General features: G+C 65.4%; 42 protein-coding genes and 2 pseudogenes. 28 read left to right on the top strand and 16 right to left on the bottom strand.

All coding sequences use genetic code 11. From position 1 onward, the window contains the following. The 3 genes and pseudogenes from UP09_RS38585 to UP09_RS39035 form a co-directional block, all read left to right on the top strand. Positions 1 to 82: pseudogene (locus tag UP09_RS38585) on the top strand (glycosyl transferase); the annotation flags it as partial. Positions 83 to 139: 57 nt separating this feature from the next. Beyond that, on the top strand, positions 140 to 1,063 hold the full coding sequence (locus UP09_RS20425; protein ID WP_044540078.1) for a bifunctional helix-turn-helix transcriptional regulator/GNAT family N-acetyltransferase: 924 nt from the start codon (positions 140 to 142) through the stop codon (positions 1,061 to 1,063). Between the two features lie 29 nt (positions 1,064 to 1,092). Next, a complete protein-coding gene (locus UP09_RS39035; RefSeq protein WP_502689065.1) occupies positions 1,093 to 1,212 on the top strand; it encodes an RSP_7527 family protein in 120 nt (39 codons plus the stop codon). Positions 1,213 to 1,309: 97 nt separating this feature from the next. On the opposite strand, the gene moaB is transcribed toward UP09_RS39035, so the two are convergent. Then, positions 1,310 to 1,873 carry a molybdenum cofactor biosynthesis protein B gene (gene moaB, locus UP09_RS20420; RefSeq protein WP_044540077.1) on the bottom strand — a complete coding sequence of 188 codons (564 nt, stop codon included), beginning with the start codon at positions 1,871 to 1,873 and terminating at the stop codon, positions 1,310 to 1,312. 112 nt (positions 1,874 to 1,985) lie between these two features. Further along, positions 1,986 to 2,918, bottom strand: coding sequence for a KPN_02809 family neutral zinc metallopeptidase (gene ypfJ / locus UP09_RS20415; protein ID WP_044540076.1), 933 nt, complete (start codon positions 2,916 to 2,918; stop codon positions 1,986 to 1,988). Between the two features lie 381 nt (positions 2,919 to 3,299). On the opposite strand from ypfJ, the gene UP09_RS20410 reads away from it, so the two are divergent. The 3 genes from UP09_RS20410 to UP09_RS20400 all read left to right on the top strand — a co-directional run bounded on the left by UP09_RS20410 (position 3,300) and on the right by UP09_RS20400 (position 5,751). After that, on the top strand, positions 3,300 to 4,433 hold the full coding sequence (locus UP09_RS20410; protein WP_052833148.1) for a site-specific DNA-methyltransferase: 1,134 nt from the start codon (positions 3,300 to 3,302) through the stop codon (positions 4,431 to 4,433). Between the two features lie 172 nt (positions 4,434 to 4,605). After that, positions 4,606 to 4,932: a hypothetical protein gene (locus UP09_RS20405; RefSeq protein ID WP_044540074.1), complete on the top strand. Its 327-nt coding sequence runs from the start codon at positions 4,606 to 4,608 to the stop codon at positions 4,930 to 4,932. A 132-nt stretch (positions 4,933 to 5,064) separates the two neighbouring features. Further along, complete coding sequence (locus tag UP09_RS20400; protein ID WP_044540073.1) at positions 5,065 to 5,751, top strand: glutathione S-transferase family protein; 687 nt, start codon at positions 5,065 to 5,067, stop codon at positions 5,749 to 5,751. A 165-nt stretch (positions 5,752 to 5,916) separates the two neighbouring features. Here the strand turns inward: UP09_RS20400 and UP09_RS20395 are convergent, their stop codons facing one another. After that, a complete protein-coding gene (locus UP09_RS20395; RefSeq protein WP_044540072.1) occupies positions 5,917 to 6,342 on the bottom strand; it encodes a nuclear transport factor 2 family protein in 426 nt (141 codons plus the stop codon). Positions 6,343 to 6,434: 92 nt separating this feature from the next. Here UP09_RS20395 and UP09_RS20390 point away from each other — a divergent pair, with 92 nt between their 5' ends. After that, positions 6,435 to 7,352: a LysR family transcriptional regulator gene (locus tag UP09_RS20390; RefSeq protein WP_044540137.1), complete on the top strand. Its 918-nt coding sequence runs from the start codon at positions 6,435 to 6,437 to the stop codon at positions 7,350 to 7,352. 70 nt (positions 7,353 to 7,422) lie between these two features. On the opposite strand, the gene UP09_RS20385 is transcribed toward UP09_RS20390, so the two are convergent. Next, positions 7,423 to 8,043, bottom strand: a complete 621-nt coding sequence (locus tag UP09_RS20385) for a glutathione S-transferase family protein (RefSeq protein WP_044540071.1) — start codon at positions 8,041 to 8,043, stop codon at positions 7,423 to 7,425. 188 nt (positions 8,044 to 8,231) lie between these two features. Between UP09_RS20385 and UP09_RS20380 the strand changes: the two genes are divergently transcribed. Next, a complete protein-coding gene (locus tag UP09_RS20380; protein ID WP_044540070.1) occupies positions 8,232 to 9,503 on the top strand; it encodes a flavin-dependent oxidoreductase in 1,272 nt (423 codons plus the stop codon). Between the two features lies 1 nt (position 9,504). Here UP09_RS20380 and UP09_RS20375 read toward each other — a convergent pair whose 3' ends face one another. Further along, complete coding sequence (locus UP09_RS20375) at positions 9,505 to 9,924, bottom strand: PaaI family thioesterase (RefSeq protein ID WP_044540069.1); 420 nt, start codon at positions 9,922 to 9,924, stop codon at positions 9,505 to 9,507. Positions 9,925 to 9,996: 72 nt separating this feature from the next. Then, positions 9,997 to 11,109, bottom strand: a complete 1,113-nt coding sequence (mutY, locus tag UP09_RS20370; RefSeq protein WP_044540068.1) for an A/G-specific adenine glycosylase — start codon at positions 11,107 to 11,109, stop codon at positions 9,997 to 9,999. Between the two features lie 128 nt (positions 11,110 to 11,237). Here mutY and UP09_RS20365 point away from each other — a divergent pair, with 128 nt between their 5' ends. The 9 genes from UP09_RS20365 to UP09_RS20325 all read left to right on the top strand — a co-directional run bounded on the left by UP09_RS20365 (position 11,238) and on the right by UP09_RS20325 (position 21,634). Next, positions 11,238 to 11,717: a DUF721 domain-containing protein gene (locus UP09_RS20365; protein WP_044540067.1), complete on the top strand. Its 480-nt coding sequence runs from the start codon at positions 11,238 to 11,240 to the stop codon at positions 11,715 to 11,717. Between the two features lie 119 nt (positions 11,718 to 11,836). Beyond that, the gene (locus UP09_RS20360; protein ID WP_044540136.1) at positions 11,837 to 12,493 is read left to right on the top strand and encodes a DsbA family protein; all 657 of its coding nucleotides are present in this window, start codon (positions 11,837 to 11,839) and stop codon (positions 12,491 to 12,493) included. A gap of 23 nt (positions 12,494 to 12,516) precedes the next feature. After that, on the top strand, positions 12,517 to 13,161 hold the full coding sequence (locus UP09_RS20355) for a DsbA family protein (protein WP_044540066.1): 645 nt from the start codon (positions 12,517 to 12,519) through the stop codon (positions 13,159 to 13,161). Between the two features lie 237 nt (positions 13,162 to 13,398). Next, a complete protein-coding gene (gene smc, locus UP09_RS20350) occupies positions 13,399 to 16,863 on the top strand; it encodes a chromosome segregation protein SMC (RefSeq protein WP_044540065.1) in 3,465 nt (1,154 codons plus the stop codon). 110 nt (positions 16,864 to 16,973) lie between these two features. Then, a complete protein-coding gene (locus tag UP09_RS20345) occupies positions 16,974 to 17,951 on the top strand; it encodes a small ribosomal subunit Rsm22 family protein (protein WP_044540064.1) in 978 nt (325 codons plus the stop codon). A gap of 114 nt (positions 17,952 to 18,065) precedes the next feature. Next, positions 18,066 to 18,626: a LemA family protein gene (locus tag UP09_RS20340; protein ID WP_044540063.1), complete on the top strand. Its 561-nt coding sequence runs from the start codon at positions 18,066 to 18,068 to the stop codon at positions 18,624 to 18,626. 143 nt (positions 18,627 to 18,769) lie between these two features. After that, positions 18,770 to 19,990 (top strand): M48 family metallopeptidase, encoded by a 1,221-nt coding sequence (locus UP09_RS20335; RefSeq protein ID WP_044540062.1) that lies wholly within the window; start codon positions 18,770 to 18,772, stop codon positions 19,988 to 19,990. 165 nt (positions 19,991 to 20,155) lie between these two features. After that, on the top strand, positions 20,156 to 20,905 hold the full coding sequence (locus UP09_RS20330) for a P-loop NTPase family protein (RefSeq protein WP_044540061.1): 750 nt from the start codon (positions 20,156 to 20,158) through the stop codon (positions 20,903 to 20,905). A gap of 60 nt (positions 20,906 to 20,965) precedes the next feature. Next, positions 20,966 to 21,634, top strand: coding sequence for a P-loop NTPase family protein (locus UP09_RS20325; RefSeq protein WP_044540060.1), 669 nt, complete (start codon positions 20,966 to 20,968; stop codon positions 21,632 to 21,634). Between the two features lie 145 nt (positions 21,635 to 21,779). Here the strand turns inward: UP09_RS20325 and UP09_RS20320 are convergent, their stop codons facing one another. Together UP09_RS20320 and UP09_RS20315 are read right to left on the bottom strand one after the other, a co-directional pair. Beyond that, positions 21,780 to 22,319, bottom strand: a complete 540-nt coding sequence (locus UP09_RS20320; protein ID WP_044540059.1) for an adenine phosphoribosyltransferase — start codon at positions 22,317 to 22,319, stop codon at positions 21,780 to 21,782. Positions 22,320 to 22,333: 14 nt separating this feature from the next. Next, positions 22,334 to 24,499, bottom strand: coding sequence for an anthranilate synthase component I (locus tag UP09_RS20315; RefSeq protein ID WP_044540058.1), 2,166 nt, complete (start codon positions 24,497 to 24,499; stop codon positions 22,334 to 22,336). Positions 24,500 to 24,828: 329 nt separating this feature from the next. Between UP09_RS20315 and UP09_RS20310 the strand changes: the two genes are divergently transcribed. Continuing rightward, positions 24,829 to 25,827 carry a VOC family protein gene (locus tag UP09_RS20310; protein ID WP_044540057.1) on the top strand — a complete coding sequence of 333 codons (999 nt, stop codon included), beginning with the start codon at positions 24,829 to 24,831 and terminating at the stop codon, positions 25,825 to 25,827. A 97-nt stretch (positions 25,828 to 25,924) separates the two neighbouring features. Here the strand turns inward: UP09_RS20310 and UP09_RS20305 are convergent, their stop codons facing one another. The 3 genes from UP09_RS20305 to petA form a co-directional block, all read right to left on the bottom strand. Next, positions 25,925 to 26,599 (bottom strand): dienelactone hydrolase family protein, encoded by a 675-nt coding sequence (locus UP09_RS20305; protein ID WP_044540056.1) that lies wholly within the window; start codon positions 26,597 to 26,599, stop codon positions 25,925 to 25,927. Positions 26,600 to 26,845: 246 nt separating this feature from the next. Beyond that, a complete protein-coding gene (locus UP09_RS20300; protein WP_044540055.1) occupies positions 26,846 to 28,912 on the bottom strand; it encodes a cytochrome c1 in 2,067 nt (688 codons plus the stop codon). A 71-nt stretch (positions 28,913 to 28,983) separates the two neighbouring features. Next, a complete protein-coding gene (gene petA, locus UP09_RS20295) occupies positions 28,984 to 29,514 on the bottom strand; it encodes a ubiquinol-cytochrome c reductase iron-sulfur subunit (protein WP_044540054.1) in 531 nt (176 codons plus the stop codon). 278 nt (positions 29,515 to 29,792) lie between these two features. Between petA and UP09_RS20290 the strand changes: the two genes are divergently transcribed. The 6 genes from UP09_RS20290 to UP09_RS20265 all read left to right on the top strand — a co-directional run bounded on the left by UP09_RS20290 (position 29,793) and on the right by UP09_RS20265 (position 33,312). Next, positions 29,793 to 30,263 (top strand): tRNA (cytidine(34)-2'-O)-methyltransferase, encoded by a 471-nt coding sequence (locus UP09_RS20290; protein WP_044540053.1) that lies wholly within the window; start codon positions 29,793 to 29,795, stop codon positions 30,261 to 30,263. A gap of 25 nt (positions 30,264 to 30,288) precedes the next feature. Further along, positions 30,289 to 30,921: a 7-carboxy-7-deazaguanine synthase gene (queE, locus tag UP09_RS20285; protein WP_044540052.1), complete on the top strand. Its 633-nt coding sequence runs from the start codon at positions 30,289 to 30,291 to the stop codon at positions 30,919 to 30,921. A 17-nt stretch (positions 30,922 to 30,938) separates the two neighbouring features. Next, positions 30,939 to 31,304: a 6-pyruvoyl trahydropterin synthase family protein gene (locus UP09_RS20280; protein WP_044540051.1), complete on the top strand. Its 366-nt coding sequence runs from the start codon at positions 30,939 to 30,941 to the stop codon at positions 31,302 to 31,304. Positions 31,305 to 31,306: 2 nt separating this feature from the next. Then, positions 31,307 to 32,203 carry an oxygen-dependent coproporphyrinogen oxidase gene (gene hemF / locus UP09_RS20275; RefSeq protein ID WP_197082706.1) on the top strand — a complete coding sequence of 299 codons (897 nt, stop codon included), beginning with the start codon at positions 31,307 to 31,309 and terminating at the stop codon, positions 32,201 to 32,203. Then, on the top strand, positions 32,194 to 32,934 hold the full coding sequence (locus UP09_RS20270) for an HAD family hydrolase (protein WP_044540050.1): 741 nt from the start codon (positions 32,194 to 32,196) through the stop codon (positions 32,932 to 32,934). The genes hemF and UP09_RS20270 overlap by 10 nt, the downstream gene beginning before the upstream one ends. A 114-nt stretch (positions 32,935 to 33,048) precedes the next feature. Next, positions 33,049 to 33,312, top strand: a complete 264-nt coding sequence (locus UP09_RS20265; RefSeq protein ID WP_044540049.1) for a YodC family protein — start codon at positions 33,049 to 33,051, stop codon at positions 33,310 to 33,312. Positions 33,313 to 33,368: 56 nt separating this feature from the next. Here UP09_RS20265 and UP09_RS20260 read toward each other — a convergent pair whose 3' ends face one another. The 5 genes from UP09_RS20260 to UP09_RS20240 are packed head-to-tail and all read right to left on the bottom strand — an operon-like array spanning position 33,369 to position 36,952. Further along, on the bottom strand, positions 33,369 to 34,127 hold the full coding sequence (locus UP09_RS20260; protein ID WP_044540048.1) for a sulfite exporter TauE/SafE family protein: 759 nt from the start codon (positions 34,125 to 34,127) through the stop codon (positions 33,369 to 33,371). Between the two features lie 2 nt (positions 34,128 to 34,129). Continuing rightward, entirely contained in the window at positions 34,130 to 35,386 is a 1,257-nt protein-coding gene (locus UP09_RS20255; protein ID WP_044540047.1) for a CCA tRNA nucleotidyltransferase, read from the bottom strand. After that, positions 35,383 to 35,646, bottom strand: a complete 264-nt coding sequence (locus tag UP09_RS20250; RefSeq protein WP_044540046.1) for a DUF6111 family protein — start codon at positions 35,644 to 35,646, stop codon at positions 35,383 to 35,385. The genes UP09_RS20255 and UP09_RS20250 overlap by 4 nt, the downstream gene beginning before the upstream one ends. Beyond that, positions 35,643 to 36,314 (bottom strand): CoA pyrophosphatase, encoded by a 672-nt coding sequence (locus UP09_RS20245; RefSeq protein WP_044540045.1) that lies wholly within the window; start codon positions 36,312 to 36,314, stop codon positions 35,643 to 35,645. Before UP09_RS20245 ends, UP09_RS20250 begins: the two co-directional genes overlap by 4 nt. Then, the gene (locus UP09_RS20240; protein WP_044540044.1) at positions 36,311 to 36,952 is read right to left on the bottom strand and encodes a DUF1285 domain-containing protein; all 642 of its coding nucleotides are present in this window, start codon (positions 36,950 to 36,952) and stop codon (positions 36,311 to 36,313) included. Before UP09_RS20240 ends, UP09_RS20245 begins: the two co-directional genes overlap by 4 nt. 241 nt (positions 36,953 to 37,193) lie before the next feature. Between UP09_RS20240 and UP09_RS20235 the strand changes: the two genes are divergently transcribed. From UP09_RS20235 to UP09_RS38580, 4 genes and pseudogenes are all read left to right on the top strand, one after another. After that, positions 37,194 to 38,198, top strand: a complete 1,005-nt coding sequence (locus tag UP09_RS20235; protein ID WP_044540134.1) for an AAA family ATPase — start codon at positions 37,194 to 37,196, stop codon at positions 38,196 to 38,198. Then, on the top strand, positions 38,198 to 39,139 hold the full coding sequence (locus UP09_RS20230) for a DUF58 domain-containing protein (RefSeq protein WP_044540043.1): 942 nt from the start codon (positions 38,198 to 38,200) through the stop codon (positions 39,137 to 39,139). Before UP09_RS20235 ends, UP09_RS20230 begins: the two co-directional genes overlap by 1 nt. After that, positions 39,139 to 41,940 (top strand): DUF4159 domain-containing protein, encoded by a 2,802-nt coding sequence (locus tag UP09_RS20225; RefSeq protein ID WP_044540133.1) that lies wholly within the window; start codon positions 39,139 to 39,141, stop codon positions 41,938 to 41,940. Before UP09_RS20230 ends, UP09_RS20225 begins: the two co-directional genes overlap by 1 nt. 124 nt (positions 41,941 to 42,064) lie before the next feature. Continuing rightward, positions 42,065 to 43,152 (top strand): annotated as a pseudogene (locus tag UP09_RS38580) (hypothetical protein); the annotation flags it as partial.

Raw genomic sequence — 43,152 nt, 5'->3', positions numbered from 1 at the left:
CAGCCGCTCCGAGGCCCGCCTGCTCCGCCGGCTCGGCCGCTCCTCCCGCACCATGCTGCGCAGCCGGATCATGGTTGCATAAACGATACTTGCTAAAGTCAAATAATTATTTGACAATGGCAATTATCAGAGGTGCACCATGACCGATCCCGAGGACCAGGTCGCCGCGGTCCGCGGCTTCAACCGCTTCTACACCCGCAAGCTCGGCGTGCTCGACCAGCATCTGCTGCAGAGCCCGTTTTCGCTGAGCGAGGCGCGGGTGCTCTACGAACTCGCCCATCGCGAGGATGCGGCCGCCCGCGATATCGGGATCGAGCTCGGCCTCGACGCCGGCTATCTCAGCCGCATCGTCCAGAAATTCGATGACGACGGGCTGATTGCCCGCAAGCCGCTGCCGACCGACCGGCGGCAGGTCCGGCTCAACCTCACCGCCAAGGGGCGGCAGACCTTTGCCAAGCTCAACCGCAGTTCGCATGATGAAGTCACCGCGATGCTCGCCGCGCTGGTGCCGGCCGACCGTAACAGGCTCACCGCGGCCATGGCCACGGTCGAACGGCTGCTTGGCGAGACGGATGCCGCAGCGCCGCGCGCCATCCTGCGCGACCCGCGCCCCGGCGATCTGGGATGGGTGGTGCAGAGCCACGGCGCGCTCTATGCCAGCGAATACGGTTTCGATGCGTCGTTCGAGGCGCTGGTCGCCGACATCGCGGCGAAATTCCTCACCTCGTTCGACGCCTCGCGCGAGCGCTGCTGGATCGCCGATATCGACGGGGCGCCGGTCGGCTCCGTGTTCCTGGTCCGCCACAGCGACGAGATCGCCAAGCTGCGACTGTTGCTGATCGATCCGGCCGGCCGCGGGCACGGGCTCGGCAAAAGACTGGTCGGCGAATGCGTCAGCTTTGCAAAAGCCTGCGGCTATCGGCGAATGACGCTGTGGACCCAGAGCATCCTGGTCGCCGCCCGAAAAATCTATCAGGAGACCGGCTTCGAACTGGTGAAGCGCGAGCCGCATCGCAGCTTCGGACAGGACCTGATCGGCGAGACCTGGGAGCGCGACCTCTGAGATTGCAGCGCCGCGAAGGAGCGCGGCGCGTGACCGCGGAACTCATCACACTCTATACGCGGAGAGCCCACGCGCTTCGCGCCGAGGCCTACCGCAACGCCGTTCTGGCGGTGTGGCGGGCGTTGATCAGATTCGTCAGCGGCCGTTGATCCCTCCCGCCCGTCATTCCGGGGCATCGCGCCAGCGATGAACCCGGAATCTCGAGGTTCCGGGTTCGTGCTTCGCACGCCCCGGAACGACCGGAGACTACGCGCTCGCGCCCTGCGCCTTCGGGCGGCGCAAATGCTCGTCGAGCCGCGGCATGATCTCGACGAAATTGCAGGGCCGCGTGCGGTAATCGAGCTGCGGTGCCAGAATGCCATCCCAGCCGTCACGACAGGCGCCCGGCGAGCCCGGCAGGCAGAAGATGAAGGTCGCGCCCGCGACACCAGCGGTGGCGCGGCTCTGGATCGTCGAGGCGCCGATCTTGGCGTGGCTCAGCATGTGGAAGGCGATCGAAAAGCCGTCCATCCGCTTCTCGAACAGCGGCTCGATCGCCTCCGGCGTCACGTCGCGGCCGGTGAAGCCGGTGCCGCCGGTGGTGATGACGACGTCGACCCCCGCATCCGCGATCCAGCGCCTGATCACTGTGCGGATCGCCTCGACATCGTCGGTGACGATCTCGCGCGCCGCGAGCCTGTGCCCGGCCGCCGTGAGACGGTCGGCCAGCGTAGTGCCCGATTTGTCATCCGCCAGCGTGCGGGTGTCGGAAATCGTCAGCACCGCGATGTTGAGCGGGATGAACGTTTTGGATTCGTCGATTGCCGACATTGCGAGTCCTCGCCGTCATTCCGGACAGGCCGCGTAGCAGACTGATCCGGAATCTCGAGATTCCGGGTTCGCCCTTCGGGCGCCCCGGAATGACGCCAACCAATAGCTGTTACTACCCACCCGCAAACGTGTTGCAGGCCTGCACCGTGCCCTGCTGGTAGCCGGTCATGAACCATTGCTTGCGTTGCGCGGCGGAGCCGTGGGTGAATGAGTCCGGAACCACCCTGCCGGTCGCCTGCCGTTGCAGCGTGTCGTCGCCGATCGCATTCGCCGTGGTGAGAGCGGCGTCGATGTCGCCGGCCTCGAGGAAGCCGGGCCGCTTCTTCTCCTCGCGGTTGGTCCAGACGCCGGACAGGCAATCGGCCTGCAGCTCGACCTTGACCTGCAGCGCATTGGATTCCGCCTTGCTGCCGGCCTGCTGCTGCAGCCGCGTCACGCGCGGGATGATGCCGAGCAGGTTCTGGATGTGATGGCCGGCCTCATGCGCGATGATATAGGCCGCCGTGAACTTGCAGGCATTGCCCGAGCAGCCGCGGAAGCGGGTCTCGACCTCGCGGAAGAAGCCGGTGTCGAGGAAGATGGTCTTGTCCGGCGGGCAGTAGAACGGACCCATCGCCGACTGCGCCATGCCGCAGCGGCCGCCATTGGTGGCGTTGCGGAACAGCACGATCTTCGGACCGGTGTAGCTCTGGCCCGAGGCCTGGAAGATCTCGCTCCAGCGATCGTCGATCTCGCCGAGGACGCCTGCGATCATGCTGCCCATCTCGTCGGTCGGCGCGCCACGCTTGACCTGTCCGCCCGACGCCTGCCGGTCGGTCTGGACGGTCGGCGCCTGCTGGCCGCCGGTGAGGATTTCCGCGCCGCCGATCAGGACGCGCGGGTCGATGCCGAAGGCGTAGCCGATCAGGCCGAGCACGATGATGGTGCCGATGCCGAGCCCGCCACCGCCGCCCATCGGAATGCCGAGGCCGCCACCACCGCCGCCTCCGCTGTCGTCGCGACGGTCTTCGACGTCGTCGCTGCGGCGGAAGTCATCATAACGCATGGCGGTTTCCCTTCATTCCCGTCGGCGAGCTCAATTCCCGTCGGTGACCTGACGCGACAGGCACGTAAAATTTCCATTCCGTTAATCAATAACCCGCCCGGCAAAAATTGCCTAGTGCGCGAATCCGCGGTCCGCACCTGATATCTGCGTCCGCCAAATCGAATCGCGGCCGATGATCGCCGAATGTCTGCCGTACAACGCGTTGATGCTGCAGCACGATGCGAATGCGGACGCACCAATTGCCATTCGAAAAGATGCTGCAATCTTTTGCGCAAAGATTTCCAATTAAGTCGATTTTTACTTTGCCCGGTCAAGGTGTGGTCAGTCGGTTGTTTAGTCCCGCGTCGCCGACAGCGTCGCCTGAGTCAGAGTTCTTGAGTCATGGTAGTGTCGCGTCGCGGGGCGTCTGCAAGGGCGCCCCGCACTAAATTTGAGAATGCCCCGTCGAGCCGCATCGTCATTGGCGATTGCGTCGCAGAGATGTCGAAGCTTCCGACAGGCTCGGTCGATCTGGTGTTCGCAGATCCTCCCTACAATCTGCAGCTCAAGGGCGATCTCAAGCGCCCCGACGAGTCGCATGTCGATGCCGTCAACGACGACTGGGACAAGTTCTCGTCGTTCGCCGCCTATGACGATTTCACCCGCGCCTGGCTGCTGGCCTGCCGCCGCGTGATGAAGCCGTCGGCGACGCTGTGGGTGATCGGCTCCTATCACAACATCTTCCGCGTCGGCTCGATCATGCAGGACCTCGGCTTCTGGCTGCTGAACGACATCGTGTGGCGCAAATCCAATCCGATGCCGAACTTCCGCGGCCGCCGCTTCACCAATGCGCATGAGACCATGATCTGGGCCGCGCGCGACGAGAAGGCCAAGGGCTATACGTTCAACTATGAAGTGCTGAAGGCGGCCAATGAGGACGTGCAGGCACGCTCCGACTGGCTGATCCCGCTGTGCACCGGCGAAGAACGCCTCAAGGGCGATGACGGCAAGAAGGTGCACCCGACGCAGAAGCCCGAGCAGCTTCTGGCGCGCGTGCTGCTGTCGTCATCGAAGCCCGGCGATCTCGTGATCGATCCGTTCAACGGCACCGGCACCACGGGTGCGGTCGCCAAGCGCCTCGGCCGCAACTATATCGGCTTCGAGCGCGACCGGACCTACGCTGCCGCGGCCGAAGCGCGCATTGCCGCGGTCGAACCGCTGCCGGACGCAACGCTCGCGCCGTTCATGACCGCGCGCGAGGCGCCACGGGTCGCGTTCTCCGAACTGCTCGAGCGCGGCATGATCTTGCCCGGCGCAAAACTGGTCGACGCCAAGAAGCGCCACGGCGCGCTGGTCCGTGCCGACGGCGCCATCATGCTCGGCGACAAGGTCGGCTCGATCCACCGCATCGGCGCGGTCGCGCAGGGCTCAGGCGCCTGTAACGGCTGGACCTTCTGGCACGTCGAGACCAAGAACGGCCTCAAGCTGATCGACGAGCTGCGCGCCGAGATCCGCTCCGGGATGGCGGCGGGCTGAATTTCACCCATCCTACGAATGCTGAAAATTGGGCGGGCAAAGCGTCAGCGTGCCTACCCTACGGCTCTGCGTCCTCGGCAGACCTGCAATGACGGCCTCTTGAACGCCTTGAAGCCTAGCCGATCGGACCTAAATCCAGGGGCATCCGTTCCCATTTCGATTGACCATTCCGATGCGAAAACAATCCGATTCATTGCTGCTGGTGCCGCTGCTGCCGATCTTCCTGCTTGGCATGTTTCCAATGCTGCTGATCGGCCTCCTGGGCTTTTTCGGCCTGATCATGTTCGGCATCCTCCTCGTCTGCGTGGGGCTGACGCTTGGCCTCGAGGCGCATAGCGAGTTCAACGAAGAGATTATCGTGCACGGCTACGTGCGAGGGTCCGAACGCGCAACGCAGGTCTCCCACCTGCATGCCGCGACCCGCTCGGCAGTCGGGCTGGAGGTCGTGGGACTTGCTCTGATCGTCGCGGGCGTGGCGGGCTGGCTCTGGTTCGGCTGACCGACCCGCGGCGCGCGGCTGCTTCACAAACTCATCGCTTGCGCGCTGCAGCAAAATTTGCGCATGAAGGGCCGCAAGCGGCCACGCCGCGCCCCGATGTCGACGGTCACAAAAGCCCCAGGGAGCCCTTTCATGCTGAAATTCTATTTCAACGGCGCGCCGAATCCGAACAAGGTCGCATTGTTCCTGGAGGAGTCCGAACTGCCCTTCGAGGCAATCCCGGTCGACACCAGGAAGGGCGAGCAGTTCGCGCCCGAATTCCTGAAAGTGAACCCGAACGGCAAGGTGCCGGCGATCGACGATGACGGCGTGTTCGTGTTCGACTCCAATGCCATCCTGCTCTATCTCGCCGAGGAGCACGGCCTGTTCCTGCCGCCCAACACGCCGGCCAACCGCGCCGAGACGCTGTCGTGGCTGATGTTCATTGCGACCGGCCTCGGCCCCTATTCCGGCCAGGCGGTGCACTTCAAGCATGCCGCGCCAAAGGACCTCGAATACGCCCACAACCGCTACCAGTACGAGGCGCATCGCCACTACAAGATCCTCGACGACCACCTTGCCAAGTCGCGCTACATGGTCGGCAACAGCTATACGATCGTCGACATGGCGTTCTGGGGCTGGGCACGGATGGCGCCGTACGTGCTCGGCGAGGAAGGCTATGCGAAATATCCGAACGTCAAGCGGCTGGTCGACGAGATCTCGGCGCGGCCCGCGGCGGCACGCGCGATCGCGCTGAAGGACAAGCACAGCTTCAAGGCCGAGATGGACGACGAGGCCCGCGGCATCATGTTCGGCCACCTCAAGTCCAAGGTGGCGTGACAGGCGCTGTCATTCCGGGGCACGCGCTTCGCGCGTGAACCCGGAATCCAGAGGTTGTTGCGCGAGATTCCGGGTTCGCGCCGACGCGCGCCCCGGAATGACGTCAAGCAAAACGGCGCCCTCGCGGGCGCCGTTTTCGTTTCTGCCGCGCGTCGCGGCATGCGGCTATCGCGCCGGAAACGCGCCCAGCGCCTTCTCGGTCAGAACCGAGTCGCAATATTCCCGGACCTCCTTGATCTTGCCGCCCTCGAACCGCAGCACCAGGCAATAGTCGTTGTCGTAGCGCGCCCCAGCCTTGGTGAGGTTGTTGCCCTTGGCTTCGACCGCGACGACATCGCCGTCGGCAATGAAGCGATGCGCGATGGTGCGGCCCCGCTCGACCAACCGCGAGCGGACATGTCCGTGCAGATCGTTGAGGATCGATTGCTTGCCGGTGAAGGTGCGCGACCAGGAATATTGCCCGGTCACGGTCCAGGTCGCGTCGTCGGCGAGGTTTACCATGAACAGCGACCGATCGCGCACCGCGGGATCGGGATCGCCCGCGATCGCAAACATCTCCTGCACCAGTTTCTTGTTGTCGGCTGCGCTCATGGTGGCACTCCATCGATGGGGTTGATCGGCCATCATTGCCGCTTCGGCGCACATTCTTCCAATCGATAGGTGGTATGGTATACATTCACCTGATGAATTTGAATACCCTTGACCTCAATCTGCTGGTCGCGCTTGACGCGCTGCTCAGGGAAGCCAGTGTCAGCCGCGCCGCGATGCGGCTGCATTTGTCGCAGCCCGCTACCAGCCACGCGCTGCAGCGGCTGCGCGATCTGATCGGCGATCCATTGCTGGTGCGCAACGGCGCGCGGATGGAATTGACGCCACGGGCCCAGGCATTGCGCGGGCCGCTGGTGCAGGCGCTCGACCAGGTGCGCGCGCTGTTCGTCCCTGACGATTTCGACGCGGCGCGCAGCGAGCGGCATTTCCGGCTAATGATGCCGGACCTCGCGGTCGAACTGCTGATGCCGCCGCTGATGGAGAAGGTGACGCAGATCGCGCCGAACGTCACCATCGACGTGGTGCCATGGCGGGGGCCTGCGATCTTCACGCCGGATTTCGCCCGCACCATCGATCTCGTGATTTCGATCGGCGATGCCTTCAAGGGGTTTCACCGCCAGCTGCTCTATACCGACAGCGATGCACTTGCGGTACGGCGCGGCCATCCGCTCGGCGCCAAGCTGAAGAAGCGCGACATCTTCCTCGCTGCGCGGCATGTCGCGGTCGTGATCCGCGGCCAGAACGAGGATTTGATCGACACCTGGCTGCGCACCAAAGGCATCGAGCGGCGGATCGCGCTGATCGTCTCAGGCTATATCGAGGCGCTGCACGTCACCGCGCGTACCGACCTCATAGCCTTCGTGCCGCGCCGGCTGATCTCGGCGCTGTCAAAACAGCTGTCGCTGCTAACGGTGACGCCGCCGCTCGATCCCGGGATCGACGAGCAGCACATGTTCTACCCGACCCGCGCCCAGATGGACCCGGGCTCGCTCTGGCTGCGCAAGCTGATGCTGGAAACGGGGCGAGAGCTGGAGCGGCGGAAAACCGCATAGCGCACTCTATCCCATGTCGTCCCGGCTTTCACCGGGACGACACCGAGTATGTTCTGCTTCTACCCGTCCCTTACGCCTTCTGCTCGGCCAGCACCTTCTGCACGGCAGGACGCTGCTCCATTGCCGCGCGATGGGCCTTCACCTTCGGCAGGGTCGCGAGATCGACGCCGTCGCCATCGAGCCAAAGGGTCAGCGTGTAGAGATAGGCGTCGCAGACCGTGTAGTTCTCGCCCATCACCCATGGGCCTTTCAGCATGTCGCGCTCGATCAGGCCGAAGCTGGCGGCCATGGTCTTCGGGATCATCGTCTTCATGTCGACAAACGAACTCTCGTCCGCCGCCCAGCGATAGCCGCGCCCCTTGTGGGCGTGATTCACATGGACGGTGGAGCAGAGATAGGAGTTGAAGGCCTGCACCTTGGCAAACTCAAACGCATCCTCGAGCGGCGCGAGCTTGGCCTGCGGGAAGGTCTGCGCGATGTAGGCCAGCACCGCCGGCGTCTCGGTCAGCACGCCGCGATCGGTCACCAGCGCGGGCACGCGGCCCTTCGGGTTGATCTTCAAATACCCCGGGCTGTTCTGCTGGTTGGTCTTGAAGTCGAGCCGCTCGGTCGTGTAGGGCGCGCCGGCCTCGGCCAGCGCGATGTGAGAGGCGAGCGCGCAGGTGCCGGGGACGTAATAGAGCTTGAGCATAGTGATGTCCTCTTCGGGCCTTGTCGGTACGGGTGCAAATCCGAACCCGGCCTGGGGTTTTTGTTCTGCACGCGGACGTTAACGGCCCTCCCGTTCGCCGTCCATCCCCGCGCGGTGCCGCAAACCTTTCGCGGTTGCCCACAGCGGCGCTGTCGTGTCATGACCGTGGCCGATCAAGAGGGCATCCCATGACGGTACTCATCGCAGGCGGCGGCATCGGCGGGCTGACGCTGGCGCTCAGCCTGCACCAGATCGGCGTTCCCGCGCGCGTGTTCGAGAGCGTGCCCGAATTGAAGCCGCTCGGCGTCGGCATCAACGTGCTGCCGCATGCGGTGCGCGAATTGATCGAACTCGGCCTGCACGATCAGCTCGATGCTCTGGCTGTGCGCACGCGCGAGCTCGCTTATTTCTCCAAGCACGGCAAGCCGATCTGGAGCGAGCCGCGCGGGCTCGAGGCCGGCTACAAATGGCCGCAATTCTCGATCCATCGCGGCCGGCTGCAACAGATCCTGCTCGATGCCGCGACCGAACGGCTGGGGCGTGAGAATATCCTCACCAGCCATCACCTCACCGGCTGGGCTGAGACCGCGGATGGCGTCCGCGCCGACTTCATCGATAAGGCGACCGGCAAGCCGGCCGGCAGCCACAATGGCACGATCCTGATCGCCGCCGATGGCATCCACTCCGCAGTGCGCGAAAGGCTCTATCCGAGTGAAGGTCCGCCGCTCTGGAACGGCCGCATCCTCTGGCGCGGCATCACGCGCGGCAACGCGTTCCTCACCGGCCGCACCATGATCATGGCGGGCCACGAGATCCTGAAATTCGTCTGCTACCCGATCTCGAAGCAGGCCGGCCCCGACGGCAAATTCGACATCAACTGGGTCGCCGAGCGGCACATGCCGCCGACCTATCAGTGGCGCCGCGAAGACTATAACCGCACGGCAAAGCTCGAGGAGTTTTTGCCGTGGTTCGAGAGCTGGAATTTCGACTGGCTCGACGTCCCCGGCCTGATCCGGAACTGCCCGCACGCCTATGAATATCCGCTGGTGGATCGCGATCCGGTTTCGCAGTGGACCTTCGGTCGCGTCACGCTGATGGGCGATGCCGCGCACCCGATGTACCCGATCGGCTCCAACGGCGCCTCGCAGGCGATCCTGGACGCGCGCGTGCTGACCCGCGAGATCCTGGCCCTGGGGCCGACGCAGGCCGCGCTCGCAGCCTATGAGGCCGAGCGCCGGCCCGCAACCACCGATCTCGTGATGCTGAACCGCCGCAACGGCCCCGAGCAGGTGATGCAAATTGTTGAAGAGCGCGCGCCCGACGGTTTTGGCGTCGTCACCGAGGTGCTGTCGCAACAGGAGCTGGAAGACATCGCCGCCAACTACAAGCGCGTCGCCGGCTTCCAGGTCGAGGGCCTGAACGCCAAGCCGCCGATCGTGCAGCGCGGGAGTGCGGTCTAACTCATCGCAACGCCCGCGCCGACTCCACCAACCGAATGCTGTTCGTCGCTGTCGCGAGCAGCGTGCCGTCTGCGGCGGTCAGCCGGCCCTCGACGAACGCGATGGTCTTGCCAAGCTGGGTTACCGTCGCCTCGCCGGTGATCGGTCCGGGCCTTGCGGGCGCCAGGAAGTTCACGTTCATCGTGATGGTCGTGGTGTAGAGCCTGCCCTCGGTCATCACGAACACCGCCGGCCCCATCGTGTCGTCGAGCATCGCCGACAGGATGCCGCCCTGGACGAAGCCGGCGGGATTGCAGAAATCCGGCTTGCCGTCGAAGACGAGTTTGATCCAGCCGTCCTGCGGGCGTGCATCAAGGAGACGCCAGCCGAGCAGTTTGGCGCAGGGCGGCGTGGGGATGTGGTCGAGCGCGGTTGCGATCATGACGGCCTCCGTTGCTTGGGGCGTCGTAGCCGAGCCCTGCTGCCAGCATGGTGTCAGCAGAGTGAGCCGGAGCTAAAGATTGAGGCCGTGCGCGATGACCTTGCGCATCACGTTCGGCAACGCCTCGCCATCCAGCGTCGCGACCGGCACCCAGCGCATGCCGTCGGGCGCGCGGGTTCGCGACGGAACATTGGCGGTGTAGACCACCAGTTCCAGCGGGAAATGCGTGAACACGTGGGTGACGATTCCGGCCTTGCGGTGCCAACGCGTGACGCCCTTGAGCTCGGGCGCCTGCGCCAGCGCCGCTCTGTCCTCCTGCCCAGCAATCCACTCCGATCCCGGCACCTCGGTCATGCCGCCGAGCAGACCCTTTTCCGGGCGCGAACGCACGAGCAACTCGCCGCCCCGCGTCACCACAAAGGCCGCGCCACGGCGCAAGGTGCCGCTCTTCTTCGGCGCCTTTCGCGGGAATGTCTCCTGATCGCCGCGCGCGCGCGCCGCGCAGTCGTCGTTCAGCGGACATAGCGAGCAGGCCGGTTTCTTCGGCGTGCAGATCGTGGCGCCCAAATCCATCAGCGCCTGCGCGCTGTCGCCGGCGCGAGACTTCTCGTCGCCGGCGCGAGACGGACCGAGCAGGGTCGTAGCCAATTGCTGTATCCGCGGCTTTGCCTGCGGCAGTGATTCCTCGACGGCATAGAGCCGCGAGATCACCCGCTCGATATTGCCATCCACCGGCATGGTGCGCCGGTCGAACGCAATCGCCGCGATCGCCGCCGCGGTGTAGGGCCCGATCCCCGGCAGCGCGCGCAGGCCGTCCTCGGTGTCGGGGAAGACCCCGCCATGGTCGTTGAACAACGCGACCGCGCAGGCATGCAGGTTGCGCGCCCGCGAATAATAGCCGAGCCCGGCCCACATCCGCAGCACGTCGTCGAGCGAGGCGCGGCCGAGCGCCGTTGCGTCAGGCCAGCGTGACACGAACTTCTCAAAATAGGGCCCGACCGCCTTCACCGTGGTCTGCTGCAGCATGATCTCCGACAGCCACACCCGGTACGGATCAGCCAGTTCCCCCGGAGCTGCCCGCCACGGCAGCCGCCGGCGATGGCGGTCGTACCAGGCCAGCAGGAGGGCCGGGCGATCGGCGCTATCGTTGGTCAGTTTCGTTTTGGCGGCTGCGCGAGAGCTCATGGATGTACCTTAAGGCCTCGGCACAAATCTCTCCACGTCATGCCCGGGCTTGTCCCGGGCATCCACGTCTTTCTTCTTTGGAGTCGTCCAATTCCTCACGCGAACGGCAGGCATGCTATAAGCCCCCCATGCCCAGACCCGGCCCGATCAACGCAAAGCCCCTGTCCATCCTGCTCAACGACGTCTTCAGCGACGCCTACGCCAAGCAGGGCTTTGCCGCGCGCGAGCTGGTGACGCGGTGGAACGAGATCGCCGGCGAACGGATCGCAGCCTATTGCGAACCGCTGAAGATGCAGTGGCCGCGGCCGGTCGAGGGGCAGCCGCAGGAGCCGGCGACGCTGGTGTTGCGGGTCGAGGGGCCGATGGCGCTGGAGATCCAGCACTCCTCCGACGTCATCCTGGAGCGGGTCAACCGCTTCTTTGGCTGGCATGCGGTCGGCCGGCTGACGATCCGGCAGGCGCCCTTGTCGCGCCGCAACCAGCCGAAGCCGCGCCACGCGCCGGATCCGAAAGCGGTGGCCAGGGAGGCCGAGGGCCTGACAGAGGTGGAAGACGACGATTTGCGCGCGGCGCTGGCCAGGCTAGGTGCCTCGATCAAGCGAAATTGACGCTTTTCGGCGGCCAGCCCGCGACGACCCGCCATTGCCACAATGGTCGTTTCAAGCTAGCGAAGGCTTCTTTTTCGGAACCTCATTCCGGCGTGAATGCGCCGATCCGGGAGCTGACCTTGATCATCACGCGCCGCGCCTTCACCACCGCTCTCTCGCTGACCGGCCTTGCCGCCCTCGCGGGCCTCTCGCCGTTCCGCCTGATCACCGACGCGTTCGCGCAGAGCGCCACCGATGTCGCCAAGCCGCAGTCGCTGCCCGACATGGGGCTCGGCCCGCAAGACGCCAAGGTCACCATCACCGAATACGCCTCGATGACCTGCCCGCATTGCGCCAACTTCAACGAAACCGTGTTCCCGAAGATCAAGTCGGCCTACATCGACTCGGGCAAGGTCCGCTACGTGTTCCGCGAATTCCCGCTCGACATCAAGGCCGCCGCCGGCTCGATGCTGGCGCGCTGCATCGCCAAGGACGACGCGCCGAAATTCTACGCCGTGATCGATCTGCTGTTCCGCCAGCAGAACGACTGGGTGATCAAGAACACCACCGAGACGCTGACGCGGATTGGCAAGCAGGCCGGCCTCAGCCAGCAGCAGGTCGAGGACTGCCTCAAGGACCAGACGCTGCTCGACAAGATCGCCGCCGATCAGAAATACGCCAACGACGTGCTGAAGGTGAATTCGACGCCGACCTTCTTCATCAACGGCGAAATGCTGAAGGGCGAGACCTCGTTCGAGGAATTCAGCAAGAAGATCGATCCGCTCCTGAAGAGCTGATTGGTCTCAACCCGGAGCGCTCCATGGGCACCACCCGCCGCGCCTTTGCCGTCGCATTGTCGCTCACGGGGATCGCGGCGGCCACGCCGCTCCGGCTGATCGGGAACGCGGCGGCGGCCGAAGCCGCCGATCTGTCGAAGCCGCAATCGCTGCCGGAGATGGCACTCGGCGCCGGCAACGCGCCGGTGACGATCATCGAATACGCGGCCTCGACCTGCCCGCATTGCGCGCGCTTCAACAGGGACGTGTTTCCGAAGGTCAAATCCGAGTTCATCGACACCGGCAAGGTGCACTACGTCTTCCGCGACTTCCCGCTCAACATCAAGGATGTCGCCTGCTCGATGGTGGCGCGCAGCATCGCAAAGAACGACTCGGCAAAATACTTTGCCGTCATCGACGTGATGTTCCGCCAGCAGGACGAACTGGTGAAGAAGACCACGGACACGCTGAAACTGATCGCGCGGCAGGCCGGCGTCGGCGATCAGGCCGTGGAAGATTGCCTGAAGGATCAAGCGACGCTGGACAAGATTCAGGTCGACCAGAAATACGCCATGGAGGTCCTGAAGATCGAGGGCACACCGACGTTTTTCGTCAACGGCACGATGATCGTCGGCGAGGTCGAGTTCGAGGAATTGAGCAAGCGCATCAATTCGCTGTTGAAAACCTGATTCGCGCCGACCGGATTTCCACCGATAAATTGAGGCCGAAAACAGCGGCAAAACCCTGCGAATCCCTTGTAATTCCCTTGGGAAAAGCCGGGTCAAGCGGTTGCCCTCAAGCGCCGGCCTCGCCATTGTCCCGCTCCATGAGAGCTGTACGCAGCTTATCACCCACACACCGACATTGCCTTCCATGGTATTGTCACGGCAGGGAGATTCGCGCCCGGCCAAGCGAGATTTGTGTTCATGAAGCTCACGCGCCTTCGCCTCCACGGTTTCAAGTCGTTCGTTGAACCCACCGACTTCATGATCGAGCCGGGCTTGACCGGCGTCGTCGGACCCAACGGCTGCGGCAAATCCAATCTGGTCGAAGCGCTGCGCTGGGCGATGGGCGAGACCTCGCACAAGTCGCTGCGCGCCGCCGACATGGACGCGGTGATCTTCGCCGGTTCCGGCAATCGCCCGGCGCGCAACCACGCCGAAGTGGTGATGACGATCGACAATTCCGATCGCTCGGCGCCGGCCGCGATGAACGACAGCCAGCTGCTCGAAATCTCCCGCCGCATCGAGCGCGAGGCCGGCTCGGTCTACCGCATCAACGGCCGCGACGTGCGCGCCCGCGACGTCCAGATCCTGTTTGCCGACGCCGCCACCGGCGCGCGCTCGCCGGCACTAGTCCACCAGGGCAAGATCGGCGAGATCATCCAAGCCAAGCCCGAGCAGCGCCGCCGCGTGCTGGAAGATGCCGCCGGCGTCGCCGGTCTGCACGCCCGCCGGCATGAAGCGGAACTGCGGCTCAGGGCAGCCGAGACCAACCTCACCCGCGTCGAGGACGTGATCGGCCAGCTCTCCGGCCAGATGGACGGCCTGAAGAAGCAGGCCCGCCAGGCGATTCGCTACCGCGAGGTCGCGGCCAAGGTGCGCAAGTCCGAGGCCATGCTCTACCATCTGCGCTGGATCGAGGCGAATGCCGACGTCAATGATGCCGCGCAGACCCACGATCTCGCCGTGCGCGAGATGGCCGAGCGCACCCGCGAGCAGGCCGAAGCCGCCCGCATCCAGGCGATCCGCGCCTCCGAACTGCCGGCGCTGCGCGACGCCGAAGCCCGCGCCGCCGCCGGCCTGCAGCGCCTGACCAATGCGCGCGAACTGCTCGACCGCGAGGAGCAGCGCGCCAAGGAGCGCGTCGGCGAGCTCGATCGTCGCCTCACCCAATTTGCCGCCGACATCGCGCGCGAGCAGCAGCAGACCTCGGATGCCGACATCGCGCTGCAGCGGCTCGACACCGAAGACGCCGAGCTGAAGGAAGAGATCAAGTCGCGCGTCGAGAAGCGTTCCGGCGTCGACGAGCGCGTTGCAGAATCCGAAACCATGCTGGCCGCGATCGAGCGCCAGTTCACCGAGCTGACCACGCAGCTCGCCGACCTCACCGCGAAGCGCAACCAGCTCGAGGCTGGCGTGCGGACCCATCGCGACCGGCTGGCGCGGCTCGATCAGGAGATCGCCAACGTCCAGGCCGAGGAAGAAAAGCTCGCGCAGGAAACCGGCAATCTCGGCGACATCGACGCGCTGGCGGCGACGATGGAGACCGCGCAGCAGACGCTCGCCGAATCCGAGGCCGCGGTGCAGGCCAACGAAACCCATCACGTCGCGGCGCGGCAGACGCTGGAATCATCCCGCTCGCCGCTCGCGGAAGCCGAGAAGCGCGTGCAGCGGCTGGAGACCGAAGCCCGCACGATCTCCAAGCTGGTCAACAGCGAGACCAAGAATCTGTGGCCGCCGATCATCGACGGCATCACGGTCGCCAAGGGTTACGAGAAGGCGATCGGCGCCGTGCTCGGCGACGATCTCGACGCGCCGGTCGATCCGTCGGCGCCAATGCGCTGGACCAATGCCGGAGCTACGGGCGAAGACCCCTCGCTGCCCGACGGCGTCGAGCGCCTCGCCGACCGTGTCCAGGCTCCGCCGGAACTGGCGCGGCGGCTGGCGCAGATCGGCGTCATCACAAAGGAACGCGGCGCGGCGCTGGTGTCGCAGCTCAAGACCGGCCAGCGGTTGGTAACGCTCGAAGGCGACGTCTGGCGCTGGGACGGTTTTGTCGCCGACGCGCATGCCCCGACCGGCGCCGCGCGGCGCCTCGCCGAGCGCGCCCGTCTGATCGATATCGAGCACGATCTGGAGCAGGCCCGCATCGACGCGGCCGCCAAGCGCGAGGCGCTTGAGACGGCGGAAGCGGAGCTGCGGACCGCCGCCGCAGCCGAGGCCGCGTCCCGCGAGGCCGTTCGCGCCGCCCGCCGCGAGGCCGAGGCCGCCCGCGAGCGTCATGCCACGACCGAGCGCGAGATCAACCGCCATGCCGCGCGCAAGTCGGCCCTGACCGAGGCCCACACCCGCGTCGCGGCCGACCGCGCCGAGGCCGAGGCTGCGCATGAGAGCGCGGTCGGGGCGCTGACCGAACTGCCGCCTGGTGTCGAGACCGAGACCCAGCTCGCCGCGGTCCGTGCCGAGATCGATAACCAGCGCCGGGCCGCGGCCCAGGTTCGCGCCGAGGCGCAGGCGCTCGCCCGCGAGGCCGAGCTTGCCGACCGCCGTGTGCAGGCGATCCTTGCCGAGCGCAGCGATTGGCAGAACCGCAAGACCAGCGCCGCCTCCCAGGTCGAGACCATCGAGGCCCGCATCGCCGAGGTCTCGATCGAGCGCGAGGAGCTCGCCAACGCGCCGGAAGTGTTCGCCGAGAAGCGCAGTGCGCTGATCACGGAGATCGAGCATTCCGAGAGCGATCGCCGCATCGCAGCCGACGCGCTCGCCATGGCCGAAACCGCAATGGCGGAAACCGACCGCGCCGCTAAAATCTCGCTCGAAGCCTTCTCCAGCTCCCGCGAAGCCACCGCGCGTGCCGAAGAGCGGATGGAAGGCACCCGCCGCCGCCTCGCCGATATCGAGCGCGAGATCCACGACATGCTCGAGGTCGAGCCGCAGGCGGTCGTCGCCATGGCCGAGATCGAGCCGGGCGCGGAGTTGCCGCCGGTCGGTCAGGTCGAGGAAGAGCTCGAGAAGCTGCGCCGCGACCGCGAGCGCCTTGGCGCCGTCAATCTGCGCGCCGAGGAAGAGCTCAAGGAAGTCGAGACCCAGCACACCGCGCTGACCACCGAGCGCGACGACCTCGTCGAGGCGATCAAGCGGTTGCGCCAGGGCATCCAGAGCCTCAATCGCGAGGCCCGCGAGCGCCTGTTGACCTCGTTCGAGATCGTCAACAGTCACTTCAAGCGTCTCTTCACCGAGCTGTTCGGCGGCGGCGAAGCCGCGCTGCATCTGATCGAGAGCGACGATCCGCTCGAAGCCGGCCTCGAGATCATCGCAAAACCTCCCGGCAAGAAGCCGCAGACGCTGTCGCTGCTGTCGGGTGGCGAGCAGGCGCTGACCGCGCTGGCCTTGATCTTCGCGGTGTTCCTCACCAATCCGTCGCCGATCTGCGTGCTGGACGAAGTCGACGCGCCGCTCGACGACCACAACGTCGAACGGTTCTGCACCCTGCTGCACGAGATGACGTCGTCGACGGAAACCCGCTTCATTATCATCACGCACAATCCGATCACGATGGCGCGGATGAACCGGCTGTTCGGCGTCACCATGGCCGAGCGCGGCGTCTCGCAACTGGTCTCGGTCGACCTGCAGGGCGCGGTGGAGATCCTCGACCAGAACGTGGCGTAGGCTGACCATGCCGTCATTCTGGGATGGTCCGAAGGACCAGACCCGGAATCTCGAGATTCCGGGTTCGATGCTTCGCATCGCCCCGGAATGACGTGAGAGTGACGGCAGCGATGACCTCACCCGATCTTCCCGCCGAACTCCGCGCCGCCCTCAATGCCAAGCTTGAGGGTCGTTCCCGCAGCGACGCAGCCGGCCGCGCCGCGGTGATCTCGCAGACCTATCGCGAAGGTGGCGGCTCCGGCACGATCAAATCGGAGACCGATGCGCTCGCCTACGCGCTGGCGCGGATGCCGGCGACATACGCGGCGGTTGTTGCAAGCCTCAATGCGCTCACCGAGATCCGGCCGGATTTTGCTCCGACGAGCCTGCTCGACGTCGGCGCCGGACCGGGAACAGCGACCTGGGCAACGGCCGAAGCACTTTCATCGCTGCAGCACTTCACCCTGCTTGATGCCAACGGCGCTTTGCGAACCCTGGCGCTAGAACTCTTTCGCGACAGCACGCGCCTGCGCGATGTCAGATATGAACTCGGGCAAGCTCGCGCGTTGCTCGCGCAGGCCGAAGCGGCCGACCTCGTCATCGCGAGCTACGTGATCGGTGAGCTCGCCGATGCCGGGCGCACAGCACTTGCCGAGACCCTCTGGTCGAAAACCAAGGACACGCTCTTGGTCGTCGAACCCGGCACGCCCGCGGGCTACGCGCGGATCATCTCACTCCGCGCACGATTGATCGCAGCCGGCGCCCATGTCGCCGCGCCCTGCCCGCATGACGGCGCGTGCCCGCTGGTTGCGCCCGACTGGTGCCACTTCAGCCAGCGTCTGCAGCGTTCGCGCGCGCACAAGCAGGTCAAGGGCGCCGAGCTGCCGTTCGAGGACGAACGATTTGCCTATGTCGCACTGATGCGCACGCCGGTGACGGCGCGGCCATCGCGCGTGCTGGCGCAGCCTGATGTCGGCAAGGTCGAGATTTCGGCCAAGCTGTGCACCGCCGAAGGCGTCGTTGTTGCAAAGGTCCCGCGTCGCACCAAGGCCGACTACGCCCGTGCCCGGCGATGGCGATGGGGCGATGCGATCGTGAACCCCGATTGAACTAGTCCGCGCCCATCGCCGACCAAAGCTTTGCCCCCTCTTCCCGGCGGGCTGCTGTGCGCCCGGTTTTGGGCTACGGTGCCGCCGTTTCGTCCCATCAGGAGCTTTCCCGTCATGTCGACCAGCTGGATCGTTATCGGCGTCATCGTCGTTCTCGTGCTGTTTGCGTTCGGCGCCTACAATCGCCTGGTCGCGCTCGGCCAGCGCGTCAGCCAAGCCTTCGCCGACATCGACGTCCAGCTCAAGCAACGTCACGATTTGGTCCCGAACCTGGTCGAGACTGTGAAGGGCTATGCCTCCCATGAGCGCGGTACGCTTGATGACGTGGTGAAGGCGCGGGGCGCTGCGATGTCGGCGCAGGGGCCGGCGCAAGTATCCGCCGCGGAAAACCAGCTCTCCGGCGCGCTCGGCCGGCTGATCGCGCTGTCGGAGGCCTATCCGGACCTCAAGGCCAATACCAACTTCCAGCAGCTCGCAACCGAGCTCTCCGACCTCGAGAACAAGATCGCCGCCAGCCGCCGCTTCTTCAACAATGCGGTCCAGGAATACAACACCGGCATCCAGCAGATGCCGGCCGCGCTGTTTGCCGGCATGTTCGGCTTCACCCGCAAGGACTTCTTCGATCTCGGCGCCAGCCGCACCGAGGTCGAGGCCGCGCCGAGCGTGAAGTTCTGATCAGCATGGCATCCAGCCTGTCCCGTCATTCCGGGGCGATGCGAAGCATCGAACCCGGAATCTCGACCCGCCAGAAAACCTCTGGATTCCGGGTTCGCGCTTTCAGCGCGCCCCGGAATGACGGTGGTTAGCGGAAGCGCATCATGGCCGCCTATGGTCTCTACACGCATATCGCATCGAACAAGTTTCGTTCGATGTTGCTGCTCGCGGGCCTGTTCCTGCTGATCTACGTGCTGGTCTATGCTGGCGCGCTGGTCGCCGAGGTGATGACCAATGGCGGCCGCCCGGTCGATTATTACCTGACGCGCGCCTCGCGCGACCTCGTCTCGGCCTTCCCCTGGGCCACGATCGCTGCCGTGGCCTGGATCGTGATCGCCTATTTCTTCCACCAGAACATGATCGACGCCATCACCGGCGGCGAAGCGGTGACGCGGCAGCAGCAGCCGCGGCTCTACAATCTCCTGGAAAACCTCTGTATCTCGCGCGGCATCCCGATGCCGAAGCTCAAGGTGATGGACAGCCCGGCGTTGAATGCGTTCGCGGCGGGGCTGCACCGGCGGCAATATTCCATCACCGTCACATCGGGCCTCTTGAAGGCGCTTGATGACCAGGAGATCGAGGCCGTGCTCGGCCACGAGCTCACCCATATCAAGAACGGCGACGTGCAGCTGATGGTGGTCGCCGTGATCATCGCCGGCGTGGTCGGATTCTTCGGGGAAATGTTCTTCCGCGTCTTCACAAATCTGTCGTGGAGCTCGGGCGGCCGCTGGTCGTCGTCATCGTCATCCTCCTCTTCATCGTCCTCGTCGTCAGACCGCAAGGGTTCCGGCGGCGGCGCGATCATTGTCATCATCATTGCGGTCGCGCTGATCTTGCTGGCCTGGCTGCTGTCGCAGGTCGTCAAGCTGGCGCTGTCGCGCTCGCGCGAGTTCCTGGCCGATGCCGGCTCGGTCGAGCTGACGAAAAATCCCGATGCAATGATCTCGGCGTTGCGCAAGATCGAGAACCGCGGCGAGCTGCCGGGCGCGACCTCGGCGGTGATGGAACTCTGCCTCGACAATCCGCGCGAGGGCTTTGCCGACCTGTTCGCGACCCACCCGTCGGTGCAGTCCCGGGTCGATGCGCTGGTGAAATATGCCGGCGGCCGCGATCCGGGCTACTTGGCATTGCCCGATGAAACCTCGGACGAGACGGCAACACAGGACGACCCGGATGCGGACGGAGACCAGCCTGCGCCGGTCCCCCATGGCCCGTGGGGTGACGCCACCAATGCGCCGCCGAGCAGTCCGCCGCCTCTCCCGGGCACCAGCCCGACGCAGGGACCGTTGGGTCCGCTACGGGGCCCTTGGGGCCGCCGCGTCTGAAGTCAGCCTCAGCCCTTTCGTTCCATTAAGGAAATCCCCACCAAACCCATCACCGGCACCTTAAGGAATTGAATTCTCCCTCGATTCTGCCATGTTCGCGCCCAAAGCAGGTGTGGGGACTCGCCGATCGCCCTCGCGATCGGGAGCGCGCTTCAAGGGATTTCCATGGCAAAGCCGGTCGTGATCGTGGTGGGCGCCGATAAGGGCGGGGTCGGCAAGACCACCGTCTCGCGGACGCTCCTGGACTATTTCAGCGCCAACAACGTGCCGACCCGGGCGTTCGACACCGAATCGCCGCGCGGCACGCTGATGCGCTTCCACCCCGACATCACCCAGATCGTCGACATGACGACGACCTCGGACCAGATGAAGATCTTCGATACGCTGAATGCCGGTACCTCGGTCACCGTGATCGACGTCCGCGCCGGCCTGTTGTCGCCGGCGCTGGCCTCGCTGCGCGACATCGGCTTCCTCGATGCGGCACGCTCCGGCCAGATCACCTTCGCCGTTTTCCATATATTGGGCCCCTCGATCGCCTCGCTGGACGAAATCGCCGAGACCGCGAATTTCATGCAGGGCGCGAAATACTATTTGGTGAAGAACTTCATCAACGACACCCAGTTCTTCCAGTGGGACCAGGCGACCTATAACTCCTATTTCCACCGCATCAAGGACGCCACCGAGCTCACGATCCCCAAGCTCAACGAAATGGCCTATGAGCAGGTCGAGGTCTCCTCGGTACCGTTCCTCAAATTCGTCGCCAACAAGGGCACGAATGACGAAGCCGCGAACTATTCCTTCGTGCTGCGCGGCTATGTCCGGCACTGGCTGGCCAATGTCTGGAGCGAGTTCGACCGGATCAAGCTGACCGACCTGGTCGGCGGCAAGTCGACCACCCGCGGCGGTGAAAAATAGTCCTGTCGACGGCCGCGACAGGGCTGGATTGGGCGGAAATTTGGCCTGATATATCCGGCGATGTCATCCACGCCCCTTTACATCATCTGCTCGTCCCGCCCGCAGGTCGGCAAGACGCTGATCGCGCGGCTGTTGAGCGAATTCCTGCTGCTGAAGCATGGCGCGGTGGTTCCCTTCGACATCAACCTGAAGGAGCCGTCGCTGCTCGACTATTTGCCTGGGATCACCGAGACCGCCGACGTAATCGACACCTACGGCAAGATGCAGCTGATGGACCGGGTCATCGTCAATGACGGCACAGCCAAGGTGATCGACCTCGGCTACCACGCCTTCGACGAATTCTTCAAAATGTGCGACCAGATCGGGTTGATGAAGGAGGCGATGCGTCGCGGCGTCGCGCCAGTCATCCTGTTCGTCGCCGATACCGACCGCGCCTCGGTGCGGGGCTATCAGACGATCCAGCCGCTGATCCCGCCGAATGCGCTGGTCGTGGTCGATAATGAATTCGTGGTGCGCGGCGAGCTGCCGCCGGTGATGTCCCGCAGCCGCGTGCTCCGCTTCGCCGCGCTGCCGGTGTTCCTGAAGACCTATATCGACCGCTTGAACTTCTCCTTCACCGGCTATCTGCGCCAGGAGAAGGATTCATCCACCGAGCTGCACCAATGGATCCGCCGCAGCTACACCACGTTCCGCGATCTCGAATTGAGCATGCTGCTGCAGAGGTCGTGACCGTCGTCCCGGCGAAGGCCGGGACCCATAGCCACAGCTATCCGTTTGGCGAACGCTGGGGCCACAGCATTTCTTCACCACCCACATTTGTGGTTATGGGTCCCGGCCTTCGCCGGGACGACGTGTGGAGGGTTGTCGCTAAACCTCAATGCCCCTCGAACGCCATCAGCGTGCGCACCGGGACGTTCATCGCGCGCAGCTTGGCGGCGCCGCCGAGATCGGGCAGGTCGATGATGAAGCAGGCGGCGACCACGTTGGCGCCGATCTGGCGCAGCAGCTTCACTGCGCCTTCAGCGGTGCCGCCGGTCGCGATCAGATCGTCGACCAGGATGACGCGCTCGCCGGGCTGCACCGCGTCGGCATGCATCTCCATTTCGTCGAGACCGTATTCCAGCGAATAGGCGATCCGCACCGTGGTGTGCGGCAGCTTGCCCTTCTTGCGGATCGGCACGAAGCCGGCGGAGAGCTGGTGCGCCACCGCGCCGCCGATGATGAAACCGCGCGCTTCGATGCCTGCGACCTTGTCCATCTTGGAGCCGGCCCAGGGATGCACCAGTTCGTCGACCGCGCGGCGGAACGCGCGGGCGTCTGCCAGCAGCGTGGTGATGTCACGAAACAGGATGCCCGGCTTGGGATAATCCGGGATGGTGCGAACGGTCGACTTGATGTCCTGGTCAAACGTCATGGATCTCGCAATCCTCAATTGGCCGGCGGGTTGAGCCGGAATGCATTCTCGACAATACGCAAGCCCACCTCGTTGCCGAGTGACATCAGCGATTCCGGATGGAATTGGACGCCGCCGACCGGCAACGTCTTGTGCTCGATTACCATCGCGACGCCATCTTCGGTGGTCGCGGTCACCGTCAGCACGTCGGGCACGGTGTCGCGCTCGACGAACAGCGAGTGGTAGCGGCCGATCACGATCTCATTGGGCAGGTTCTGCATCAAGCGCCCGCCGCGCACCTGGACCCGCGAGGGCCGGCCATGCGCGGGCTGGCTGAGCTGGCCGAGCTGGCCGCCAAAATATTCGCCGATTGCCTGCACGCCGAGGCAGACGCCGAAGATCGGTAGCTGCTTCTCTAGCGCGGTGCCGATGGTTTTCGAGATGCCGAAATCCTCAGGCCGCCCGGGCCCGGGCGACAGCACCAGCAGGTCCCAGCCTTTCCGCTTCAGCATGTCCTGGGCATGGATGTGCCTGACCACGGTGACGTTGGCGCCGACCTGACGGAAATAGTCCGCCAGCATATGCACAAAGCTGTCGTCGTGATCGATCAGGAGCACGTTCTTGCCGGAGCCGGTGGCGTCGGGCGCGAAATCCGACAGCGGCTTCGGCGGATCGCCGCGCAGCGCCTGGAACAGCGCCGACGCCTTGACCTGGCATTCGCGATCCTCCGCCGCCGGATCGGAGTCAAACAGGCAGGTCGCGCCGACGCGGACTTCGGCGAGGCCGTCCTTCATGCGGATAGTGCGGATGGTGAGGCCGGTGTTGATGCTGCCGTCGAAATTCACCGCTCCGATCGCGCCGGCATACCAGCGCCGCGACGAGCGCTCGTGGTCTTCCACGAATTGCATCGCCCACAATTTCGGCGCGCCTGTTACCGTCACCGCCCAGGCGTGGGTCAGGAAAGCATCGAGCGAATCGAAGCCCGGCCGCAGCATGCCCTCGACGTGATCGACGGTGTGGAACAGTTTTGAGTAGGTCTCGATCTGGCGCCGCGCCAGCACCTTGATGGTACCGGGCACGCAGACGCGTGCTTTGTCGTTGCGGTCGACGTCGGTGCACATGTTGAGCTCGAACTCGTCCTTTTCCGAATTCAGGAGCTGGCGGATCTGTTCGGCATCGCCGATCGCATCCAAGCCGCGTGCGATCGTGCCCGAGATCGGACAGGTCTCGACGCGACGGCCGTCGGATCGCACGAACATCTCCGGCGACGCCGACACCAGGAATTCGCCCTCGCCGAGGTTCATCAACGCGCCATAGGGCGACGGGTTGATGCGGCAGAGCCGCTGGAATACTTCCGCCGGCGAACGCTCGCAGGGCTCGGCGAAAAGCTGGCCGGGCACCGCCTCGAACAAATCGCCGCGCGCAAACGCCGCGCGCGCGACCTCGACCGTCGCCTGGTATTCGCCCGGCGCGTGATCGGCAAAGCCTTGCCGCGGTGACTTGGCATAGACGCTGACAGCGGTGTCGTGCGGCAGGCCCGCGGTGGACTTGCCCTTCCAGGCGAATTCGTAAGCAAGCACCACGCCGCGGCCGGTGGCGCGGTCATAGGCCAACAGACGGTCCGGCACGTAGAGCACGATGTCACGCTGATCGGCCTCGCGTGCCCGCTTCTGCACGAGGTCCTCGATCTGGAACACGAGGTCATAGGCAAAGGCGCCGAACAGGCCGAGCAACGGATCGGCGCTGGAGGAGAACGCCGCCACCATATCGCGCACCAGCGACATCACGCTGGCGCGGCGGGTGCGCTGGTCCTCATCGACCGGCGCGGCGCCGCGGATGATGTGGCCGGCGAGCATTGTCGCGCTTCGCTCGGAGATCACGACGCAGGGCTCGCGCAGGACGTCGCCGAGGAAGGCGATCAGCACCTCGCCGCGCGGGTTCAACGCCTTGAGCGTGAAGTTGGTGCCTGATGTCTCCAGCACCAGCGGCGGATCGGCAAAGCCGAGATCGAAGCTCTCGTAGCGGCCCGGCACCGTCGTGCCCGAGGACAGCACCACGCCGCGGCGGCGGTCCAGGAGTGCGATCAGGTCGTCGAGGCGATTGGCGCCGCCGCTGAACTGCTCGACCACGCGCGCAACCGCAAGGCCGCCGTTGGTGAGATATTCGCTGTTGGCCGGCAGGGAGAAGGCAGTCCTGTTCATGTGATCCTCTTACGAGACTTGCCGAGAGAGCGCCACACAGGACAAACGAAGGGCCGTCGCACTGCGATGGCGACCTTCGACGTTTCAGAGAAATGAAATCGCACCGGCCACCTATGAGAAGGTGGGCCACCAAAGACGGGATGGACTGGCAACGGTGCGCATGGCCGTTACTCACCATCCGCCGCGGGCCGTGTCAAGGGAGGGCCTGCCGCCCTGCCCCACGCTGGGACGGCTTTTTCCGGTTTGAAAGGACGCAAATCCGCGTAGGATTTGCGTTAACGGCGGGTCCTCGACCGCCCAAAAAACAGACAACAGGCGGAGGCGCGCAGATGACGATTTTGGGTCTGGGATATGCCGGGTTCGGCTCGGACGCACTCGACGACTGGCGGCAATTCGGCACCGGCCTGGTCGGGCTGCAGGCAATCGAGCGCGGCAATTCGCTGCTCGCGTTCCGGATGGACGACCGCAAGCAACGCATCATGATCGACCGTGCGCAGGGCGAAGGCACGCGCTTCTTCGGCTGGGAGGTGGCTGATAGCGCTGATCTCGACGCGCTGGCGGCGCGGCTGGAGCAAGCCGGCGTTGCCGTCACCGCCGAGCCGCAGGCGCTTGCCGACGCGCGGCGGGTGCGCGGCCTGATCTCGTTCAGGGATCCGGCCGGCAACCGTCTCGAGGCGTTTCATGGCGCCGAGATCGACGACACGCCGTTCAAGCCGGGACGCTCGATCTCGGGTTTCCGCACCGGACCGCAGGGTCTTGGTCACGCCGTGCTGACGGTCGAGCATCTCGCACCGGTCATGGCGTTCTATGTCGACGTGCTCGGCTTCGGCCTCAGCGACTACATCGAAAAGCCGTTCCGCGCCTATTTCTTCCACATCAATCCGCGTCACCACTCTCTCGCGCTGATCGAGACCGGTACCAACGGCATGCATCATTTGATGGTGGAGCTGTTCTCGCTGGACGATGTCGGCCAAGCCTATGACATCGCGCAGAAGGAAGACCGCGTCAACGTCACGCTCGGCCGCCACACCAACGATCTGATGACGTCGTTCTACGCCAAGTCGCCGTCGTCCTTCATGGTCGAATGCGGCTGGGGCGGCCGCGAGATCGAGCCGGCCAACTGGACGCCGTTCGAGATGCATGACGGCCCGAGCCTGTGGGGCCATGAGCGCGTCTGGCTGTCGCCGGAAGACCGCGCCGTCGCCCGCGAGATGCGCATGCGCGCCGCCGCCGAGGGCAAGCGCGCGCCGGTGCAGGTGATGGACGGCAATTTCAAGCTGATGTCGGGGACATGCCCGTGGTGGGACGGGGTGCGCGACAACAACTGAGAGCGCGTAGCCCGGATGGAGCGGAGCGCAATCCGGGGCCACTCTCTACGCGGGAAGACCTTCCCGGATTGCGCTTCGCTCCATCCGGGCTACAAACCTACCCCAAATGCTTCCTGAAGAACTCCGTCGCCCGGCCCCAGGCGAGTTCGGCCGCCTGGCGATCGTGCACCGACAGGCGCTGCTCGTTGCCGAAACCGTGCTCGGCGTCATAGCGGAACAGCTCCAGCGATTTGCCGGCGGCCTTCATCGCTTTCTCAAAACCATCGACCAGCGCCGGCGTGCACCAGTCGTCCTTGGTGGCAAAATGGCCCTGCAGCGGAATTTTAACATCCGCCGGCTTGGCCGCCTGCTCCGGCGGAATGCCGTAGAACACCACGCCGGCCGTCAGTTCCGGGATCTTGGTGGCGCCGATGATGGTCACCGCGCCGCCGAGGCAGAAGCCGGTCAGGCCGACCTTGGTGCCACTCTTGGCAAGGTATTGCGCGGCGCCGCGCACGGTCTGCGTGGTGGCGTCCATGAAGTCGAGCGAGTTCATCTCTTTGCCGGCCGCGTCGGTGTCGTGATACGGCACCACCGTGCCCTTGTAGAGATCGGGCGCCAGCGCATCGAAGCCGGCCAGCGCGAAGCGGTCGCACATTCCCTTGATCTGGTCCTGCAGCCCCCACCATTCCTGGATCACGACCACGCCCGGCGCGTTGCCGCGCGCGGCATTGGCGAGATAGCCGTTGGCGTCCTTGCCGTCCGGACGCTTGAAGCTGATGCTGGTACCCATGAGTTCCTCCGCAATGGTTTGCCGGCTGATTGGCCGGCATTCTGTCCGCACTCCGTGACGGGCGCAATTGACGACACCGTCATTCCGGGGCGATGCGGTAGCATCGAACCCGGAATCTCGAGATTCCCCGGTGTGCAATTGCGCACCTGAGGTTCACGCTTCGCGTGCCCCGGAATGACGGGCATCAAAAAGACAAAAAAAGCCCCCGAAGGGGCTTTTTCAAACGTGGCTACGGCAGGCCTCGCGTCAGTGCGCGTCGGCCCAGACCTTCTTCTTGGTAAAGTACATCAGGAAGGCGAACAGGATCAGGAACACGAAGACCTGCATGCCGATCCGCTTGCGCTCTTCCATGCGCGGCTCGGCAGCCCACGCCAGGAAGGTCGTGACGTCGTGGGCATACTGCGCCACCGTCGCCGGCGAACCGTCGTCGAAGGTCACCTGGCCGTCGGAAAGCGGCTTCGGCATCTTGATCGCGTGGCCGGGGAAGTACTTGTTGTAGTACGTGCCTTGCGGGACTTCGACACCCGCCGGCGGCTTGTCTTCAAAGCCCAGCAGGATCGCGTCGATGTAGTTCGGGCCCTGCTCCTGGAACTGGGTGAAGAAGTCGAAGATGAACTGCGGGAAGCCGCGCTCGTAGCCCCGCGCCTTGGCCATCAGCGACAGGTCGGGCGGCGCCTTGCCGCCATTGGCAGCGGCTGCGGCCTGCTCGTTCGGGAACGGTGCCGGGAAGTAATCCGCGACCCGGCCGGGCCGGTCGAACATCTCACCCTGGTCGTTCGGGCCGTCCTTGATCTTGTAGTCGGACGCGAACGCAGCGGCCTGCGCCTCCGAATAGCCGGGGCCACCGGCATCGGCCAGGTTGCGGAATGCGATGTAGTTGAGGCTGTGGCAGGCCGAGCAGACTTCCTTGTAGACCTTCAGTCCGCGTTGCAGCGAACCGCGGTCATACTTGCCGAGAGGGCCCGAGAACGACCATTTCTGCGACGGCGGCGATACCTCGTTTCCCTCGGCGCGGGCGTTCTGCGCACCGCCGACCAGCAGGCCGCCGGCAACCAGGAAGGCTGCGAGCGCGGAAGCCAGAGCCTTGCCGCCGTGCTTTGCCAGCACGTCGTCGGCGATCGAGTTCGGCACCGGCCGCGGCGTCTCGATGCGGGAGAGCAGCGGCAGCACGATCAGGAAGTAGGCGAAGTAGCAGACCGTGAGGATGCGGCCGGCAATCACGTAGATGCCTTCCGGCGGCTGCGCACCGAGATAGCCGAGCAGGATGCAGACCACCACGAAGATCCAGAAGAACTGCTTGGCCAGCGGACGGTACTTCGACGACCGGGTCCGCGCGTTGTCGAGCCAGGGCAGGAACGCCAGGACGATGATCGCGCCAAACATGCACGCCACGCCGGCGAGCTTGTTCGGGATCGAACGCAGGATGGCGTAGAACGGCAGGTAGTACCATTCCGGCACGATGTGCGCCGGCGTTACGCCCGGGTTCGCCGGGACGTAGTTGTCGGCGTCGCCGAGATAGTTCGGCATGTAGAAAATGAACCAGGCGTAGAAGATCAGGAAGCAGGACACGCCGAACGCATCCTTGATGGTCGCATACGGCGTGAACGGAACGGTGTCCTTTTCGGTCTTCGCCTCGACGCCGGCCGGATTGTTCTGGCCCGCGACATGCAGCGCCCAGACGTGCAGCACGACGACGCCGGCGATCACGAACGGCAACAGGTAGTGCAGCGAGAAGAAGCGATTCAGCGTCGGGTTGCCGACCGAATAGCCGCCCCACAGCAGCGTCACGATGCTCTCGCCAAAATAGGGAATGGCGGAGAACAGATTGGTGATGACGGTGGCGCCCCAGAAGCTCATCTGGCCCCACGGCAGCACGTAGCCCATGAAGCCGGTCGCCATCATCAGCAGGTAGATAATGACGCCGAGGATCCACAGCACTTCGCGCGGTTCCTTGTACGACCCGTAATAGAGGCCGCGGAACATGTGGATGTAGACCGCGAAGAAAAACATCGACGCGCCGCAGGCGTGCATGTTGCGCAGCAGCCAGCCGTAATTGACGTCGCGGACGAGCAGCTCAACCGACTTGAAGGCGAGGTCGGCATGCGGCGTGTAATGCATCGCCAAGATCACGCCGGTCACGATCTGCAATCCCAGCATCAGCGACAGGATAGCGCCGAAGGTCCACCAGTAGTTCAAATTGCGCGGCGTCGGATAGGCCACGAACGAGGAATGGATCAGGCCGAAGATCGGAAGGCGCCGTTCGATCCACTTCAAGGCGGGGTTGGTCGGCTGAAAATCGGATGGTCCGCTCATTGATGCGATCCTGAGGAAGAAAACGACGCGATGGGTCCAAGTGGAAGCCGAAATCCCGGATGGTCCGGGACTTAGCCGATCTGGATTTTGGTGTCGGAAACGAATGCGTAGGGCGGCACCGGCAGGTTGGCGGGCGCGGGTCCCTGACGGATACGGCCCGAGGAGTCGTATTGCGAACCGTGGCAGGGGCAGAAGAAGCCGTCGTAATTGCCCTCATGGGCGATCGGGATACAGCCGAGATGGGTGCAGATACCGATCACGACGAGCCACTGATCGTGGCCGGCCTTGACGCGGGCCGAGTCGGGCTGCGGATCGGGCAGGCTCGAGAGCGGCACTTTCTGGGCCTCCTCGATCTGCTTCTTGGTGCGGTGGCTGATGTAGATCGGCTTGCCGCGCCAGAAGACCTTGATGTCCTGGCCCTCGGCGATCGGCGTCAGGTCGACCTCGATCGGCGCGCCGGCCGCGATCGTCGCGGCGTCGGGGTTCATCTGGGCAACCAGCGGCCAGACGGTGGCGGCTGCGCCGACTGCAGCGGCAGCTCCGGTTGCAACAAAAAGGAAATCACGGCGTGTCGGATGGTCCGCCGAAGACGCTGTCGTCACGTTCCCAAGCCCTTTCTTATCCGCAGCCGGTGGAACCGCCCCAGACACGCGGAGAACGCGTCCCGGAAAGGCTGCCGGCGCCCGCGGCCCCCGCGGCGGCAGAAAAACGCCATTCCACACCCCAAATGGCGGAACAGCAGTCCAGAATCGTTCTATTGGCACCCTTGCCGGACGAGCGCAAGCCCGCTATCGGCTCGCAAGCGTGCAATGCACGAAATCCGCGCCGGGCGATGTTTTATTGAGACAATTTCACCCGGACTTCACAGGTCTGAAGCACCATGCAGATCGCGCTGTTCCAGCCCGATATTCCTCAGAATACAGGGACGATTCTCCGGCTGTGCGCCTGCCTGGACGTGGCAGCCCATATCATCGAGCCGGCGGGCTTCGACACCTCGGACCGGAATTTCCGCCGGGCGGGTATGGACTATCTCGACCAGGTCAGGTTGAAGCGTCACGACTCATGGTCAAAATTCGAGGAATGGCGTACCGAGGCAGGCTGTCGGCTGATCCTGTTCACGACCAAGGCGGCGAAATCCTACCTTGATTTCGAGTATACCGCCTCCGACGTACTGCTGTTCGGGCGCGAGACCGCAGGGGTCACCGACGCGGTCGCGGCGGCCGCCGATGCCCGGCTGGTGATCCCGATCAAACCGTCATTGCGCTCGCTCAATGTGGCCGTCACGGCGGCCATGGCCGTCGGTGAGGCGCTGCGCCAGACCGGTGCGCCAGTCACCGGCGCGCGATCTTGAGAAATTCTTGCTGAGGGACTGTTTTGTGAACTACGCGGTCAAGGAGATCTTTCTGACCCTGCAGGGCGAAGGCGCCCATGCGGGCCGCGCGTCTGTGTTCTGCCGCTTCGCCGGCTGCAACCTCTGGACCGGCCGCGAGCAGGACCGCGCCGGCGCGGTCTGCCGGTTCTGCGACACCGACTTTGTCGGCACCGACGGCACGCTGGGGGGCCGCTATGCGACCGCAGACGAGCTCGCGGACACCGTCGCGGCGCAATGGACCGGCGGCGACTCCGACCGCTACGCAGTGCTGACCGGTGGCGAGCCGCTGCTGCAGGTCGACGCGGCGTTGATCGGGGCGCTGCACGCAAGGGGCTTCACGATTGCGATCGAGACCAACGGCACCATCGCGCCGCCCGACGGGCTCGACTGGATCTGCGTCAGCCCCAAAGCCAACGCCGAGCTCGTGGTGCGCAAGGGGCACGAGCTCAAGCTGGTCTATCCGCAGGTGGAAAACAGACCGGAGGATTTCGCCAACCTTTCCTTCGAGCGCTTCTCGCTGCAGCCGATGGACGGCCCCGACGTGATCGCAAACACCGCGCGCGCGATCGACTATTGCCTCAGGCATCCGCAATGGCGGCTCAGCGTGCAAACACACAAGACAATTGGGATCAGATAGAACTGGATCGTTGGAAGATGTGGGAATTGACGAAATCGTTCCGCTTCGAGGCTGCGCATGCGCTGTCCGGAACGACCTTTGGCGCCGACAGTGAGGAGATTCACGGCCACTCCTTCCGCACCGAAGTCACCGTGCGTGGCACGCCGGATCCGGCGACCGGGATGGTGGTCGATCTCGGCCTGCTCGAACGCAGCATGGAAGAGGTGCGCAAGACGCTCGACCACAAGCTGCTGAACAAGGTCACCGCGCTCGGGCCACCGACGCTGGAGAACCTCTCGCGCTTCATCTGGGAGCACCTGCAGCACGCCGGCAAGCTGACCCGGGTCAGCGTCCACCGCGACAGCTGCAACGAGAGCTGCACTTATTACGGAGCGCAGGACTAGCCATGCTGCCCACAGACCCCGCCATCATCGAGGATCGCAAGGCCCGGGCACGAAGCTGGTTCGAGGCGTTGCGCAACGAGATTTGCGCGGCCTTTGAGCGACTCGAGGACGAGGCGCCCACCGCGCTCTATCCCGGCGACGCCGGCCGGTTCGCGCGCACGCCGTGGGACCGCACCGACCACTCCGGCAAGCCGGGCGGCGGCGGCGTGATGTCAATCATGAAGGGCCGGCTGTTTGAGAAGGTCGGCGTACACTGCTCGACGGTGCATGGCGAATTCGCGCCCGAATTCCGCGCCCAGATTCCCGGTGCTGCCGATGACCCGCGCTTCTGGGCCTCGGGGATCTCGCTGATCGCGCACCTGCGCAATCCGAACGTGCCCGCCGTGCACATGAACACCCGCTTCGTCGTGACGACAAAAGCCTGGTTCGGCGGTGGTGCCGATCTGACGCCGGTCCTGAACCGGCGACGCACCCAGGATGATCCCGACACGGTCGCCTTCCATGCTGCGATGAAGGAAGCCTGCACCGGGCCGAATGGCGTTGCCGACTACGACAAGTACAAGAAATGGTGCGACGAGTATTTCTATCTGCCGCACCGCAAGGAGGCGCGCGGCGTCGGCGGTATCTTCTATGACTGGCACGACAGCGGCGACTGGGACGCCGATCTGGCGTTCACCCAGGATGTCGGGCGCAGCTTCCTGAAGGTCTATCCCGAACTTGTCAGGCGCAATTTCGCGCAGGCCTGGAGTGCTGACGATCGCGAGGAGCAGTTGATCCGCCGCGGACGCTATGTAGAGTTCAACCTGCTCTACGACCGCGGCACCATCTTCGGCCTCAAGACCGGCGGCAATGTGGATTCGATCCTGTCATCGCTGCCGCCGGAGGTGAAATGGCCGTAATGAACCTGCCGCGTGCAATGCTGATCGACATGGATGACACCATCCTGTCTGCCTATGGCCGCCCCGAAATCGCGTGGAACAAGGTCACCGCGGAATTTGCCCAGGAGCTGGCTCCCCTGCCCCCGGACCAGGTCGCGACCGCGCTGCTGGCTTCTGCGCGGCAATTCTGGTCGACGGCAGAACCGATCTGGCGGATCAGGCTCGGCGAAGCGCGGCGCCTGACCGTGAAGGGCGGATTCGCGGCGCTTGCGGCCGCCGGCCATCGCGCGCTGCCGGACGATCTCGCCGACCGCATCGCCGATCGCTTCACCAGCTATCGCGAGGAGGAGATGTTCATCTTCCCCGGCGCGCACGATGCGATCGACGCGCTAAAGGCGCTCGGCATCAAGCTCGCGCTGGTCACCAACGGCGCCGCCGAGATGCAGCGCGCCAAGGTCGAGCGCTTCGCGCTGGGCCATCGCTTCGACCACATCCAGATCGAGGGCGAGCACGGCTTCGGCAAGCCGGAGGAGCGCGCCTATCTGCACGCGATGGAGGCGCTCGGCGTCACCGCATCGGACACCTGGATGATCGGCGACAATCTGGAATGGGAAGTCGTGGCGCCGCAGCGGCTCGGCATCTATGCGATCTGGATCGACGTGCATGGCGACGGCCTGCCGCCGGGATCGACGGTCAAACCCGACCGCATCATCCGCTCGCTGACCGAACTGGTGCCGGGCCGGCGCAAATAGCGTTTCGCCGGTCTGTTTCCACATCAAATCTGCCGCACTGCGGCCGGCCGTGATCGGGCTGTCATCAGCCGTCGATAGCCTGCCGTCCGCGTCATCAAGCGCGGAGGGAAGATCATGGAACTGAAACCAGGCGATGTTGTCTTGCTGAAATCCGGCGGCCATCCGCTGACGGTGGTGGAAGTCAACGACGACAAGGCCGTATGCCTCTGGATGGGTGGAGACGGTGACCTGTTTCGTGAAACGTTGCCGCTCGTTGCACTCGAATCGGCCGAAATCGATCCCGAAGACGACGAGGAAGAAGACGACGAAGAGGATGACGAAGACGAGGACGAGGGTGAAGAGGACGACGACGGCCACAAGAAGCGCAAGGTCGCGTAAGGACTCTCTGCGCGATGCTGCCTGGCACGTGCCGGCGGCATCGTCTCCATGACTGCTCAGAGAGCGCGCAGCGCAGTGGAGATCATCACCACGCCGCCGATGATGACGGCGGCATCGAGGATCGCGGTGTGGATGTGCACCGGCATCCGCTCGACAAAGGCTTTGGCCAGGAACGCGCCGGGAAGCGCGACCGCGCCAATCAGCAGTGCGAGCGACAGCACCTTCGCGCTCACGACGCCCGCCAGGCCGAACACCGAGACCTTGACCGCGGCGATCGCAAGCGAGATCACCGCATCGGTCGCGATCACGGCTGCGCCTTCGAGCCCCGCCGCCATCAACAGCGACAGCAGGATGACGCCCGAACCCGCGGTCCCACCGACCAGCAATCCGTAGCCGACGGCACCGGTGGCAAGCCCCCGATCGCCGATCCGCACACTGTGCCGCCGCAACTGGCGCCGCAACGGCACGCTGAGGATCAGCATGCTGCCGATCACGAGCGCGGCGCCGACGCTGGTCAGCCGCGTATAGCCATAGGCGCCAAGCGCCGTGGTGAGCAACGCAGCCGCGACCACGATGACAGCCTTGCGGCGGTCGGCATATCGGACGAAGGCGGTGAAGCGGCTGAGATTGGTAAAGATCGAGGAAATGGCGATGATCGGGACCACCGGCTCGGCGCCGACCAGCGGCACCAGCACCAGCGGCATCAGCGCGCCGGTGCCGTAACCGGCAAGGCCGCCGATCACCGAAGCAAACAAGGCAACGACGGCGACAAGAACAAGCTGGGCGAGCGAGATGTCTGCAAAGCCTGAGAGCAAATTTACAGCCGATGGTCGCGGGTGAAACGGGAAACGGTCTGGTCGGCGATGCCAGACAACACCTGCGGATCGAGCGGGAAATCCGCGGCAAGCCAAGCATCCTCGGCCAGGGTCAGGACATGCCCCAATGCCGGCCCCTCTGCAATCCCGCGTGCGATGAAATCCGACGCCCTCAACGGAAAGTGGGGCGCGCGCCAGCGCTGCGGCAGCGTCGCGAGCGCGCGCCATGGGCCGACGTCCTGGCCCGCGTCGGTTCGCGCCCAGGCCAGCAGCAGCCGGTCGCGGTAGGGTCCTTCGTCGAGCCGGTAGAGCCTGCGCTTTGCATGCGCCTCGTCCATGCCGGGCAGCCGCCACCAGCGATGGCCCATCGAGTCGAGCGCCTTGGCCTCGGCGTTCGACAGCCGCAGCCGCGTCGCGATGCGCCGCGCGTCCTCGGTCACGGCCACCGTCAACGCGGCGAGCCGGCGCACCGCGCTCGGCGCCAGGTCCATCAGTTGCTCGATCTCGATCATCGCCGCGAACGGCCCGGCATAGGCGACGCCGCCGAACAGCGGCAGCAGCAGCCCGCCATCGGCCATCGCGACGACCGCCGCAGCAGCGCCGTTCGCGAGCACGAGCTTGAGCATCTCCATGCGGATGCGCTCGGCCGAGAGACCGGCAAGTCCCGCGCGCCCGTCGATACAGGCGAGATAGCCGGCCCGATCGGCCTCGCCGGCGCCATAGGCGGCGTGGAAACGGAAGAAGCGCAGGATGCGCAAGTAATCCTCCGCGATCCGCCGCGCGGGATCGCCGATGAAGCGCACGCGCCGGGCTTCGATGTCGGCCAGCCCGCCGACATGATCGTGCACGACGCCGGCAGCATCGACCGAGAGGCCATTGATGGTGAAGTCGCGCCGCTCGGCATCGCGCACCCAATCGCGCCCGAACGTCACCTTCGCCTTACGGCCATAGGTCTCGGTGTCCTCGCGCAGCGTCGTCACCTCGAAGGGGTGGCCCTCGACGACCAGCGTCACCGTGCCGTGCTCGATGCCGGTTGGCACGCTCTTGATGCCGGCCTGTTTCGCACGCCGGACCACTTCGTCGGGCGCGGCTGTCGTGGCGATGTCGATATCACCGAGCGGAATCCGCATCAGGGCGTTGCGCACGGCGCCGCCGATCACCCGCGCCTCCTCGCCGCCGCCATTGAGCAGGCCGAGCACGCCCGCCGCCGGACCCGAGGCGAGCCATGGCGCGTCCGACAACAGGCGCACCTCGCTCATTTCTCAACCCCGGGCACCAGCCTGCCGTTCTCGATATGGGCGGGAACGTAGGTCGAATTCGCCGGCGCGCCGGTGTACTCCGCCAGCAGGATGAAGCTCACGATGACGAGCAGCAGCGCCCCCAACGTCAGCTTCGCCAGCATGTGCAGTGGCCATGAGGCCGGCACCGTGACACCGGAACGCGTCGCGATGAGGAAGATGGCATAGGCCGCGAACGGGATCAGGAAGACTCCGACCTCGGTCAATACCGTGCGGATCATGACTGGTAGATCCGCTCATACAGCACGCGCAGGATGCCGGCGGTCGCGCCCCAGATGTAGCGCTCGGCGTACGGCATCGCGTAATAGGAGCGATCGATGCCGCGGAATTCCTTGGTATGGATCTGGTGATTTTCCGGATTCATCAGGAATGCCAGCGGCACCTCGAAGGCATCGACGACCTCGGCTTCGTTAATCTTCAACGAGAAACCCGGCTGCACCTTCGCGACCGTCGGCAGGATGCGGAAGCCGAACGCGGTGCCGTAGAGGTCGAGATAGCCGACCGGCTCGACGAAGTCGCGCTTGAGCCCGACCTCCTCGCAGGCCTCGCGCAGCGCGGCATCAAGCGGCGAGGCGTCGGTGGCGTCGATCTTGCCGCCGGGAAAGGAAATCTGGCCGGCGTGGCTCGACAGATGCGGCGAGCGCTGCGTCAACAGCACCGTCGGCTCCTGACGATCGATCACCGGGATCAGCACGGCGGCAGGCCGCACCGGCTGCTCCTGCGCCACGATCTCGAGCATGCGGTCGTTGCCGGAATCGCCGGTGCGCGGAATGATGTTGGGATCGAACAGGCCCGGCGGCACGTCAAAATCAAGCCGCGCGCGAGCGCGGGCAAAGAATTCCGTCGAGCTGACCGCCGCCCGCTCCGCCTTGCGCAACGGCTCGTTCAAAGTGCGTCCCTCACCTGCTGCGCATCGGCCATCGCGAAGAATTCGCCGCCGGACTCGACCCCGAACATCGCCTCACCATCGACCACCCGCTCCTCACCCATGTCAACCAGATCGTAATAGAGCGCGCGAGTGACCTTGGCCCAGAGGTCGGCACGGACATGCAGATAGGGCGTCAGCCCGCCATCCGCGGCGGCCGTAAAGCGCAGGCCGTGGCCCCTTTCGCAATCGACCCAGTCGTCGACATTGGTGCGGAACCGGAGCAGGCGGCCGCGTTCGTCTTCTAGCTTCTGCATTTCGACCGCAAGGAACGGCGCGTCGTCGACGCGAATGCCAACCTTCTCCACAGGTGTCACGAGAAAGTGCTTGCCGTCCTCGCGCTTCAGGATCGTGGAGAACAGTCGCACCAATGCGGGACGACCGATTGGCGTCCCCATGTAGAACCAGGTGCCGTCGCCAGCGATTCGCATGTCGAGATCGCCGCAGAACGGCGGATTCCACAGATGCACCGGAGGCAGGCCCTTGCGGCCGGCCGGAGCCGACGTCGCAGCCTGGTTGGCCGCAGCGGTGAGGCCTTCGAGACCCTTGCGTTCAAGGGCCGTGGTTTCACGGCCCTGCTCGGTCTGCCCTTGCTTCGCCATTGTTTACCTTGAAGTTTCGCCTTGAAGTTTCTTGCCCTCAATCTGGCACGTTTGGTGCACGTATCTCGAGATGTGGTGAGGATATCATTCTCGCCACAACGTGATGCCGTTCATACCCTGAAATGCCGATAAGGTGGGGATAGTTTAATTCAACGAATACATGGCCTTCGCGCAGGTTTAGCATGGGGCCCATGGCATGACGACGCAGATCACGCGCATCGTCAAAGAAGGAGCTGACGGAATGGCCGGTGCAGACAGCGTCGAGAAACTGGAGGATGTGATCGTCCGTTCGGCCGAACAGGTCGCCGGCCAGATCCGGGCCGCCAAGGAAGCGATATCCACCGTCATTTTCGGTCAGGACCGGGTGATCGAAAACACCCTGGTGACGATCCTCTCGGGCGGCCACGCCTTGCTGATCGGCGTTCCCGGACTCGCGAAGACCAAGCTGGTCGAGACGCTCGGCATCACGCTCGGGCTCGACGCCAAGCGTATCCAGTTCACCCCGGACCTGATGCCGTCGGACATTCTCGGCGCCGAGGTGCTGGACGAAAGCTCGAGCGGCAAGCGGTCGTTCCGCTTCATCTCCGGTCCGGTGTTCGCGCAGCTGTTGATGGCCGACGAGATCAACCGCGCAAGTCCGCGCACCCAGTCGGCACTGCTGCAGGCGATGCAGGAGCAGCACATCACGGTTGCCGGCGCACGGCATGATCTGCCGAAGCCGTTCCATGTGCTGGCGACACAAAACCCGCTGGAGCAGGAAGGCACCTATCCGCTGCCGGAGGCGCAGCTCGACCGCTTCCTGATGGAAATCGACGTCGACTATCCCGATCGGGACGCCGAGCGGCGCATCCTGTTCGAAACCACCGGCGCCGACGAGACGTTGGCGAAGGTGTCGATGGATTCGGAGACGCTGGTCGCCGCGCAGCGGCTGGTGCGCCGCCTGCCGGTCGGCGACTCCGTGGTCGAAGCGATCCTGTCGCTGGTGCGCGCCGCGCGCCCCGGGCCCGAGGGTGGCGAGGCCGGCAAGCTGATCGCCTGGGGACCCGGTCCCCGCGCCAGCCAGTCGCTGATGCTCGCGGTGCGCGCCCGCGCGCTGCTCGACGGACGGCTCGCACCGTCAATCGATGACGTGCTCGATCTCGCGGAACCGATCCTCAAGCACCGCATGGCGCTGACCTTCTCGGCGCGCGCGGAAGGGCACACGATTCCGGACGTGATCAAGCAATTGAAGACGCGGATCGGTTGATGGCCGCTGACAACAGGCACCTGAACGAGGAGATACTGGCGGTCCGACGTGCAGATGGCGAAAGCCGAACGCTCGCCGCATCGCTGCCGCGTCTGGTGCTTGAGGCCCGCCGCATCGCCGCCAACGTCATCCATGGCCTGCACGGCCGCCGCCGCGCCGGCGCCGGTGAAAGCTTCTGGCAGTACCGCCGCTTCGTCTCCGGCGAGCCGTCGCAGCGCGTCGACTGGCGCCGCTCCGGGCGCGACGACCATCTCTATGTCCGCGAGCAGGAATGGGAGGCCGCGCACACGGTGTGGATCTGGCCCGACCGTTCGCCCTCGATGGCCTTCGCCTCACGCGATGCGCGCGACAGCAAGCTCGAGCGTGGCCTGATCGTCGCCTTCGCACTCGCCGAGTTGCTGGTTGCGGGCGGCGAACGCGTCGGCATTCCCGGCCTGATGAGCCCGACCTCGAGCCGCGCCGTGATCGACAAAATGGCGGAGGTGATGCTGCACGACGATGCGGCGCGCGCGAGTCTGCCGCCGTCCTTCGTGCCGTCGTCGCTTGCCGAGATCGTGGTGCTGTCGGACTTCTGGTCGCCGTTGCAGGAGATCACCACCATGCTGGCCGGGCTCTCCTCGTCTGGCGCGCATGGCACGCTGATCCAGATCGTCGATCCCGCGGAAGAGACCTTCCCCTATTCCGGCCGCATCGAATTCGTTGAGCCCGAGGGCGGCGGCGTCATTACCGCGGGCCGCGCCGAAAGCTGGGCCAACGACTATGTCGCCCGCGTCGCCTTGCATCGCGACCAGATCCGCGCGGAGACCAACCGGCTCGACTGGCTGTTCTCGACCCACACCACCAGCCGCTCCGCGGCCGAGCTGCTGCTGTTCCTGCACTCCGGCATGATGGTCAGCAAGGGCGGCGGACGCCCGATGGTCAAGGCGGGGCGAAGCGCATGATCGCGGGCCTGCCTCTTTCCTTTGCCGAACCGATGCTGCTGCTGGGCCTGGTCAGCCTGCCGGTGTTGTGGTGGCTGCTGCGGGTGATGCCGCCGCGGCCGCGGCGCGTCGAATTCCCGCCGACCCGGCTGTTGTTCGAGATCGCGCCGAAGGAGGAGACGCCGTCGCGCACGCCGTGGTGGCTGACGCTGCTGCGGCTGCTCGCCGCCGCGCTGGTCATCCTAGCCGCCGCTGGCCCGATCTGGAATCCGCAAACCGGTATCGCCGCCAGCAAATCGCCGCTGGTGATCCTGCTCGACGACGGCTGGAGCGCCGCCGCAAGCTGGGACGCACGGATCAAGGCCGCGGACGAGCTGATCACCGATGCCGACAGTGATCGCCGCGGCGTTGCGCTGGTGCCGTTGTCCGAACCGGCACGCGACATCACGCTAATGCCGGCCGGCGCCGCCCGCGTCGCGCTGCGCCAGTTCGCGCCAAAGCCCTACTCGGTCGATCGCGTCGAAACCCTCGCGACGCTGGGGCGCTTCCTCAAGGCGACCGGCGATTGCGACATCGCTTGGCTATCTGACGGCGTCGACACCGGCCGCGGCAGCGAATTCGCCGAAGGCCTCGGCAAGCTGATCGAGAACCGCAGCCTGACGATCTTCGAAGGCGGTGCACCGTCCGCGCAGGCGCTGGTCGCGGCCGAGAATGCCGCCGCCAAGATGACCGTGAAGGTGTTGCGCGCCGCGAACGGGATCGCGGGTGGTATCGTGCGCGCGGTCGATGCCAAGGGCTCGCCGATCGGCGAGGCCCGCTACAATTTCGGCCCGCAGGAGCGCGAGACCGAAGCCTCATTCGATCTTCCGGTCGAACTGCGCAACGACATCGCGCGGCTCGAGATATCGGGCGAGCGATCGGCCGGCGCAGTGCAGCTGCTCGACAAGCGCTGGCGCCGCCGTGCGATCGGCGTGGTCTCCGGAGCGAGCAACGATACCGCGCAGCCGCTGCTCGCCTCGACCTTCTATCTCTCCCGCGCGCTGTCGCCGTTCGCCGATATCAGGCTCGGCGATCGCGGCGCGCCGCAGCAGGTGATCGCCCAGTTCCTCGATCAGCGCCTGCCGATGATCGTGCTGGCTGATGTCGGCACGCTGTCGCCGGAGATCCGCGAGCGGCTCAACGCCTGGATCGAGCAAGGCGGAGTGCTGTTGCGCTTCGCAGGTCCCCGCCTCGCGCAGGCCGATGACGACCTCGTGCCGGTCAAGCTGCGCCGCGGCGGACGCACCCTCGGCGGCAGCCTGACCTGGGAGAAGCCGCAGCATATGGCCTCATTTGCAGCCGACGGCCCGTTCGCCGGGCTCACCGTGCCAAAAGACATCACCGTCAACCGGCAAGTGCTGGCCGAGCCCGATGCCGTGCTCGCGACCAAGAGCTGGGCGTCGCTTGAAGACGGCACGCCGCTGGTCACCGGCGAGCATCACGGCAAGGGCGTGATCAGCCTGTTCCATGTCGGTGCCGACATGCGCTGGTCGGATCTGCCGATGTCCGGCACCTTCGTCGAGATGCTGCGCCGACTGGTCGACATGTCCGGCTACACTTCGAAGCCCGGCCCCGGCGTCGCCAGCGATCCGACTGCCGAGACGGTCGCGCCGCTGCGCACGCTCGACGGTTTCGGTGCATTCGGTCCGCCGCCTTCGACCGCCAAGCCGATGCCGGCGGACTATCGCGACCGCGGCACCGTGGATCATCCGCCCGGCCTCTACGGGTCAGCTGAAAGCCCGATCGCAGTCAACACGCTGGCCTCCGCCGACCGCATCGCGCCGCTCGACACGTCCGGCCTGCGCGCGCGGCACGCGAGCTACACCAACACCGAACCGCGCGACCTGCGCGGCATCCTGCTGTCGTCGGCGCTCGCGCTGTTCCTGATCGACGCGATCGTGGTGGCGATGCTCGGCGCCGGCCTCGCCGCGCTGCTGCGGCGACGCGCGGCGCCCGCGGTGCTTGCCCTCGCCTTCATGCTCGCTGCGATCGCGCCCTCGCCGACGCGCGCCGAGAGCAATGACGACTTCGCCATCAAGGCGACGTCGCAGACCCGGCTCGCCTATGTCGTGACCGGCAATGCCGACGTCGATTCGATCGTCAGGGCCGGCCTGTCTGGGCTGACGCTGTTCCTGGCGCAGCGCACCGCGCTCGAGGCCGGCGATCCCGTCGGCATCGACCCTGCGCACGACGAGCTTGCCTTCTTCCCGCTGATCTACTGGCCGATCGTGCCCGGTGCGCCGAAGCCGCCGCAGGATGCGATCAACAAGATCGATGCCTACATGAAGCAGGGCGGCACCGTCCTGTTCGACACCCGCGACGCCGTCGAAGCGCCACCGGGCGACAACGGCGCTGCGCAGACGCCAGGCATGCAGACTCTGCGCGAATTGCTCGCCACCCTCGACGTGCCCGAGCTCGAGCCGGTGCCGCGCGAGCACGTGCTGACCAAGACGTTCTATCTGCTGCGCGACTTCCCCGGCCGCTTCAACACCGGCCAGACCTGGGTCGAGGCGCTGCCGCGCGAGGATGACGACGAGGCCGCGCAGCACCCGGCGCGCGGCGGCGACGGCGTCTCGCCGATCATCATCACCTCGAACGACCTCGCCGGCGCCTGGGCGATCCGCCCCGACGGCCAGCCGATGCTGCCGCTGACGCCGGGCGAGCCGCGTCAGCGCGAATTCGCCTTCCGCGCCGGCGTCAACATCGTGATGTACACGCTGACCGGCAACTACAAGGCCGACCAGGTGCACGCACCTGCCCTCATCGAGCGGCTGGGACAGTAGAGATGCGATTGACGTGTTCAACTGCCGACACCGTCATTCCGGGGCGATGCGAAGGCATCGAACCCGGAATCTCGAGATTCCGGGTCTGGTCCTTCGGACCATCCCGGAATGACGGAGTGACGCCATGAACTACGGTATCGCGTTCACACCGCTGGTTCCCTCGCTCGTGCTGTGGCTCGCGCTCGGCGCGATCGTCGTGATTGCGGCGCTGCTGCTGCTGTCGCGCGCGCGTGGCGCCGCGATCCGTGTCGCGGCGCTGGCGCTGATCCTGCTCGCGCTGGCCAACCCTTCCTTCACCCGCGAGGACCGCGAGCCGCTGTCCTCGGTCGCGGTCGTCGTGGTCGACAAGAGTCCGAGCCAGAATTTCGGCACGCGCAACCAGGAAACGCAAAAGGCCAGGGAAGCGCTGGTCGACAGCCTGAAGCAGGTCAAGGGTCTCGAAGTCCGCGTCGTCGAGGCCGGTCAGGCCGACGGCGAAACCGACGGCACCAAGCTGTTCGGCGCATTGACGTCGGCGCTTTCCGACGTCCCGATCGAGCGCGTCGCCGGCGCGTTCCTGATCACCGACGGCCGCGTGCACGACATTCCCGCCAACGCGCAGGCGCTCGGCTTCCAGGCCCCGGTGCACGCGCTGATCACCGGCCGCAAGGACGAGCGCGACCGCCGCATCGCCATTACGGCCGCGCCGCGTTTCGGCATCGTCGGCCAGACCCAGACCATCACCTACCGGCTCGACGACCAAGGCGTCACCGGCGAGCGCGCCAAGATCACGATCCGCCGCGATGGCGAGGTGATCAGCGAGCGCACGCTGACCAGCGGCCAGACCTCCAGCGTCGACATCGACATCAAGCATGCCGGTCCCAACATCGTCGAGATCGAGGCCTCGCCGCTCGAGAACGAGCTGACGCCGGTCAACAACCGCGCCGTGGTCGCGATCGACGGCGTGCGCGACAAGCTGCGCGTGCTGCTGGTCTCGGGCGAGCCGCATTCCGGCGAACGCACCTGGCGCAATTTGCTGAAGTCCGACCCCAGCGTCGACCTCGTTCACTTCACCATTCTGCGGCCGCCGGAAAAGCAGGACGGCACGCCGATCAACGAGCTGTCGCTGATCGCGTTTCCGACCCGCGAACTGTTCCAGCAGAAGATCAACGAATTCCAGCTGATCATCTTCGACCGCTACGCCCGCCAGGGCGTGCTGCCGATCCCCTATTT

The organism is Bradyrhizobium sp. LTSP885 (assembly GCF_000938305.1).
Classification (GTDB): domain Bacteria; phylum Pseudomonadota; class Alphaproteobacteria; order Rhizobiales; family Xanthobacteraceae; genus Bradyrhizobium.
Note: the sequence above shows the minus strand (reverse complement) of the source record. Positions and strands in the feature narration are given on the sequence as shown.

Coding starts and splice junctions, on each gene's coding strand:
- UP09_RS20315 (WP_044540058.1), bottom strand. CDS start 24,499: ATGAACAGGACTGCCTTCTCCCTGCCGGCCAACAGCGAATATCTCACC.
- UP09_RS20355 (WP_044540066.1), top strand. CDS start 12,517: ATGGGCACCACCCGCCGCGCCTTTGCCGTCGCATTGTCGCTCACGGGG.
- UP09_RS20365 (WP_044540067.1), top strand. CDS start 11,238: ATGCCCAGACCCGGCCCGATCAACGCAAAGCCCCTGTCCATCCTGCTC.
- UP09_RS20305 (WP_044540056.1), bottom strand. CDS start 26,599: ATGGGTACCAGCATCAGCTTCAAGCGTCCGGACGGCAAGGACGCCAAC.
- UP09_RS20230 (WP_044540043.1), top strand. CDS start 38,198: ATGGCCGCTGACAACAGGCACCTGAACGAGGAGATACTGGCGGTCCGA.
- hemF (WP_197082706.1), top strand. CDS start 31,307: ATGCTGCCCACAGACCCCGCCATCATCGAGGATCGCAAGGCCCGGGCA.
- mutY (WP_044540068.1), bottom strand. CDS start 11,109: ATGAGCTCTCGCGCAGCCGCCAAAACGAAACTGACCAACGATAGCGCC.
- UP09_RS20380 (WP_044540070.1), top strand. CDS start 8,232: ATGACGGTACTCATCGCAGGCGGCGGCATCGGCGGGCTGACGCTGGCG.
- UP09_RS20255 (WP_044540047.1), bottom strand. CDS start 35,386: ATGAGCGAGGTGCGCCTGTTGTCGGACGCGCCATGGCTCGCCTCGGGT.
- UP09_RS20320 (WP_044540059.1), bottom strand. CDS start 22,319: ATGACGTTTGACCAGGACATCAAGTCGACCGTTCGCACCATCCCGGAT.
- UP09_RS20390 (WP_044540137.1), top strand. CDS start 6,435: ATGAATTTGAATACCCTTGACCTCAATCTGCTGGTCGCGCTTGACGCG.
- UP09_RS20345 (WP_044540064.1), top strand. CDS start 16,974: ATGACCTCACCCGATCTTCCCGCCGAACTCCGCGCCGCCCTCAATGCC.
- UP09_RS20335 (WP_044540062.1), top strand. CDS start 18,770: ATGGCCGCCTATGGTCTCTACACGCATATCGCATCGAACAAGTTTCGT.
- UP09_RS20410 (WP_052833148.1), top strand. CDS start 3,300: ATGGTAGTGTCGCGTCGCGGGGCGTCTGCAAGGGCGCCCCGCACTAAA.
- UP09_RS20310 (WP_044540057.1), top strand. CDS start 24,829: ATGACGATTTTGGGTCTGGGATATGCCGGGTTCGGCTCGGACGCACTC.
- UP09_RS20280 (WP_044540051.1), top strand. CDS start 30,939: ATGTGGGAATTGACGAAATCGTTCCGCTTCGAGGCTGCGCATGCGCTG.
- moaB (WP_044540077.1), bottom strand. CDS start 1,873: ATGTCGGCAATCGACGAATCCAAAACGTTCATCCCGCTCAACATCGCG.
- ypfJ (WP_044540076.1), bottom strand. CDS start 2,918: ATGCGTTATGATGACTTCCGCCGCAGCGACGACGTCGAAGACCGTCGC.
- UP09_RS20340 (WP_044540063.1), top strand. CDS start 18,066: ATGTCGACCAGCTGGATCGTTATCGGCGTCATCGTCGTTCTCGTGCTG.
- UP09_RS20425 (WP_044540078.1), top strand. CDS start 140: ATGACCGATCCCGAGGACCAGGTCGCCGCGGTCCGCGGCTTCAACCGC.
- UP09_RS20395 (WP_044540072.1), bottom strand. CDS start 6,342: ATGAGCGCAGCCGACAACAAGAAACTGGTGCAGGAGATGTTTGCGATC.
- UP09_RS20405 (WP_044540074.1), top strand. CDS start 4,606: ATGCGAAAACAATCCGATTCATTGCTGCTGGTGCCGCTGCTGCCGATC.
- UP09_RS20235 (WP_044540134.1), top strand. CDS start 37,194: ATGGCCGGTGCAGACAGCGTCGAGAAACTGGAGGATGTGATCGTCCGT.
- UP09_RS20270 (WP_044540050.1), top strand. CDS start 32,194: ATGGCCGTAATGAACCTGCCGCGTGCAATGCTGATCGACATGGATGAC.
- UP09_RS20300 (WP_044540055.1), bottom strand. CDS start 28,912: ATGAGCGGACCATCCGATTTTCAGCCGACCAACCCCGCCTTGAAGTGG.
- UP09_RS20330 (WP_044540061.1), top strand. CDS start 20,156: ATGGCAAAGCCGGTCGTGATCGTGGTGGGCGCCGATAAGGGCGGGGTC.
- UP09_RS20240 (WP_044540044.1), bottom strand. CDS start 36,952: ATGGCGAAGCAAGGGCAGACCGAGCAGGGCCGTGAAACCACGGCCCTT.
- UP09_RS20265 (WP_044540049.1), top strand. CDS start 33,049: ATGGAACTGAAACCAGGCGATGTTGTCTTGCTGAAATCCGGCGGCCAT.
- UP09_RS20325 (WP_044540060.1), top strand. CDS start 20,966: ATGTCATCCACGCCCCTTTACATCATCTGCTCGTCCCGCCCGCAGGTC.
- UP09_RS20400 (WP_044540073.1), top strand. CDS start 5,065: ATGCTGAAATTCTATTTCAACGGCGCGCCGAATCCGAACAAGGTCGCA.
- UP09_RS20385 (WP_044540071.1), bottom strand. CDS start 8,043: ATGCTCAAGCTCTATTACGTCCCCGGCACCTGCGCGCTCGCCTCTCAC.
- UP09_RS20250 (WP_044540046.1), bottom strand. CDS start 35,646: ATGATCCGCACGGTATTGACCGAGGTCGGAGTCTTCCTGATCCCGTTC.
- UP09_RS20375 (WP_044540069.1), bottom strand. CDS start 9,924: ATGATCGCAACCGCGCTCGACCACATCCCCACGCCGCCCTGCGCCAAA.
- UP09_RS20290 (WP_044540053.1), top strand. CDS start 29,793: ATGCAGATCGCGCTGTTCCAGCCCGATATTCCTCAGAATACAGGGACG.
- smc (WP_044540065.1), top strand. CDS start 13,399: ATGAAGCTCACGCGCCTTCGCCTCCACGGTTTCAAGTCGTTCGTTGAA.